This window comes from Pseudomonas sp. Marseille-QA0892 (assembly GCF_054950135.1).
Map to the genome: position 1 here is coordinate 3,360,977 of NZ_CM143104.1, position 56,228 is coordinate 3,417,204.

General features: G+C 60.8%; 55 protein-coding genes and 2 pseudogenes (2 of these 57 running past the window's edge). 17 read left to right on the plus strand and 40 right to left on the minus strand.

What is annotated here, in order from left to right:
• Both ACY8D3_RS15640 and ACY8D3_RS15645 read right to left on the minus strand, forming a co-directional pair.
• Positions 1-48, minus strand: the start of a protein-coding gene (locus ACY8D3_RS15640; RefSeq protein ID WP_462379721.1) for a cation acetate symporter. 1,608 nt of this gene lie to the left of the window's left edge; the window shows 48 of its 1,656 coding nt (coding positions 1-48); its start codon is at positions 46-48; its stop codon lies off the left edge, out of view.
• The gene (locus ACY8D3_RS15645) at positions 45-353 is read right to left on the minus strand and encodes a DUF485 domain-containing protein (protein ID WP_462379722.1); all 309 of its coding nucleotides are present in this window, start codon (positions 351-353) and stop codon (positions 45-47) included. The genes ACY8D3_RS15640 and ACY8D3_RS15645 overlap by 4 nt, the downstream gene beginning before the upstream one ends.
• Positions 354-556: 203 nt before the next feature.
• Here ACY8D3_RS15645 and azu point away from each other — a divergent pair, with 203 nt between their 5' ends.
• The 4 genes from azu to ACY8D3_RS15665 all read left to right on the plus strand — a co-directional run bounded on the left by azu (position 557) and on the right by ACY8D3_RS15665 (position 4,723).
• Positions 557-1,006, plus strand: a complete 450-nt coding sequence (azu, locus tag ACY8D3_RS15650; protein ID WP_462379723.1) for an azurin — start codon at positions 557-559, stop codon at positions 1,004-1,006.
• A gap of 426 nt (positions 1,007-1,432) precedes the next feature.
• Positions 1,433-2,020 carry an LOG family protein gene (locus ACY8D3_RS15655; protein ID WP_462379724.1) on the plus strand — a complete coding sequence of 196 codons (588 nt, stop codon included), beginning with the start codon at positions 1,433-1,435 and terminating at the stop codon, positions 2,018-2,020.
• Positions 2,021-2,225: 205 nt separating this feature from the next.
• Entirely contained in the window at positions 2,226-3,248 is a 1,023-nt protein-coding gene (locus ACY8D3_RS15660) for a DUF5924 family protein (RefSeq protein ID WP_462379725.1), read from the plus strand.
• 146 nt (positions 3,249-3,394) lie between these two features.
• Complete coding sequence (locus ACY8D3_RS15665; protein WP_462379726.1) at positions 3,395-4,723, plus strand: PQQ-dependent sugar dehydrogenase; 1,329 nt, start codon at positions 3,395-3,397, stop codon at positions 4,721-4,723.
• A gap of 64 nt (positions 4,724-4,787) precedes the next feature.
• Here ACY8D3_RS15665 and ACY8D3_RS15670 read toward each other — a convergent pair whose 3' ends face one another.
• Positions 4,788-5,660: an EamA family transporter gene (locus ACY8D3_RS15670; protein ID WP_462379727.1), complete on the minus strand. Its 873-nt coding sequence runs from the start codon at positions 5,658-5,660 to the stop codon at positions 4,788-4,790.
• A 91-nt stretch (positions 5,661-5,751) separates the two neighbouring features.
• On the opposite strand from ACY8D3_RS15670, the gene ACY8D3_RS15675 reads away from it, so the two are divergent.
• Positions 5,752-6,285, plus strand: a complete 534-nt coding sequence (locus tag ACY8D3_RS15675) for a helix-turn-helix domain-containing protein (RefSeq protein WP_462379728.1) — start codon at positions 5,752-5,754, stop codon at positions 6,283-6,285.
• A gap of 44 nt (positions 6,286-6,329) precedes the next feature.
• Here ACY8D3_RS15675 and mltA read toward each other — a convergent pair whose 3' ends face one another.
• Positions 6,330-7,553 (minus strand): murein transglycosylase A, encoded by a 1,224-nt coding sequence (gene mltA / locus ACY8D3_RS15680; RefSeq protein ID WP_462384405.1) that lies wholly within the window; start codon positions 7,551-7,553, stop codon positions 6,330-6,332.
• Positions 7,554-7,728: 175 nt separating this feature from the next.
• Between mltA and ACY8D3_RS15685 the strand changes: the two genes are divergently transcribed.
• Positions 7,729-8,259, plus strand: coding sequence for a hypothetical protein (locus ACY8D3_RS15685; RefSeq protein ID WP_462379729.1), 531 nt, complete (start codon positions 7,729-7,731; stop codon positions 8,257-8,259).
• Positions 8,260-8,300: 41 nt separating this feature from the next.
• Positions 8,301-8,717: a 3-phosphoshikimate 1-carboxyvinyltransferase gene (locus ACY8D3_RS15690; protein WP_462379730.1), complete on the plus strand. Its 417-nt coding sequence runs from the start codon at positions 8,301-8,303 to the stop codon at positions 8,715-8,717.
• On the opposite strand, the gene ACY8D3_RS15695 is transcribed toward ACY8D3_RS15690, so the two are convergent.
• The 4 genes and pseudogenes from ACY8D3_RS15695 to ACY8D3_RS15710 all read right to left on the minus strand — a co-directional run bounded on the left by ACY8D3_RS15695 (position 8,708) and on the right by ACY8D3_RS15710 (position 12,218).
• Positions 8,708-9,370 (minus strand): glutathione S-transferase family protein, encoded by a 663-nt coding sequence (locus ACY8D3_RS15695; RefSeq protein WP_462379731.1) that lies wholly within the window; start codon positions 9,368-9,370, stop codon positions 8,708-8,710. The two genes, ACY8D3_RS15690 and ACY8D3_RS15695, sit on opposite strands and share 10 nt — an antisense overlap.
• A 157-nt stretch (positions 9,371-9,527) precedes the next feature.
• Positions 9,528-10,295, minus strand: a complete 768-nt coding sequence (locus ACY8D3_RS15700) for a methyl-accepting chemotaxis protein (RefSeq protein ID WP_462384407.1) — start codon at positions 10,293-10,295, stop codon at positions 9,528-9,530.
• A 165-nt stretch (positions 10,296-10,460) separates the two neighbouring features.
• Positions 10,461-11,150: pseudogene (locus ACY8D3_RS15705) on the minus strand (methyl-accepting chemotaxis protein); the annotation flags it as partial.
• 249 nt (positions 11,151-11,399) lie between these two features.
• Entirely contained in the window at positions 11,400-12,218 is an 819-nt protein-coding gene (locus ACY8D3_RS15710; RefSeq protein ID WP_462379732.1) for an alpha/beta fold hydrolase, read from the minus strand.
• 460 nt (positions 12,219-12,678) lie between these two features.
• Here ACY8D3_RS15710 and ACY8D3_RS15715 point away from each other — a divergent pair, with 460 nt between their 5' ends.
• A complete protein-coding gene (locus ACY8D3_RS15715) occupies positions 12,679-14,193 on the plus strand; it encodes an SLC13 family permease (RefSeq protein ID WP_462379733.1) in 1,515 nt (504 codons plus the stop codon).
• Between the two features lie 1,669 nt (positions 14,194-15,862).
• Here the strand turns inward: ACY8D3_RS15715 and ACY8D3_RS15720 are convergent.
• Entirely contained in the window at positions 15,863-16,969 is a 1,107-nt protein-coding gene (locus tag ACY8D3_RS15720) for a PQQ-dependent sugar dehydrogenase (protein WP_462379734.1), read from the minus strand.
• Positions 16,970-17,000: 31 nt separating this feature from the next.
• A complete protein-coding gene (locus ACY8D3_RS15725) occupies positions 17,001-17,450 on the minus strand; it encodes a hypothetical protein (protein ID WP_462379735.1) in 450 nt (149 codons plus the stop codon).
• Positions 17,451-17,772: 322 nt separating this feature from the next.
• Here ACY8D3_RS15725 and ACY8D3_RS15730 point away from each other — a divergent pair, with 322 nt between their 5' ends.
• On the plus strand, positions 17,773-19,911 hold the full coding sequence (locus ACY8D3_RS15730) for a TonB-dependent siderophore receptor (RefSeq protein WP_462379736.1): 2,139 nt from the start codon (positions 17,773-17,775) through the stop codon (positions 19,909-19,911).
• A gap of 347 nt (positions 19,912-20,258) precedes the next feature.
• On the opposite strand, the gene ACY8D3_RS15735 is transcribed toward ACY8D3_RS15730, so the two are convergent.
• Genes ACY8D3_RS15735 through ACY8D3_RS15745 form a run of 3 tightly spaced genes read right to left on the minus strand, consistent with a single transcriptional unit; the run spans position 20,259 to position 22,004 of the window.
• Positions 20,259-20,678, minus strand: a complete 420-nt coding sequence (locus tag ACY8D3_RS15735) for a bactofilin family protein (RefSeq protein WP_462379737.1) — start codon at positions 20,676-20,678, stop codon at positions 20,259-20,261.
• 17 nt (positions 20,679-20,695) lie between these two features.
• Positions 20,696-21,058, minus strand: a complete 363-nt coding sequence (locus ACY8D3_RS15740) for a hypothetical protein (RefSeq protein ID WP_462379738.1) — start codon at positions 21,056-21,058, stop codon at positions 20,696-20,698.
• Entirely contained in the window at positions 21,039-22,004 is a 966-nt protein-coding gene (locus ACY8D3_RS15745; RefSeq protein ID WP_462379739.1) for a M23 family metallopeptidase, read from the minus strand. Before ACY8D3_RS15745 ends, ACY8D3_RS15740 begins: the two co-directional genes overlap by 20 nt.
• Positions 22,005-22,359: 355 nt before the next feature.
• Between ACY8D3_RS15745 and ACY8D3_RS15750 the strand changes: the two genes are divergently transcribed.
• Positions 22,360-22,752 carry an ester cyclase gene (locus tag ACY8D3_RS15750; protein ID WP_462379740.1) on the plus strand — a complete coding sequence of 131 codons (393 nt, stop codon included), beginning with the start codon at positions 22,360-22,362 and terminating at the stop codon, positions 22,750-22,752.
• Positions 22,753-22,756: 4 nt separating this feature from the next.
• Here the strand turns inward: ACY8D3_RS15750 and ACY8D3_RS15755 are convergent, their stop codons facing one another.
• From ACY8D3_RS15755 to glsB, 5 genes are all read right to left on the minus strand, one after another.
• Entirely contained in the window at positions 22,757-23,452 is a 696-nt protein-coding gene (locus tag ACY8D3_RS15755) for an aspartate/glutamate racemase family protein (protein ID WP_462379741.1), read from the minus strand.
• Positions 23,453-23,497: 45 nt separating this feature from the next.
• A complete protein-coding gene (locus ACY8D3_RS15760) occupies positions 23,498-23,764 on the minus strand; it encodes a TIGR02450 family Trp-rich protein (protein ID WP_462379742.1) in 267 nt (88 codons plus the stop codon).
• A complete protein-coding gene (locus tag ACY8D3_RS15765) occupies positions 23,761-24,366 on the minus strand; it encodes a class I SAM-dependent methyltransferase (protein ID WP_462379743.1) in 606 nt (201 codons plus the stop codon). Before ACY8D3_RS15765 ends, ACY8D3_RS15760 begins: the two co-directional genes overlap by 4 nt.
• Positions 24,363-25,016 (minus strand): SDR family oxidoreductase, encoded by a 654-nt coding sequence (locus ACY8D3_RS15770; RefSeq protein ID WP_462379744.1) that lies wholly within the window; start codon positions 25,014-25,016, stop codon positions 24,363-24,365. The genes ACY8D3_RS15765 and ACY8D3_RS15770 overlap by 4 nt, the downstream gene beginning before the upstream one ends.
• Positions 25,017-25,105: 89 nt before the next feature.
• Positions 25,106-26,020 (minus strand): glutaminase B, encoded by a 915-nt coding sequence (glsB, locus tag ACY8D3_RS15775; protein ID WP_462384409.1) that lies wholly within the window; start codon positions 26,018-26,020, stop codon positions 25,106-25,108.
• Positions 26,021-26,250: 230 nt separating this feature from the next.
• On the opposite strand from glsB, the gene ACY8D3_RS15780 reads away from it, so the two are divergent.
• The 3 genes from ACY8D3_RS15780 (at position 26,251) to ACY8D3_RS15790 (ending at position 29,538) form a co-directional block, all read left to right on the plus strand.
• A complete protein-coding gene (locus tag ACY8D3_RS15780) occupies positions 26,251-27,171 on the plus strand; it encodes an SDR family NAD(P)-dependent oxidoreductase (protein WP_462379746.1) in 921 nt (306 codons plus the stop codon).
• Positions 27,172-27,259: 88 nt separating this feature from the next.
• Positions 27,260-28,459, plus strand: coding sequence for a 5-demethoxyubiquinol-8 5-hydroxylase UbiM (gene ubiM / locus ACY8D3_RS15785; RefSeq protein WP_462379747.1), 1,200 nt, complete (start codon positions 27,260-27,262; stop codon positions 28,457-28,459).
• Positions 28,460-28,644: 185 nt separating this feature from the next.
• Positions 28,645-29,538 (plus strand): SDR family oxidoreductase, encoded by an 894-nt coding sequence (locus ACY8D3_RS15790; RefSeq protein WP_462379749.1) that lies wholly within the window; start codon positions 28,645-28,647, stop codon positions 29,536-29,538.
• Between the two features lie 62 nt (positions 29,539-29,600).
• Here the strand turns inward: ACY8D3_RS15790 and ACY8D3_RS15795 are convergent, their stop codons facing one another.
• The 6 genes and pseudogenes from ACY8D3_RS15795 to ACY8D3_RS15820 form a co-directional block, all read right to left on the minus strand.
• On the minus strand, positions 29,601-30,197 hold the full coding sequence (locus ACY8D3_RS15795) for an SIS domain-containing protein (RefSeq protein ID WP_462384411.1): 597 nt from the start codon (positions 30,195-30,197) through the stop codon (positions 29,601-29,603).
• 340 nt (positions 30,198-30,537) lie between these two features.
• A complete protein-coding gene (locus tag ACY8D3_RS15800; RefSeq protein ID WP_462384413.1) occupies positions 30,538-31,419 on the minus strand; it encodes a methyl-accepting chemotaxis protein in 882 nt (293 codons plus the stop codon).
• 21 nt (positions 31,420-31,440) lie between these two features.
• A pseudogene (locus tag ACY8D3_RS15805) lies at positions 31,441-32,166 on the minus strand (MCP four helix bundle domain-containing protein); the annotation flags it as partial.
• Positions 32,167-32,806: 640 nt separating this feature from the next.
• A complete protein-coding gene (locus ACY8D3_RS15810) occupies positions 32,807-33,835 on the minus strand; it encodes a DUF2157 domain-containing protein (protein ID WP_462379750.1) in 1,029 nt (342 codons plus the stop codon).
• 74 nt (positions 33,836-33,909) lie between these two features.
• Positions 33,910-34,569, minus strand: coding sequence for a Bax inhibitor-1 family protein (locus ACY8D3_RS15815; protein WP_462379752.1), 660 nt, complete (start codon positions 34,567-34,569; stop codon positions 33,910-33,912).
• A 118-nt stretch (positions 34,570-34,687) separates the two neighbouring features.
• Positions 34,688-35,176, minus strand: a complete 489-nt coding sequence (locus ACY8D3_RS15820; RefSeq protein ID WP_462379753.1) for a hypothetical protein — start codon at positions 35,174-35,176, stop codon at positions 34,688-34,690.
• Between the two features lie 285 nt (positions 35,177-35,461).
• Between ACY8D3_RS15820 and ACY8D3_RS15825 the strand changes: the two genes are divergently transcribed.
• Entirely contained in the window at positions 35,462-35,749 is a 288-nt protein-coding gene (locus tag ACY8D3_RS15825; RefSeq protein WP_462379754.1) for a hypothetical protein, read from the plus strand.
• A 110-nt stretch (positions 35,750-35,859) separates the two neighbouring features.
• Here ACY8D3_RS15825 and ACY8D3_RS15830 read toward each other — a convergent pair whose 3' ends face one another.
• The 16 genes from ACY8D3_RS15830 to ACY8D3_RS15905 form a co-directional block, all read right to left on the minus strand.
• Positions 35,860-36,102 carry a hypothetical protein gene (locus ACY8D3_RS15830; RefSeq protein WP_462379755.1) on the minus strand — a complete coding sequence of 81 codons (243 nt, stop codon included), beginning with the start codon at positions 36,100-36,102 and terminating at the stop codon, positions 35,860-35,862.
• A 45-nt stretch (positions 36,103-36,147) separates the two neighbouring features.
• Positions 36,148-36,705, minus strand: coding sequence for a hypothetical protein (locus tag ACY8D3_RS15835; protein ID WP_462379756.1), 558 nt, complete (start codon positions 36,703-36,705; stop codon positions 36,148-36,150).
• A gap of 117 nt (positions 36,706-36,822) precedes the next feature.
• Positions 36,823-37,344 (minus strand): GNAT family N-acetyltransferase, encoded by a 522-nt coding sequence (locus ACY8D3_RS15840; protein ID WP_462379757.1) that lies wholly within the window; start codon positions 37,342-37,344, stop codon positions 36,823-36,825.
• Positions 37,345-37,490: 146 nt separating this feature from the next.
• Positions 37,491-38,858, minus strand: coding sequence for an MFS transporter (locus ACY8D3_RS15845; RefSeq protein ID WP_462379758.1), 1,368 nt, complete (start codon positions 38,856-38,858; stop codon positions 37,491-37,493).
• 514 nt (positions 38,859-39,372) lie between these two features.
• A complete protein-coding gene (locus ACY8D3_RS15850) occupies positions 39,373-39,789 on the minus strand; it encodes a hypothetical protein (protein ID WP_462379759.1) in 417 nt (138 codons plus the stop codon).
• Between the two features lie 305 nt (positions 39,790-40,094).
• Positions 40,095-40,871 (minus strand): hypothetical protein, encoded by a 777-nt coding sequence (locus tag ACY8D3_RS15855; protein ID WP_462379760.1) that lies wholly within the window; start codon positions 40,869-40,871, stop codon positions 40,095-40,097.
• A 47-nt stretch (positions 40,872-40,918) separates the two neighbouring features.
• Positions 40,919-41,596: a cold shock domain-containing protein gene (locus ACY8D3_RS15860; protein ID WP_462379761.1), complete on the minus strand. Its 678-nt coding sequence runs from the start codon at positions 41,594-41,596 to the stop codon at positions 40,919-40,921.
• Between the two features lie 89 nt (positions 41,597-41,685).
• On the minus strand, positions 41,686-42,291 hold the full coding sequence (locus ACY8D3_RS15865; RefSeq protein WP_462379762.1) for a Vat family streptogramin A O-acetyltransferase: 606 nt from the start codon (positions 42,289-42,291) through the stop codon (positions 41,686-41,688).
• A 128-nt stretch (positions 42,292-42,419) separates the two neighbouring features.
• On the minus strand, positions 42,420-42,749 hold the full coding sequence (locus ACY8D3_RS15870; protein WP_462379763.1) for a TfoX/Sxy family protein: 330 nt from the start codon (positions 42,747-42,749) through the stop codon (positions 42,420-42,422).
• A gap of 229 nt (positions 42,750-42,978) precedes the next feature.
• Positions 42,979-44,598 (minus strand): bifunctional aspartate transaminase/aspartate 4-decarboxylase, encoded by a 1,620-nt coding sequence (locus tag ACY8D3_RS15875; RefSeq protein WP_462379764.1) that lies wholly within the window; start codon positions 44,596-44,598, stop codon positions 42,979-42,981.
• Positions 44,599-44,614: 16 nt separating this feature from the next.
• Entirely contained in the window at positions 44,615-46,312 is a 1,698-nt protein-coding gene (gene aspT / locus ACY8D3_RS15880; protein ID WP_462379765.1) for an aspartate-alanine antiporter, read from the minus strand.
• Positions 46,313-47,125: 813 nt separating this feature from the next.
• A complete protein-coding gene (locus ACY8D3_RS15885) occupies positions 47,126-48,370 on the minus strand; it encodes an AAA family ATPase (RefSeq protein WP_462379767.1) in 1,245 nt (414 codons plus the stop codon).
• A gap of 135 nt (positions 48,371-48,505) precedes the next feature.
• Complete coding sequence (locus ACY8D3_RS15890) at positions 48,506-48,955, minus strand: hypothetical protein (protein WP_462379769.1); 450 nt, start codon at positions 48,953-48,955, stop codon at positions 48,506-48,508.
• Positions 48,956-49,854: 899 nt separating this feature from the next.
• Positions 49,855-50,871 carry a branched-chain amino acid aminotransferase gene (locus ACY8D3_RS15895; protein WP_462379771.1) on the minus strand — a complete coding sequence of 339 codons (1,017 nt, stop codon included), beginning with the start codon at positions 50,869-50,871 and terminating at the stop codon, positions 49,855-49,857.
• Between the two features lie 565 nt (positions 50,872-51,436).
• Positions 51,437-53,719, minus strand: coding sequence for a YgiQ family radical SAM protein (locus tag ACY8D3_RS15900; protein WP_462379772.1), 2,283 nt, complete (start codon positions 53,717-53,719; stop codon positions 51,437-51,439).
• Between the two features lie 247 nt (positions 53,720-53,966).
• Positions 53,967-55,127, minus strand: a complete 1,161-nt coding sequence (locus ACY8D3_RS15905) for an alpha/beta fold hydrolase (protein ID WP_462379774.1) — start codon at positions 55,125-55,127, stop codon at positions 53,967-53,969.
• Positions 55,128-55,428: 301 nt separating this feature from the next.
• Here ACY8D3_RS15905 and ACY8D3_RS15910 point away from each other — a divergent pair, with 301 nt between their 5' ends.
• The 3 genes in view from ACY8D3_RS15910 to ACY8D3_RS15920 are tightly spaced (at most 9 nt apart) and all read left to right on the plus strand, a layout consistent with a single transcriptional unit that may run on beyond the window.
• Entirely contained in the window at positions 55,429-55,938 is a 510-nt protein-coding gene (locus ACY8D3_RS15910; RefSeq protein WP_462379775.1) for a substrate-binding periplasmic protein, read from the plus strand.
• Positions 55,939-55,947: 9 nt separating this feature from the next.
• Positions 55,948-56,184, plus strand: coding sequence for a hypothetical protein (locus tag ACY8D3_RS15915; RefSeq protein WP_462379776.1), 237 nt, complete (start codon positions 55,948-55,950; stop codon positions 56,182-56,184).
• A protein-coding gene (locus tag ACY8D3_RS15920) for a GGDEF domain-containing protein (RefSeq protein ID WP_462379777.1) crosses the window boundary here: on the plus strand, positions 56,175-56,228 show its beginning. It continues 1,299 nt past the right edge of the window; 54 of the gene's 1,353 nt are visible here — the first part of the coding sequence; its start codon is at positions 56,175-56,177; its stop codon lies off the right edge, out of view. The genes ACY8D3_RS15915 and ACY8D3_RS15920 overlap by 10 nt, the downstream gene beginning before the upstream one ends.

The window sequence follows — 56,228 nt, forward strand, 5'->3', positions numbered from 1 at the left end:
CGAGGAACCTACAAGCGACGCGAATAACGCAAGGAGTCGCGCTTTCATTTCTGCACCTCATCGAGGATCGCGCGGTTGAGTTCGTCGAACTCGCCGTTTGCGCGACGTACGTAGATACCGGTCAACACGAAGGCAGCCAGGATGAGCCCGATTCCCATGGGGATACCCCAAGTGATCGGTGAGTCCGGACTGATCCGCGCCCCGAGCATTTGCGGCACGAAGGCGATGAGGAAGATGAAGATCAAATAGAGCCCGAGCATCAGGGCGGACAGGATCCAGGCGAAACGCTCTCGCTTGGCAACCAGTTCCTGAAAGCGCGGGTTTTCTTGGATCTGTGAATAGACGTCTTTCATTGTTGTTGTCCTCTATTTACAGCGTTTCGGGTTTCACTCTATCCCGTCCAATGCACGCGCCTAGACGACTTTAGTCTGAGATCGAAGCCCGCTGCCCGCCGAAGCGAGACACGCGCGGTAACGCGGTACATTGCCGCGCCCGCTGGGCACCGCGCGCCTTCTCTGGCAGTCTTCACGCCAGCCATCGACCGTTCGGAGTTGTCATGTTTCGCCTGCTTGCCGCCACCGCCCTGACTCTCGCTGCCGCCCTCCCTGCCTTCGCCGACGACTGCGCCGTGACGGTGGGCTCAACGGACCAGATGACGTTCGATACCAAGGCCATCGAGGTCAGCGGTCAGTGCAAGACCTTCACCGTTACGCTCGATCATCTCGGCAAGCTGTCGAAGGATGTGATGGGCCATAACTGGGTGCTGACGACCAAGGCGGACGAGCGCGCGGCGGCGATGGATGGGATGGCTGCCGGCCGCCGCAACCAGTACGTAAAGCCGAACGATGAGCGCGTCATCGCAGCGACCGACCTGATTGGCGGCGGCGAAACGACGTCCGTCACGTTCGACGTGAGCAAGCTGTCGAAGGACCAGGAATATGCCTTCTTCTGCTCCTTCCCGGGCCACGTCGCCATCATGCGCGGCACGCTGAAGCGGGTGGATTGATCGCACCATCTCAACGCTTGGCGCAAACCACCAAAGGGTTTTCACCGGCAGCGGCCAGAGCCGTGCGCGGCAGTCCTCCCACGCCACAATCAGCAGCATGTGCTTGCCCGCCTGGCGCATACCGCATCCGGGCGGCTTGATTGCCCGAAGCACATGCTTACGTCCTCCGCGGAACATCCGCCCTATAGCCTCCATCGAATCTTTTAACGAGCCTGCGACATTTCGGCTCACTACGATCTGCGCGTACCCACGATGGAGAGCGCCATGAAACTCAGTCAGTTGTTCCAAGAATTATTGGTGGCCTACGCTTCAGCCAGCAGCGGTGCCTACGCAGACGGTACCGAGCCCTGATTTCAAGCTCTGCCATGGTTGGTCCGATGCGGATCGACCCGCTACCCTGTGCGTCCCCAGATGACGGAGACGACCATGGACTTGAAGTCGGTTTGTGTATTTTGCGGTGCCAACCCCGGAAGCGATCCTCGCTACCGTGAAGTAGCCGAAGCCTTGGGGCGCTGCATTGCCCGACGCGGCCTGACCCTGGTTTACGGCGGCGGCAAGGTCGGCTTGATGGGCCTGGTAGCCGATGCGGCGATGGCCGCTGGCGGTGAAGTCATCGGGATCATCCCCCAGTCGCTGCAAAACGCTGAAATCGGGCATACCGGCCTCACACGGCTTGAAGTGGTCGACGGCATGCACGCGCGCAAGGCTCGCATGGCCGAGCTCAGCGACGCCTTCATCGCCCTGCCCGGCGGGCTGGGCACACTCGAGGAACTCTTTGAAGTCTGGACGTGGGGCCAACTCGGCTATCATGCCAAGCCGCTGGGATTGATGGATGTGGGTGATTTCTACGATAAGCTCGCAGGCTTCCTCGACCATCTGGTGCAAGAGGGCTTCGTACGCCAGCCCCATCGCGACATGCTGCAGCGCGATTTCTCGCCTGAGGGGCTACTCGACAAACTGGCGAATTGGTCGCCAACCGTAACCCCCAAGTGGACGGAGCAGGCGCCCCGCTAGGCCTGTAGGCCGGCCCGGGCTGTTTCCCGAAGCGGCCTGCGGGAGACTTCTCGTTAGGAAACGCATACCCTGACGCCGGCCCGGCTCATCCGGGCCGCGGAACGGTCTGCCGAGCGGCACGGGACAAATCCCTGCGTGCCCGGTCCGACAATGGGCCGACCATCTGCCAGCGCCCACTTCGTTTTTCCTTCGTTCGACGATATCGATGTCACTCAAGCGTTTTCTCACCCGCGCGATAGAGACAGCCACCCGGCTGTTCAACCGCTATCCCGGCGTCATTGCGCTGTTCGGTTTCATCTCCGGCATTGCCAGCTTCGTCCTGGTCGACCGGCAGGCGCGCTTTGGCGAAGTCATGTCCATCGTCATGCTCATCAGCTGGGTCTGGCTGGTGATGGAAAACGGCCTGAGGCGCGCCATCGCACACTGGTTTGGCTGGGAAATGCCCGCAGGGCTCATCCGCTACGCGACGCAGATGGTGCACCAGGAAAGCCTCTTCTTCGTCCTGCCGTTCTTCTTCGTTACGACAACATGGAACAGCGGCCAGGCCGTGTTCACCGGCGTTTTGATGCTCGCCGCGCTCGTCTCTGTGATCGATCCGCTTTATTACAAGCGCCTTGCGGTACGCCGCTGGTTGTATTTTGCGTTCCATAGCCTGACGCTCTTCGCCGTCCTGCTCACGGCTCTGCCCATCATCGTCCACCTCAGCACACCGCAAAGCTATCGATTAGCCTTGGGCATAGCGCTCGTCCTCGCCGCGCCCAGCATGACCGGCACGCTCAAGCTCGATGGCTGGCGCCGATGGGCTGCGCTTGCTGCGCTGATGGCCGCGCTGGGCAGTGCGGGATGGCTGATGCGGCTCTGGGTGCCACCGGCATCGCTCTGGCTCGTCCAGGTTGCCGTCACCACACAGCTCGACAATAGCCAGCGCGAGCCCGGTGAAAGCCTGCGCGAGATCAGTGCGTCACAGTTGGCGAGCCAGGGCCTCTACGCCTTCACGTCCATCAAGGTACCCAGCGGGCTGAAGGAACGCATCTACCATGTGTGGCTGCATAACGGCCGAGAAGTCGACCGTATCGCATTGGAAATCAGCGGAATACGCGAGGCCGGTTACCGTGCCTGGACTCATAAGCGAAACTTCCCAAGGGACGCAACCGGCGATTGGCAGGTGCAAGTCGTAACCGAGGCTGGCCAGATGATCGGTGTGCTGCGCTTCGATGTAGTGCCCTGACTCGCCAGCACCTATCGGCTGCGGGACGGTCTAGGATGGTTATGGCTGTTTCGCTCCGATACCACGGTGCTCATCTGCCCCGTCCGATCTCATGAACAGGCAGGATGCCTTTGGCCCGACTGTGGTTCCCTGTTGTGGATAAGACAATGACTTTCCGTGTCCCTGCCCTACTAATGCTTGCCCCGCTTACATTCGCGCTTACAGCCTGTGGAGAGTCCGCACGCGTTGCGATCGGGGACAGCTACGGTCCTGACCCAGCGCTACCACCGCCCCACGAGACGCTCTTCCCGACCGTACACATAGCCAAGGCCCAAGGCTGGGCCGACGGTCAGAAGCCAGTCGCTGCCCAGGGCCTGCAGGTAAAGGCCTTTGCTAACGGGCTCGACCATCCGCGTACGCTCCTCGCGCTGCCGAACGGGGATGTACTGGTCACGGAAACCAATGCGCCTGAAAAGGAAACCCAGGGTATCCGGGAATGGATCGCGAGCCTGATCATGAAGCGTGCCGGCGCAGGTACGCCGAGCGCCAACCGGATCAGCCTGCTGCGCGATGCCGATGGAGATGGAGTCGCGGAGACCCGAAGCGCGTTCATAGAGGGCCTGAATTCCCCGTTTGGCATGGCGCTCATTGGAGATCAGCTCTATGTCGCGAACACTGATGCAATCGTGCGCTTCCAGTACCGGCCTGGCGCGGACCATATCGATGGCCCAGGTGAGAAGGTCGCCGGCCTGCCAGCGGGTGTGATCAATCATCATTGGACCAAGGACCTGGTCGCCAGCCGGGACGGAAGCCTCCTCTACGTAAGCGTTGGATCCAACAGCAACGTAGGCGAAAACGGTATGGAAAACGAGACCAGCCGCGCCGCCATTCTCGAAGTGAATGCCAGGACAGGTGCAACCCGCCTCTTCGCGTCCGGCCTGCGCAACCCCAACGGCCTGACGCTCGAGCCCCGTACCGGCACGCTGTGGACGGTCGTGAACGAGCGCGACGAAATTGGCAGCGACCTGGTCCCGGACTACATGACGTCCGTCAGGGACGGCGGCTTCTACGGCTGGCCCTACAGCTACTATGGCCAGCATGTCGACGAACGTGTCTCACCCCAACGGCCTGACATGGTCGCCCGGGCGATCGTCCCGGATTATGCGCTGGGTGCCCACACCGCCTCGCTCGGCCTGGCCTTCTACGAAGGCGAGCTATTGGCTGAACGCTATGCCGGTGGCGCCTTCGTGGGCCAGCACGGCTCCTGGAACCGCAAGCCGCGTAGCGGTTACAAGGTGATCTTCGTTCCGTTTGATGAGCAAGGCCGCCCAGCAGGTCCTCCGGAAGACATCCTGACCGGCTTCATCGATGACGAAGAAGGCATCGCCTTTGGCCGCCCGGTGGGTGTCGAAGTCGATTCAAAAGGCGCTCTGCTCGTCGCGGACGATGTCGGGAATACGGTCTGGCGGGTCACCCCCGCACCGGCCAACCGCTAAGCCGGCCATCGCGGTAGGGCTGGCACGCAACCCGGCGGTGGAACGCCAGGAGGGCTCGATGCCATCAATCCACCGCCGGAACAGGGCGCCCCTTCGCCGAATTCGCCGCGCCCGCGCTGGCCACGATCACCGCTGCAATGGCCAGCCACTGCAGCGTAGTCAGGTGTTCCTGCAGGAAAATCAGCCCGAACATCGCGCCCACGGCGGGTTCCAGGCTCATCATCATGCCGAAGGTGGCCGCGGGCAGGCGCCCCAGTGCGAGCATCTCGAGTGTGAACGGAACCGACATCGACAACACCGCCACGCCCAGCCCCATCAGCAATACGTGGCTCGACAGCAACGTCGCGCCCGCATCGAACACACCAATCGGCACGACCAGACATGACGCAACGCACGAGCCGAGCGCGACCGCACGCGGCCCATGCGCAGCGCCGGCGCGCTGTCCATAGATGATGTAGAAGCCCCAGCAAACGCCTGCGACAAGCGCGAGCACCACGCCAACCATGTCGAGCGACGCCTGCGACTCCGTCCAGGGCATCAACAACAGAAGCCCGGCGACCGCTAGCGCTACCCAACACATATCTGCCAGTCGCCTCGAACCGAGCACCGCCACGGCCAACGGTCCAACGAACTCCAGCGCGACGGCAATACCGAGTGGAATGCGCTGCAGCGCCTGGTAGAAGGTGAAGTTCATCATGCCCATCACTAACCCATAGATGACCAGCGGCTTCCACGACGCACGGTCGAACGGCTTGCGCCAGGGTCGAAAATAGGCAAGCAGGATAAGCGTGCCGAAGCCCAGCCGCATGGCGACCAGCCCGGGCGCCCCGATCAAGGGAAACAGTTGCTTCGCCAGGACAGCGCCCATGTGCATCGAGGCCATTGCCACCAGGAGCAAGAGGACCGGATAAAGAATCGAAGAGCGCGCCTGCGTCATGGGAAGAATCGTACTGGGGGAGTGAAACGGGTGTGCAGTATAGTGCGCAACCCATCGATTCATGCATGCTATTTCAAAATGAGGGCTGCAGATGTCCGTACTCGAACATGTCGCTGGCAATTTGCGACATTACAGGGAGGCACGCGGCCTGAGCCAGCAGGCGCTGGCCGACGCCTCCGCCGTCAGCCGGCGCATGATCGTCGGGATTGAATCAGGCGAAGCCAATGTCAGCCTCAACACGCTCGATCGCCTGGCCGCCGCGCTGCATATCAAGTTCGCCGACCTCATCCAGCCGCCCACCCAGGCCGACCACTCCCGCATCGCCCAGCTCGTCTGGCAGGGCACTCATCCCGGCTCGAAAGGCACCTTGCTTGCGACCAGCCCGGCCAAAACGGATGTCGAACTTTGGGACTGGCAGCTCATGCCCGGTGATGCCTACACGTCCGAGGCCAGTCCCGGCTGGCATGAAATGCTGGTCGTCATCGAAGGCACCCTGACCGTCACCCGCAGCACCGGGCGCCAGGACGTCATGCAGGGCGACTTCCTGGCCTTCGCCTCGGATGGCTTCAAGGTCAGCAACACCACCGATCAACCGGTGCGGTTCAACCGCGTGGTGTGTTACTGACGTATTACGCTACGCATCGCGCTAACGGATCAGGTCGATTACGCCTAGTGGGCTGCGGTGGCCGGGCCCGGCTTCGTCGCGGGCACTTGCACGTCCGGCAGCGGCTTGTCCTTCGGCCATAGCAGCCACAACGCACCGCTCTGCTTCATGTTGCCCGCCAGCTCACCCGCCTCGGGACCTGTGCCCCAGAAGAAGTCCGCTCGCACCTCGCCAACGATGGCGCCGCCTGTGTCCTGAGCGGCCACCGGGCGGGTGATGTCCCGGCCGTCATCGGGCCGGGTCGTGGAGAGCCACAACAAGCTGCCCAGTGGGATGACCTTGCGGTCGATCGCGACGCTGTACTCCGCGGTGAGTGGCACGTTCAGCGAACCGCGCGGGCCTTCGTTGCTGTCCGGGCCCTGCGTGAAAAACACATAGCTGGGGTTGCTCGCCAGCATTTCCGACACCCGGCCCGGGTTCTGTTCAGCCCACTCGCGAATCTTGCGCATGCTGACCTGGTCACGCGGCAGCAGGCCCTGCTCGACGAGCCAGCGGCCGACCGGCCGATACGGGCGTCCATTCTGGTCTGCATAGCCCAGGCGCATCTGTCGGCCATCCTCGAGTTGCACGCGGCCCGAGCCTTGAATCTGCAGGAATTGCAGATCCATCGGATCCTGCAGCCAGGCGATGACAGGAGCCTTCACGCCGTTCTCTCGAATGCTGGCGGCATCATCGTAGGGACGCAGCACGCGGCCATCGAGCCGACCGCGCAGGCGCATGCCCTTGAGTTCGGGATAGATGCTATCGAGCGCGACCACGATCATGTCGTCCGGGATGCCATAGACCGGCACGCTCGCCGTGTCGGTACGCTCACGGCTGCCGGGGTAGACGGGCTCGTAGTACCCGGTCACCAGCCCCTTGGGGTCATTGCCTGCGCCACGCAGGCTGTAGACCGTCAGCTCGCGCTTGAGAAACTCACGAATCGCATCAGCCTCCTGCGGCACCGCAGCGGCCGCAGCGCACGTCGCGCCCCAGTTCTCATCCTTCGCCAGACGCTTGCAGGCCGACCGCCACGCGGCGAACCCCCGTACCAGGTCCTCGTCATGCGTGGCCGGCAGGTCATCCCACGAGGCCGGGCTGTATGCACTGACACTCTTAGGCGGTTCCGGCTCGGCCGGTGGCGCCGGCTTTTCGCCAGTGTCACAGGCGGCAAGCAGCGCAATCAGCGGTGCGATGCACAACATGAATCTACGTAGAGGGCGGGACGTGACGAACACTCGAAACCTCATCATCGGGCAGGGGGATGCCCAGCTTGGGCAATGGCCGAACCGCCGTCAAATGCCTGAAACGATAGGTAAAGATGCTCCAGCAGGGGCGATGCCGGCCGATATCACGGTTATGCTTGATCACGAAAGACCGAGAACACGCAGGGCGTGACGCCAGGAACCGCAACCAGAGGACTTCATGCATCCACTCGAGCGAGCCGTACACAGCTACATTTCCGCCAAGGACAATAATCGCCCTCACCTGATCGAACAGGCATTCGCAACCGATGCCGTTCTCGACATGGTGGTGGACTCACCGAACATCGAATTCCCGGCGCAGACCGCAGGGCGCGAGGCGATAGCCGAATTGCTCGTCAGGCGGTTCGCCCAGCGCTACGAGAACATCTACACCTTTTGCATTGGCCAGCCACCCTCCGCCGCCGCCCTGACCTACACGTGCAAGTGGATGGTGGCGATGTCGGACAAGGACAGCCATGACGTAAAGGTCGGCTGCGGCCAGTATGACTGGCACTTCAACCTGTCCACCGGCTTGGCTGAACGCCTTCAGATCAGCATCGAGCACATGGAGGTCCTGCCGCCAGATCGGCTCGCGGACGTCATGGGCTGGGTGTCGGGCGTCAAACATCCCTGGTGCGCCGCGCAAGCGCTTGCCGCAAAGGGCCACCACGTTGCGGGTATCCAGCCCGTCATCCAATACATCAGCACCTGACCGGCACACCTGTGCCGCCGCTCGTCGAAGGAATCCGACACATGTCCCGTACCGCTACACAGATCCCCGCCTCGGAAGAAAGGGATCCATTCCTCAAGGGGCTCAACGAACGCGTGCCAGCGGACGTTCGGGCCACTTTCACGCAAGAGCAGCTGGATGCTCTGCGTGTCGCCTTCGGGGCACGGCAATGGGGCCGCCATAGCCTGGACCTGCGTGGCACGTTCTCCCTCTGGCGCTCGCGCTACTACTTCGTGATCCTGTTCGGGCGCAACCGTCGTGACCTCTCACGACTGGAGCGCCGGCTGTCACTGCTGGGCAAGGCGGCCGCTGTCACGGCCTTTCTGGTCTTCTGCATGGCGGTCGGACTCGTCGGGTTGTACCTGATCAAGTCCGCGCTGGGCATCAACCTGTTCCCCAACTTCTCGCTCGGCTTGTGGGACTGGTTCCGTCAGGCGTAGGCATAGTCACCCACCTTTGCCAGCGCCCGCTGATAGGACGGGTACGCATGGATGCGGTCGACGTAGGCATTCAACCGCGGGCGGCTGCCCAGCCCGCCCCGTGAGCGCGCGGCCTCCAGCGGGAAGCTCATCTGGAAATCCGCTGCGCAGGGTGACTCACCGAGCAGCCAGGGCGAATCGCCAAGCTCGGCTTCAACGAAATCCAGATGCTGATTCAGGCGGGGGTCGATGAAGCTTCCGGTCACTTTGCCCGCGATGCTTTTTGCAATGGGCCTGGCGAAGAACGGCATTGGCCCGCTCTTCACCTTCTGGAAGATAAGCTTCATCAGCAAAAGCGGCATCAACGAGCCTTCAGCGTAATGCAGCCAGTAATTGCACTGGCGACGCGCGGCTGTGCCGGCCTCGGGCAGCAGGTGCCGGCCGTATTGTTCGGCGAGATACTCGATGATCACCGCGGACTCGGCGAGGACCAGTTCACCGTCTTCGAGGACGGGCGATTTCCCCAGTGGGTGCACCTGCCGTAGCGAAGCAGGCGCCTCCATGGTTTGCGGGTCACGCTCATAACGCACGAGCTCATAGTCCAGGCCGAGCTCTTCCAACATCCATAGCACCCGCTGTGAGCGGGAGTTGTTCAGGTGATGCAGCTTGATCATGGCCTACCTCTAGGGGAAGTGAATGCAGGCGAAGCGCAGTCAGAGTACGCCATTCACCTCGCAATAGAAGGTTTCCGTGCCCAGGCGGGCCATGCCCGACCTTGCCCGGGCAGGCGATACATAGGGCCCGTCCGGGTTGATCAGCCTTACGCCCGCATCACGCCTGCATACGAGCCGTCACTTCACCCAGGTCGCCGGACAGCGCATGCAGGTGCTCGCTGGCCGAATGGGTGCGCTGGACGTTGTCCTGGTTCACGGTCGCGATGGAGGTAATCTCCACAAGGTTGCGAGAGATATCCTCGACCACCGATGTTTGCTCCTCGGCAGCCGTGGCGATCTGCCGGTTCATGTCGCGGATCGATTCGACAGCCAGGGTGATTCGGTGAAGCATGTCACCGGCCTCAGTCACCTGCGCCACACCCTCGTCACTGCGCGCGCGGCCGTTCTCGATAGCCCGGACGGCATCCAGCGCGCCAGTCTGTACCGACTCGATGATCTGATTGATTTCCGCCGTCGATGCGGCGGTACGTTGCGCGAGGGTACGCACCTCGTCGGCCACGACAGCGAAACCGCGTCCAGCATCACCGGCGCGTGCAGCCTCGATTGCGGCGTTCAATGCCAACAGGTTGGTCTGGTCGGCAATGCTGCGAATGACCTCCAGCACCTTGCCGATACGCTCACTGTCGTTCTCGAGCTTGCGAATGACCGTTGCGGTATTGGCGATGTCGTTGCGCACGTCAGTAATGGTGCTGACGGTCTTGTGCATCACCTTCTCCCCTTCTCGCGCGGCGCGATCGGCGCCGCTCGCCGCCTCGGCAGCGCTGGCGGCATGCCGCGCCACCTCCTGGGCTGTGGCGGACATTTCCTGAGTGGCGGTCGCGACCTGGTCGGTACGGTCAAATTGGTCGCGCGTACCTTCGGCCATCACCGTCGCAATGGCGTTCAGTTCACCGCTCGCCTTGTCCAGGTCCGCCGTGCTGTGTTTGAGGCTGGCGAACGTGTCGCTCAGGAAATCACGGAGCGTATTGGCCGCCGACGCGAGGCTTCCGAGTTCATCCTGGCGATCGCTCGCGACGCGCTGCCCAATGCGGCCTCGACTAAGCTCCGCCACATAGGCAATCAACTGGCGAACCGGCTCCACCACGCGACGGTTGACAAGCCAGCCGCTGAGCACGGCAATAACGACGCCCGCGACCACCATCAGCACGATCCCCGTCCAAATGGCGCGGCTGGCCACTGCGGAGATGGACGCCGACTTGTTATCGGCATCCTTGCGCAAGCTCTCTACCAGGCTGCTCATTTGTTCGCTGGCGGCGCGATCGACACCCTTGACCGCCTGGTCACCCACTGCCGCGTTGTAGCCGGCGGCTACGAATGCGTCCCGGCCCTTTCGATAGGCCTGACTCAGGCTGCGATGCTCGGCGCTCAAGCGTTCGGCCTGGGCGCGCACGGCAGAATCGAGATCAGGCACGCGGGCGAGCTCGTCGAGTGCAGACTGGACGCGGCGCTCCTGGCCCTCGAACTGGTTCCAGTGTCGCGTCATGGAGTCGCCGTCGCTGCCGCGCAGCAGCAGGTTTTTCCACTCTTGAACCTGAATCTTGAATTCGAGGTTGGCCTTGTCGACAAGCGTCACGGCACGGAGGGGTCCATCGACCAGCCCCCGATAGTCGTTAAGCGCGCCCGAAAGGAAATTGAAGATCGCCAGCGCGATGACCAGCATCAGCGCGAGGCTGCCGCCGAGCAGAGCAAGAATCTGGGCACGTAAAGAGGTTCGCAACATGAAGGCACTTCTCGAATGACATCACCCTGCGCGTGGGAATCCCAGAAGCTTCCTGCCTTCATCGCGTATCGATGCGCTTTGCCAGGAGCCTATCGGCGTGAATTCGTTTCGCTTGATGAACGAGTGGACCTGTCACAAATAATTCATCTAAGCATTCTTGGATCAGTGCTCGCGGATACGTACGCCGTGCCGGAGCGGCCGCCCTCCGGCGGTGCACGCCCGTCCGAGGCGGCACGCCGGTGATGCGACCTACTGGCGGACGAAGGCCAGCAGGTCGGCATTGAGTCGGTCGCGATGGGTGACGGGGAACCCGTGTGGTGCACCCGGGTAAACCTTGAGTTCGGTGCCTTTGATCATCTGCGCAGCGATCTTGCCAGAGCTTTCGAAAGGCACGACCTGGTCGTTATCGCCGTGGATGATCAATGTCGGCACGTCGATCTTGCTCATATCGGGGCGGAAATCCGTTTCGGCGAACGCCGTTACGCAATCGATGGTGCCTTTGAGCGATGCCATCAGCGCCATATTGAGCGTCTGCGTCATGACGCCCTCGGACACGCTCTGGCCCTGGTCGGCCCCGTAGAAGGTGGCGCCGAAGGTATTGAAGAATTCCGCACGGTCCTGACGGAGCGACTGGCGAATGCCCTCAAAGACGGACTTCTCCACACCCGTGGGATTATCGTCTGTTTTCATGAACATGGGCGTCACCGAGCCGAGCAGCACAAGTTTGGACACCCGAGCGCTGCCGTGCTGCGCCAGATAGCGCGTCACGTCGCCGCCGCCCATGGAAAAGCCAACCAGGGTCACATCGCTCAGCCCGAGGTGCTCGATCAGCTCGTGGATATCTTCGGCGAACGTGTCGTAGTCGTAGCCATTCCAGGGCTGCGCAGAACGCCCGAAGCCACGGCGATCGAACGCGATTACGCGATAGCCGTTTTCCGCAAGGTGCAGCATCTGGTATTCCCACATGTCGGCATTGAGCGGCCAGCCATGGCTCAGCAGGATCGGTTTACCCGAGCCCCAATCCTTGTAGTACAGATCGACATTGTCGCGCGTGGTGTAGATCGCCATCGTCTCGATACTCCCGTCTCGTCTGGACACGCCCGGCCTTGACCGGGCCGGATGGATACAAACAACTGAACGCGCGCCTGAAGGCGAGTTCAGTTCGGTTCCGGCGCTGCCCCATCCCGTTTTTCGAGCGCCCAGGGGTGCGCCAGGTGCCCATGGCGCTGAGTCCGCTGCGGTCTTGAATTACTGACTGGGGAACGTCTTTTTTGACGGCATGTTTCGGTTGCGAGTACCTCCGTAAGCCAGGCGGCAGACCCCATTCGAGCGTAAACACCGCAATTACGCGGCCTCTGGCCTCGGCGCCCCCGGTGGATACCCGATACAGCACCTCCCGGTGCTACCGATCGCAAGACCTGCCCGGCCTGCCGTACCGATTCATCGGCGGCTAAATCGGTCTCAACATGCGGACGCGCCAACGTTCCGGTTGCCGTCGAGACCGATAACACCTGAAAAAAGGGACCTCATGACTGAACTGGCCACCTCTTCCGTACCCGCTCGCGCCTACCCGCGCACAAAGTTGATCGGCCTGGTACTCGGCCCGATCGCAGCCTTGCTCTCATTCTTTTTCATCCCGGACGAGGTGATCGGCTATGAAGGACGCGTCGTCGTTTCGGCCGTGGCGCTGGTGGGAATCTTCTGGGTCACCGAAGCCGTTCCGATGGCGGTGGCCTCGCTCATTCCGCTGGTGTATCTGCCGCTGTTTGGGGGCGCCTCGGTCGGCAGCATTTCCGGGGCCTATACCGAACCCGTGATCTTCATGTACCTCGGCGGCTTCATCCTGGCGATCGCCATCGAAAAGTGGAATCTGCATCGTCGCATCGCGCTTTCGATCATCGATCTCATCGGCACGCAGAGCCACAGCATCGTGTTGGGCGTCATGCTGGCGACCGGCCTTTTGAGCATGTTCATCTCGAACGCCGCCACCGCTTTGATGATGCTACCGGTAGCGATCGCCCTGATTGCGGAAATGCGTGACAAGCAGATTCTCGAAGGCGCCAGCGTCCAGCGATTTGCCAAATCAATACTCCTGGCAGTCGCTTACAGCGCCTCGGTCGGCGGCCTTGCCACGCTTGTGGCTGCCGTCCCAAACGCAGCCCTCGCCGGTATTGCATCCCTGCAATTCGGCATCGAAGTGACGTTCCTGCAGTGGCTGATATTCGCAGGGCCCGTTGCGCTGTTGATGTTCGTCTGCCTGTATATCTATCTCACGCGGATGCGCTTCCGCATTTCATCGCAGGCGCAAAAGCCGGTTTCGTTCGTGAAGGAAGAGCGCCGGAAACTCGGCCCGATCAGCCGCGAAGAATGGCTGGTGATCACCGTGTTCCTGATCACCGTATCCCTGTGGGTCGGCAAACCGCTGATCAGCCTGATCGCGGAAAACGTCGCGCCACTCGCCTTCCTTGCGCGCCTCGGCGAGCTGCCCGACGCCAGCGTCTCGATGATGGGAGCTATCAGCCTCTTCTTCCTGCCCAGCACCCGCGAGGGGGAACGCATCCTGGAATGGAAGGATCTCGAGAAGCTGCCCTGGGGCGTATTGATCCTCTTCGGTGGCGGCCTCGCCCTCGCGACAAGCCTCGAGTCGTCCGGCGTGAACGACTGGATCGGCACCGCGCTGGAGGGCCTGCAGGTTTACTCGAGCCTGATCATCATCCTGCTGCTGGTGATCATCGTACTGATGATGACGGAGATCCTCTCCAACACCGCCGTGGCGAACCTGGTGCTGCCCATTTCCGCTGGCCTGGCGATCGCCATAGGCATGGACCCGCTGATCATGATGGCCGCAGTGGCCTTGTCTGCCGGCTCCTGCTACATGCTGCCTGTTGCAACGCCACCCAACACAGCGGTGTTCAGCACCGGCGAGGTAGAGATCGCTGACATGGCCCGGGCCGGGGTGTGGTTGAACCTGTTTAGTGTGATCGTGATTACGCTGGCGGTTTATTTCTGGATGCCAGTGGTGTTTGGGTTGGATGCGCCATAACGCTGATCATGGGGACAGCGTTGGTGGGTTGAGGCGGGAAGCGTCCGCTGCATGGCAGACGGAGGTCCTAGCCATGTCCTAGGACTGTAGGGTGGAATCCCGAAGGGCTTCCACCGTTTACCTCGGTCAATACATAACGGCCAGACAGGTCGGCGCTGTTCCACAAACAAAGCGCTCAGGCCAGGCCTTACCATTGCGGCGCCAATCGCTCGGTGGATTACGCGTCGCTAATCCACCCTACCTGGCTGCATGGCAGACGGAGGTCGTGGCCATATCCAATAACGAGCCGTGTGGACGTTAGGGTTTCGGCCCTCACAGCCGAGTTACCTTTTCTTGAGCGCGGACCGCCGCCCGGACCAAGAAAAGGTAACCCAAAAGAAAGCCGCCCCAACATACGGCCCTTCGCTACGCTCCGGGTGCCCTCGCTCCGTCGTTGCTCCAAGGGCACACTGCGAAGGGCCATCCTTGGCCCGTCGCAGCTCTCGCGACATCCATGTCGCTCAACCCTTTCCACAACAACTCCACTCAGCCTCCTGAAGGGGACCCCATGCGTCGTCCGGGGCAACGGCGGCGTGCTTCAAAAGATAGGGAGCCTATTGCGCAGCTTGTAGGTCAAAACCCGAAGACTCCCACAGGACCGTAGGGTGGAATCCCGAAGGGCTTCCACCGTTTACCTCGTACGATTTCCGGTCAATACATAACGGCCAGACAGGTCGGCGCTGTTCCACAAACAAAGCGCTCAGGCCAGGCCTTACCATTGCGGCGCCAATCGCCCGGTGGATTACGCGGTGGTAATCCACCCTACCTGGCTCCGTCACAGCTTGTAGGTCAAAACCCAAAGACTTCCACAGCACCGCGTTTAAGGGACGTATGTATATCTGGAACTGCTTCGTATGGCTGCCAGGATCGTCAGGCGCTAAGAACGACGATAAAAAGTCTCTGCCATTCTAACAATGGCGCCGCGCCAGGGCAGACGCCGCGTACGGGCCCCTTCAGAAGGCCGAGCGGAATCGTTGCGCAGAAGGTTGAGCGGCATGGATGCCGCGAAAGCGACGCCGGGCCAAGGACGGCCCGTCGTCGAGGACCCTCGGAGCGGCGGTGGAGCGAGGGGACCCATAACGAAGCGAAGCGTAGTGCCGGGCCGTATGTTGGGGCGGCCTTCTTTTTGGTTAGCTTTTTCTTGGCCGGGCAAGAAAAAGTAACTCGGCCGTAAGGGCCGAAACCCAAACGCCCAAACAACGAGGTAATGGATAGACCTCTACCCGTCTCAGCTGCAACGATGGGCTGAAACCCAGCCTACAGAAACAACACGCTCGAACAGACGACGCGCAACGGGCCCCTTCAGAAGGCCGAGCGGAATCGTTGCGTAGCGGGTTGAGCGGCATGGATGCCGCGAAAGCGACGCCGGGCCAGGGACGGGCCGTCGTCGAGGACCCTCGGAGCGGCGGTGGAGCGAGGGGACCCATAACGAAGCGAAGCGTAGTGCCGGGCCGTATGTTGGGGCGGCCTTCTTTTTGGTTAGCTTTTTCTTGGCCGGGCAAGAAAAAGTAACTCGGCCGTAAGGGCCGAAACCCAAACGCCCAAACGACGCGGTGATGGATAAGCCTCTACCCGTCCCAGAACTACAATGGCGGGTTTCACCCGCCCTACACGCCCACCGTACGAACCCTCACTCCGCCGGTACGACCCTCAACACCCTCCCCGCCTCACTATCCGTCAACAAATACAACGCCCCATCAGGCCCCGACCGCACATCCCGAATGCGCTCTTCCAACTCGGCGAAGAGAACCTCCTGCTCCACCACGTCAGTCCCCTCCAGCCGCAACCGCCGCACACTTCGCTCAGCCAGCGTGCTGACGAAGAGATTGTCCTGCCAGCCAGGAAACAGCTCGCCGCGATAAAGCGTCATCCCGGACGGGGCGATAGAGGGCGTCCAGTCCACGATTGGCGCGTCGTAGCCCGGCAGGTCGGTGTACGGCGTGATCCTCGCACCCGTGTAGTCCACGCCGTGCGTTACCACCGGCCAGCCATAGTTATGCCCGCCTTGTATGAGGTTGAGCTCGTCGCCGCCACGTGGACCATGCTCATGGCTCCAGATCCGATTGGTCTGGGCGTCGTAGATCAAGCCCTGAACGTTGCGGTGCCCGTACGTATAAATCTCATGAGCCGCATCCGCCCGGTCGATGAACGGGTTGTTCGAAGGCGCACCGCCATCCGGGTTCAGGCGAACGATTGTGCCGAGGTGGTTGCGCAGGGTCTGCGCCTGCTCGCGGTAATCGAAACCATCGCCCAGCGTTACCAGCAGCGTACGATCCGGCAGGAACGCCATCCGCCCGCCGAAGTGAGAGAAGCCCGCTTTCATGGGTGAGGCGGTGAATACGGTCCGGACGTCCTCCAGCCGCCCCTCCACCAGCCGACCACTGACCACCCGCGTGTTGTTTGCCTCGGCCGTACCGTGTGCCTGGCTCAGGTAGATACGCCCGTTTTCGGCGAAGTCAGGGTCAAGAATAATGTCCATCAGGCCGGCCTGGGTCGCGATAAGGCTCTCTGGCACACCCTCTATGGGTGCATCCAGCAAACGGCCTTGTGCGTCGATCGTGCGCAGTCGCCCGACCCGTTCGGTCACTAGCATTCGCCCATCCGGCAAGAATGCAAGAGACCAGGGATGGTCGAGCCCTTCGGTAACCGTTTCGATGCGATAACCTGCGGCCACGGCGTGAAGGGCACTGCTTCCGAGCAAAATGGCCAATGCGAACGCAAGTCGAATCCTGGTCATGCGATAACCTGTCGGGGTAGAGAAGACGGCATCATCGAACGGCGGCGCGTGCGTGAAACCAGGTAAAAAGCCAGGCGCCCAGAGCACCACTTGCCATCAATCCAAGCGTGCCGCCGAAGGTACGGTTTGCGCTGATCAGCGTAGGCATCGGTGCCAACGCGTTGGCGACCATCAGAGCGCCTAGCACAGACAGGCCGCCCGCCAGCAGAAACACGAGCCAACGACCACGCGGCCAGAGCCGCTCCACATAAGCGGCCGCTGGCAATGCCAGTACGAATGATGCAGCCACCAGCGCGCCTAGCGTGGGCGAGAAGCCGAGCAGATCCTGCCCAGTGGTGCGAAGGCGTACCTCCAGCGGCACGGAAACGCCCAACTCTGTCAGCGCAGCGAGGTTGAATTGGGTCTGAAAGACCGTCCCGAGAACCGTGGCCAGCGCCACGGCAAGGATGAAGGCCAGGAACACACGAGCTTTACGTGACATCGATCCGCATCCGCTAAACGATGCGCTGGAGTATGCAACAGCCTCAGTGATGCTCGGCCCAAGTGTTCTTTACAGGGTCTTTCAGCCACATCAGTACAGCTGTCGCATTCGCCTCGTCGGCGGGCGACGGTCATGCGGACTGCCTGCGGAATCACTCGCATCCGTGCCCAGCCCGCAACCATACCCACACGATCCGCATACAATGGCGGCCCCTGCAAATGAGCACTGCAGCCGATCAACAATGTAAGCAATGTAAATTGATAATGATTATCAGGAACTCTACTATTGGCGCCTCGCTTATCCGTCTGTTCAGAGAACCTCGATGCGCCGCTTACTTCTGCCTGTGCTCTCGCTTCACGCGCTGACCTGCTACGCCCAAACCCCAAGTGATACATCGCCCGACGGCACGATGACCCTGATGCAGACTGACATCACGTCGACGCACGCGGAAAGTGCGACCAGCCCCGTGGAGGGTTACCGTGCAACCCGCTCGGCTAGCGCCACCCGAACCGACACCGCCGTCCATGAAACGCCCCAGGCCATCAGTGTCGTGCCGGCCGATGTGGTCCGTGATGTTGGCGCTACGCGCCTCGAAGATGCTCTGGACTACGCAGGCGGCGTCGAGCGCGGGAATAACTTCGGCGGACAAGGCCTGACGGAGTTCCTGATCCGCGGTTTCAACTCGCAGGAGTTCTACCGCAATGGGTTCCCGGTGAACCGCGGTTACCCGAACATGCCTGATGCCGCCACTATTGAACGCATCGAGGTTCTTCGCGGCCCCGCCGCCATGCTCTATGGACGTGGCGACCCGGGCGGCACATTCAATATCGTGAGCAAACAGCCTCAGGCCGAGCGCAAGACCGTACTTGGCAGCCAGTTCAATACCAATGGCTTGCGCCGCGGCACACTGGACACCACAGGCGCACTGGATCCGTCAGCCACTTTCACCTATCGCCTCAATCTCGTTGCCGAAGGTGCCGACAGCTTCCGGGACCATGTCGAAAGCGAGCGCTATAGCGTCGCACCCGTGCTGCGCTGGGACGTGAACGAAGACACCGCCATCATTTTCGAAGGCGACTACCTGCACAACCGGCATCCGCTGGACCGCGGGCTTGCGCGCTATCCCAACCAGGCCGGCCACCTTGACCGTGACCGCTTCCTGGGCGAAGGAAGCGCCGGAAAACTCACGAACGAAAACGCCACGACGCAGGTGCGAATCGAGCATCAGCTCAACGACCAATGGGCGCTGCGCGGTGGCGTGCAGTATCTGGACGGTACGCTCGACGGCGGCGCGGTCGAAAACAATGCGCTCAACGCCGACAGCAGGACAGTTGGCCGCAACTACAGCGATCGCACCCTGAACTGGCGGGACGTCTCAACACAGGGCAACGCCGAAGGCAATTTCGATCTGGGCGGCTTCAACCACACAGTGCTGGTCGGTCTTGAGTATGACGAGTTCGACTACAACTCCATCATCCGCCGCTCCAGCGGTGCTGCGGACGCTTTTCCGCTAGACATGTACGCCCCTGTTTATGGCCAGGCACTGCCTCCTCTGACGCGAACCCCGACTCACGATGCGGAAAACCTGAAATCCTACGCCGCGTACGTGCAGGATCAGGTTGCCCTGACGCAGCGCCTGAAGGCGCAGATCGGCGCGCGCTTCGAACGCTTCGAGCAGACCTACAACAATAAAACCGCCGCGACAGGAAGCTGGGACCAGGCCCATAACGCCGTGTCCCCACGCTTCGGCCTGATCTACGACCTCACCGACTCCCTGGCCGTCTACGCCAACACCGCACGTTCGTTCAAACCCAACCGTGGCGCGGACCGAAACAACGGCGCGTTCGATCCGGAAGAAGGCAAATCCTACGAGACCGGAATCAAGTACGACGTGCCGGGCCACGACCTGAGCGTGACCGCCGCACTGTTCCATATCACCAAGGAAAACGTCCTGACGGCCGACCCGGCGAACGTTGGTGCGGAGACCTTCCAGGTAGCCGCTGGCGAAGTGCGCAGCCGAGGCTTGGATGTGAGTGTGGCCGGCAGCATCACACCGCAGTGGAAGGTGATCGGCGGATATGCCTATGTAGACGCCGAAGTCACCAAGAGCACCAGCGCGACGCTGCCCGAAGGTAGCCGACTCGCCAACGTGCCACGGCACAGCCTCAACCTGCTGAACACCTACGATTTCAAAGGGGGCGCACTGGACGGGCTTGGCGTGGGCATGGGCTTCAAGCACGTTGGCTCCCGCAAGGGCGCGACGTCGGCGACCGCCTTCGACATGAGTGCCTACACGACCGTCGACCTGCTGGCTTACTACCAGCTGAACGAACGCGTCCGGTTGAACGTGAACCTGGACAACCTGTTCGATGAAGAATACGAAGAACGTGCCTGGGGCAACATCTGGGCGTATCCCGGCACCCCACGTACGCTCCAGGCCGGCATCTCCGTTTCGCTCTGAGCCCGCGCGGGTGGGCTCCGGCCCACCCATTTCGCCGACATCCAGTTCGGAGTGATAACGCCGAAGGCATAGCCACCGACGCGCAATCTCGCAGGGTGGGTTAGCGAAGCGTAACCCACCGGATGGCATGCACGGCGCTGTAGTCAATGAGTATAGGCACGGCTCTCAGGGGCGAGCACGCCGGTATCGGGTCGATACATCGTGGATCGTGCCGTTCGAGGTAAACGGTGGAAGCCCTTCGGGATTCCACCCTACAGACACGTATCTACCGGAGGGCTTTTAGCCCACCCATGCGGCGGTCGAATGAAGCGGGGTTCGGCAGCCCGCCGCTCCCATGCTCGGGTGCTTCAGGTCTCTTCGGCAACACGCTGAAGCGGCAGCTCGAGCACTTTCCCTTCGTCATCGAGCTTGCGGAGCATGCCTTCGATCACCGCGCCGTTTTCGATGCTCAACTGCCGATAGGTGATATTGCCGCGTACGCGCGCGTTGGAATGCAGTTCAAGCAGGTGCTCGCAGCGCAGGTCACCGACGATGGTGCCGTCGATCAGCGCATCGTAGCTGCTCACATTACCTTCGATGGTACCGCCCTCGCTTAGCGCCAGCAGGCTCGTTGTACCGGGTTTGGCGCTCACGCTGCCGCGAACGCAGCCGCTGATCTTCAGCCCTTCGGAGAACTCGATGTCGCCCGTCATGGTGAGATTGTCCGAGACCAGGCTGGAAAAGCTGTTGAGTGACGGACGAGGAGTCGTTTTCTTGCTGTTGAACATGCCGTGCAGGCCTCCCGTTAGCGTTTTGATTTCTGCTGACGGAAGAACGCCAGCTCGGTGGTGAGGCGCTCGATCTGCGCAGACAGATCAGCGTTGCGCCGAGTGAGTTGTTGTTCGGTTGCCTCGGACATGCGCGCTTGCAGCTCGTGCGCCTGGAGCTGACTGCGCAATGACTCCACTTCAGCCTCCAGCGCAGCCCGCTGCATTTGCTGCCCCTCATGCTGCTGATACAGCCACACCGACGGCAAGCCAGCAGCCACCACCAATGCGAGGCAGACCAAAGGCCAGAAATTCCGTGCGCGTCGTCCCTGCGCGAGCAGCCGATGGTCACTGCGCAGCAAGTCACGCGTCGACAGGGGCTTAGTCCTGCGCCACAGCATCGCTATCGCGCTCCAGATGGCCCAGCGCAAGGAAACGCTCAGGGTCGACGTAAGCGCCCTCCTTCATGACCTCGAAGTGCAGATGCGGACCTGTCGAACGTCCCGTCGAGCCCACCGCACCGATGGATTGCCCAGGCGTCACGACCTGCCCAACCTTCACGTCGATAGCAGACAGATGCGCATACCGCGTCACGAGCCCGTTGCCGTGATTAACGTCAATGCGCTTGCCATATCCGCCGAACCAGCCTGTGGCGCTAACCCGCCCACCGGCCGCTGCATAAACCGGTGAGCCGGTCGGCAGCGCGAAGTCCACGCCAGAATGAAAGGCCAGCCGCCGGTTGAACGGATCGTAGCGGTTGCCGAATGGCGAGCCGACCCTGCCATTGTCCACTGGTTGTCTGGACGGGATAGCCATTAGCGCCGCGTTGCGGCTGGCCACTTCGGCCAGCATCTGATCGAGTGCGACGCGCAGGCAGTGGGCGCTGGTTTCGCTGTCACGCAGCTGCGTCCGCAACGAGGGGTTGATTGCCGAAGGCGCGGCGCAACCCCGTGGCGCCATGAGCAAACCGCCTTTACCGGACTTCGACGTCGAACGGTGTACCAGCGATGGCATCAAGGAAGGGTCCACCTCGGACACACGGTCACGCAGGGTGTTGTGCTCGTCCAACAAGCGCTGCAGCGCCTGGGTGTCCGCCTCGAGCGATTGCAGCCGGCCGGCCAGCTCACCGAGCCGATCCACGGCGAACGGTCGCTCTACGTCACTACTGGCCATCATTGCCTCAGGCACGGGATCAGTGCGACCGCTGCCCAGCCAGTAGCCGCCTGCGAAGGTGCCCAGCGCGAAGATGAATGCTGCCCCGGCCAGCCAGGCGCGTGGGCGCTGCCGGTGCACGACCTGGTTGGCGCCACGCAGCAAGGCGCGACTGGCGGAAGAAAAATGGGTCATGCGAGCGGGCCCTCAGTCATTGGCTGGGGCCACGCTGGGCGGAGTCCGTCACTTGTTGACGAGAATGCGCTGTATAAAAGGGTCGATCCATAACGCCGCGGTTCCTGTCGGTGGATGAAGCCTCTCACTACACGGAAGCAAGGCTCTAGCGGCTCGCCTTGCCACACGGGGCAGCAGATGCGCGGGCATCATCAGGCGAGCGTTTTATCGATGGGTCCGGTGTTAGCCAGGAACGTGCCACCTTCTCACCGCGCGCCCGGGTGGTATAAAAAGCGGCACAAGGCATTCGTTGCTTAAGCCTTACAACAACAAAGGTGGACGGACGTGCTGAAGGCCGATCCACGGGAGCGCTGCCATGACCATTGAACAGATTTGCGCGCACTACCGGGCTTACCTGGACTGCCTGAATAGCCGCCACTGGGAATCGCTCGGCAACTTCGTCCATGCGGACGCGCACTACAACGGAGAGCGCGTCGGTCTGAAGGGCTACCGGGCCATGCTCGAAGCCGACGTCAGGTCAATCCCCGACCTGCATTTCGCACTAGAGGAAGTCGTGGCGGAACCGCCGGTACTAGCGGCGCGCCTGTTCTTCGCATGCACGCCCGTCGGGGTGCTGTTTGATCTACCGGTCAATGGCCGACGCGTCGAGTTCAGCGAGAACGTGTTCTACCGGTTCAAGGAGGGGCGCATCCACCGCGTCTGGTCAGTGATCGACAAAGCCGCGGTGGCTCACCAAGTGGCAGGCTGACAGGTCAGTCGTTCAAAGCGAACAGTGCGGCGGCACGCGCGTGGACAGCCGTGGTATCGACCAGCGGTACATCGGTATCCTCCGGCCCAACCAGCAGCGAAATCTCCGTGCACCCGAGAATCACCACGTCCGCGCCGCGCGCCTTCAAGCCCGACAGTATGCGCTGGTACTCTAGGCGGGACTCGGGATTCACCTCGCCCAGGCATAGCTCCTCGTAGATGATGCGGTGCACGATGGCCCGATCATCTGCTTCGGGCGTCAGCACCTGCAGGCCGTGCTCGCGCTCCAGTCGCTCACGATAGAACGCCTGCTCCATCGTGAAGCGCGTTCCAAGCAAACCTACGGTACGATGCCCAGCCGCCTTGATAGCCTCCGCAGTCGGGTCAGCGATGTGCAGCAGTGGGAGCGAGACAGCCGACTCGATTGCCGACGCCACCTTGTGCATGGTGTTCGTACACAGCACGATGAATGTGGCGCCAGCCGCTTCCAGGGACCGGGCAGCCGTTGCGAGAATGGCCCCCGCACCGTCCCAGTCGCCGTTGCGTTGCAGGGCTTCGATCTCATGGAAATCGACGCTGTAGAGCACCACCCGCGCCGAGTGCAGCCCGCCAAGCTGCTCCTTGATTACCTGGTTGATGGTTCGGTAATAGGGAACTGTCGATTCCCAGCTCATCCCTCCGATGAGTCCGATCGTTTTCACATGACCTCCTTGGCCGTTGTTGTGGTTATGCTCGGCGCGTGCCCGTCACTTCCAACCCTGGCGCCAGCGGCTCGCGTCTTTCAATTCGCGCCAATCGATCGCGCTGTCGCGCTTGGTCATGACGGCCTGGAGCGTACAGCTCACCACCAATAGCCCCTCCTCATCGAACTCCACGTCCGTCACGAGGAAGTGCTTCTGTCTAGCCACGGGCTTCACCGCCGTCCATTTGCTGTTGAGCAGCTTGCGGGGGTTGATCTGGTTGACTGGCGGCTCCGCCTGGTTGCCGGGCTCGATGACGTCCGACGTACTCATTTCGCTTTCTCCACCACGTACATGTAGCGCCCCTTGTCGCGCCCATCAGTGGGCAGGTTCATGAACTCGCCCAGCAATACCCGGCAACCCAGCCCCTCGAGGATGGCTCGGGTCTCCTCGGGCGTATTGGAGTCGTAGAACACGCTTTCGCCGAACAACGTGTCGGTAAATGCCGGATGCGCCGAACCGCCGACCGTCAGCATCAGCCGGCCGCCGTGCGGAAGTCCGCCAACGGCCCGGGCCAGGATCCCTTCGTGCGCGGTGCGCTCGATGTGAAAGAGCGAATCCCAGAGGATAACCGCGTCATACGCGTGCTCGAACCTGTAGTCCTCCATCGACGATAACACCCACACCTGCTCGGGGAGTGCCTCGCGAGCGAACGCCAACTGCGCGTCGGCCTGATCGACACCGATGACCCGATGCCCGCTGGCCACCACGTAGGCCGCCATGGGCGATCCATTGCCGCACCCAAGATCAAGCACTGTAGCCCCCGGAGCAAGCGGCTCAAGGAGCATGTCGAGGTATGCCTGTTCCCGACCGTAAAAGCCACAGCGCGCCTCCCGCCATTGCGCGGCGATACGGTTGTAGGCCTCGCGGTTCACCGGACTAGCGCCTTGACGGCGTCCGCGACCGGGACGTCTCCGTCGGTAAGCTCGATGATTTCACGGCGAATGGACGGCGTATCGATCAGCATCGCCAACATGGCCGCAACGTTGCCGCGTGCCACGTTGCCGTAGGGGATAGCCAGATTGGCGTTAACGCAACCGTCGCCCTCCTCAGTGACCAGCGTTCCGGGGCGTAGGATGACCCAGTCCAGGCCCGACGCGGCCAGCGCATTGTCGGATTGCCGCTTGATCCGCATGTAGTGCTCGAAGCCCTCCCTGGGCTCGCCGCCGCGCCCGGCATCCATGAAGGCCGAGACCAGATAGATCCGCGAGATACCGTTGGCCCGGGCCGCTTCGATGGTTTTGAGCACACCGTCCCCGTCGATGGCACGCGTGCGGTCCAATCCACTGCCCGCCGCCCCCGCGGAGAACACCAGTACGTCATATCCGCAGGTCGCAGCGGCCAGTTCCGTTGCGGACAGCTCGATGATGTCGCCGTGATGGGGCTGAATGCCGGCTTCGATGAGGCCGGCCGCTTGCTCGGGCTTGCGGTGCAGGCCGCCCACCTGATGGCCGTTGGCGACGAGCCGTGGGCCAAGCCGGGACCCGACACCACCGGTGGCGCCGATAATGAAAACCTTGCTCATGGTTGCCTCCAGTGATGGCGGAGAGGCTGCCCACGCTAACGAATTTGAAGCCGACTGGCGAATCTGCTGACGCCGTCTTCTCGCGCTGTCTAGCCCAGCGGCGCCACGCCCAGCCCTTCGACGAGCGATTCGAGCGCACGCAGGCCGGCGACCGAGTTGCCATAGGTGTCCAGCCGCGGCGACCACACACAGATACTCATCTGCCCCGGCACGATGGCCACGATGCCGCCGCCCACGCCGCTCTTGCCGGGCAGGCCGACGCGCCAGGCGAAGTCACCAGCGGCGTCGTAGAGTCCACAGGTCAGCAATAGCGCGTTGAGCTGGCGTGTCTGCTGTGCCGAGACAACGGCGCTGCCATCCTGTGGATTGATGCCACGGTTGGCGAGGAAGGCGAACGCCCGTGCGACGTCCACACAACTCATCGATAACGCGCAGCCGTGAAAGTACACGTCGAGCACATCGTCCACTTCGCCATGCAGGTTGCCGTAGGCCTTCATGAGGTAGGCCAGCGCAGCGTTGCGGGCCTTGTGGTCCATTTCCGAGCGCGCGACCTGGCTGTCGAAATTCACCGCCGGGTTACCCGTCAGCCGGCGCGCCAGTTCACGCATGACCCAGTGGATCGACATGATGCGTGACACCAGCAAGTCCGCGACCAATACCGCCCCGGCATTGATGAAGGGGTTGCGAGGCACGCCCTTCTCCACCTCCAGCTGCACGATGGAATTGAACGCCTGGCCTGATGGCTCCCGCCCGACGCGCGTCCAGATGTCCGCCTCTTCGAGGCGCTGCATCGCGATCACCAGATTGAGCACCTTGGAGATCGACTGGATGGAGAAGGCCGTCTCCGCCGCGCCTGCGTGATAGACCCGCCCCTGAACATCGCACACCGCGACCCCGAACTGGTCCGACGCCACCCCGGCCAGGGCGGGGATGTAATCCGCAACCTTGCCTTCGCCGAAATGTCGGGGGGCTTCGTTGGCGATGCGATCAAGCAGGACTTGCAGGGCAACAGGATCGAGCGGGACAGGCATGGCAACGTTCGCAGCGAATAGGGGGCGCCAGTGTAGGCCGGCTCCGGCCAGATTTCACCGCCCCCGCGGCGTTCTGGATTGAACATTCACAGGCCGCACAGCCTCCGAATAGAAGCAGCCAACCGGCCGTCTCTACCTTGCGTAATGGCGGGCCGAATGATCACGCGGACGCGCGGCGTCGGCACGAACAACAGGTGGATGAAATGGCGAAATCAATAGAAGCGCTCGAGAATGCAACCGTTGTAATCGTCGGTGCGTCCAGCGGCTTCGGCCGTGGCGCCGCGCTGGCCCTGGCTGAACATGGCGCCAATGTCGTGGTAGCGGCGCGCCGCACGGCGCAGCTCGATGAAGTGGTCGCAGAGATCCAGGGCAAGGGCGGCCGAGCCCATGCCGTCACGCTGGACGTCGCTCAGCCTGAAGAAATCGAGCGACTCGCCCAGGAGGCCGTCAACACGTTCGGCCGTATCGATGTCTGGGTGAACAATGTGGGCGTTGGCGCGCTGGGCTATTTCTGGGACATCCCGATCGACGTTCACGCGCGGCTGGTAGATGTGAACCTGAAAGGCCTGATCTATGGTGCCCATACCGCGCTGGTGCATTTCACGAAGCAGGATGCGGGCACGTTGGTAAACGTGGGGTCGGTCGACAGCGAGGTACCGCTTGCCCTGCAAAACACCTACGCCGCGACCAAGGCCGCCGTGCTCAGTTTGACCCGCTCACTGAACGAAGAGCTGCGTCTGGCCGGCCATGGCGACACGATCAAGGTCGCGACCGTGATGCCGTGGGCCATTGACACACCATGGTGGGCGCACGCAGCGAATTACACCGGGCACGCGCCGCGCATGGCATCGATGGATGATCCGCAGATCGTTGTCGAAGCCATCGTCAGGGCCTGCTACGCCCCGAAGGAAGAAATGCCCGTTGGCCCGAAGGCCAAGGTATCGGCCATGGCGCATCATCTTTTCCCGGACATGACGGAGCGGATGTCCGCTAACGTCGCCAATCGCGAGAGCCAAAAGGGCAAGGACACGATTCGCACCAACGGCGCGCTGTTCAAACCAATGGGCCACACCGGCACCATCGAAGGCGGTGTGCGTGACCGCATGAAGCGCGAGGATGGCTAGCCCGGCCGCGGAGTCGTAGCTGACCCAGGTCAACGGCCCCATGCCCGGACAGGGCTAACCTGAATGTTTCTTCAGGTGGGAGCCGAACATGTCTCAAGTGGATATCGCGATCGTCGGCGCCGGGCCCGCCGGGCTGTGCCTGGCTCGGGCGTTCGCTGGCAGCGGGCTGTCCGTTGCGCTGGTGGACCAGCAGCCCCGTTCACGCCTGGCCGCGCCCACCTTCGATGGCCGCGAAATCGCATTGACGCATAGCTCGCGTGCCGCACTCGAAGCGCTCGGTATCTGGGACCGGCTTCCGACAGAGAACGTTTACCTGCTGCGCGAAGCCAAGGTCATGAATGGCCCCTCGTTGTTCTCCCTGGATTTCGATACAACGCAGCGGGCGGCCGATACGCTTGGCTGGCTCGTACCGAACCAGCAGATTCGGTTGGCAGCCTGGGCCTCGGTCGATGAGCAGGCAGACCTAAGCGTGCTGGATGGCACGACCGTAACCTCGATTGAGACCTCGCCCCGCTTTTCTCGCCTCATTTTTTCCGGTGGCGCGTCCATCAAAGCCAGGCTCGTAGTCGCGGCCGACAGCCGTTTCTCCGTCGCTAGGCGAATGCTTGGTATCGGGGCGCAGTCACGCGACTACGGCAAGTGCATGCTCGTCTGCCGTATGCGCCATGCGCGCCCTCATCATCACACGGCCTGGGAATGGTTCGGCTACGGCAAGACCCTCGCCCTGCTCCCATTGGACGAATATCACGCCAGCGCCGTCGTGACGCTTTCGCCAGAGCGAATCGAAGCGCTGATGGGCATGGATGACCCACGCTTCGAGGCCGCGATCAGCGAGTTGTTCGAGCATCGCCTCGGTGACATGCATGTGGATGGCTCGCGCCATGCCTACCCGCTTGTGGGTGTTTATGCCGATCGCTTCGCCGGCCCACGTTGCGCCCTCGTAGGCGACGCAGCCGTGGGGATGCACCCCGTAACGGCCCACGGCTTCAACTTCGGGCTGCAAAGCTTGATGCGCCTGGCCACGGCGATAACCAATGCCCACCATCGCGGCCGTGATATCGCGGACCCTCGCCTGCTCAATCGTTACGAACGTGAGCACCGACTGGCTACGCGCCCACTCTATGAAGCCACTCATGCCCTGGTGTCGCTGTATACCGACGACCGGCTACCGGCCCGATTACTGCGCAACGCCGCGCTTCGCCTGGCACAGCATGTCACGCCATTCAGAGCGGCTGTCGCGGCACACCTCACCCATGCACGGCCGGTCGCAATCGGCCAGCAGAAGTGACGTCACCGACACCAGGCGGAGCGCTCTACTGAGCGGGTTACCGGAACTTCACCTCGAACAGCGCGTTCCGCATTGACAAGCCCCTGTGAAAAAGAGCGGCAGTACAGACCCTGCGAAAGCGTCGCCACCAAGCGCGCTGCTTTCACCGGGCCTGAATCGACAACGTTCTATTCCGGAGATTGTTCATGTCCAACGATTCGCTGTATCGACTGCAAAACCCCACCACGCAGTACCCTCAGCCAGAATTTCCAAGCCAGCCTCAGGACGCCCCTGGCCTGGCCAAGGCCATGGAGCCCAAGCCCGATCACGGCGAAACCTCCTACAAGGGTTCCGGCCGGTTGCCGGGGCGCAAGGCGCTGATCACCGGCGCCGACTCCGGCATCGGCCGTGCGACCGCTATCGCCTACGCCCGTGAAGGCGCGGACATCGTGCTGAACTACCTGCCTGAAGAAGAAGCCGATGCGCAGGAAGTGATCAAGCTGATTGAAGCCGAAGGCCGCAAGGCTGTCGCCATTCCGGGCGACCTGAAGGACGAAGCCTTCTGCAATGACCTGGTAAAGCAGGCAGTGGAGGCGCTCGGCGGGCTGGATACGCTGGTAAACGTCGCAGGCAAGCAGACCGCCGTGAAGGACATCGCCGATCTCACCACCGAGCAGTTCGATGCCACCTTCAAGACCAATGTCTATGCCATGTTCTGGCTGTGCAAGGCGGCCATTCCGCACCTGCCGGAGGGCGGCACCATCATCAATACGACCTCCATCCAGGCGGTCCAGCCTTCGCCTACGCTGATCGACTATGCCCCGACCAAGGCCGCGATCACCAACTTCACCAAGGGCCTGGCCAAGCAGGTCATCAGCAAGGGCATCCGCGTGAATGCCGTGGCACCCGGGCCGTTCTGGACGCCGCTGCAGCCAAGCGGTGGTCAGCCGCAGGAAATGATCCCCTCTTTCGGTAGCGAGTCAGTATTCCAACGCCCTGGCCAACCCGTAGAACTCTCGCCGCTGTATGTCCTGCTGGCGTCCCAGGAGTCCAGCTACGTCACTGGCGAAGTCTTCGGCGCCACCGGCGGCATGGGCTGAGGCAAGGCGACACCGGCGCTGGACAAGCGCCCCGCGCCGCGTCGACAACGGCGCCCACCGTCCTACGGTTGGGCGCCGTAGTTTTGTGGGAAGAGCCCACGCTCGATGAGCTCGATCAGGATGTGCAGCGTCTTGATATGAAGCTCCTGGACGCGATCAGCATAACGACCGCCCGGTGTGCAGATATGAATGTCGCACAGCGGAGCCATGACGGCTTCTGGACGGCCGGTCAGGCCAATCACCGTCATGCCTGCGGCGCGCGCTGCTTCAATGGCGCGGATGATGTTCTTGCTCGATCCACTCGTGGATAACGCAATGAGGCAATCGCCCGGCCGGCCATTGCCTTCGAGGTAACGGGCAAACACCTGTTCATAGCCGTAGTCGTTGCCTACGCAGGACATGTGGCTCGCGTCGCTTATCGCGGTCGCGCCCAGTGCAGGGCGGTCATCGCGGTAACGGCCGCTCAGCTCTTCGGCGAAGTGCATGGCATCGCACATCGAGCCGCCATTGCCGCAGGAGAAGACGCGTCCACGCTGTTCATAGGTTTTCACCAGCAATCGCCCAGCAGCTTCGATGGCCTCCAGTGTGTCCCGATTGGCCAACATGGCCTCGAGGGCGGATTGCGCTTCGCGCAGGCTGTTTTCGATATGGTTGAGCACGTCCGTACCTCTTGGCTGGTGCATGGGTTTGCGGCGCGAAGCATAAGCCTCAAGCGCAGCCAGCACTAGGCGGTGGCCGACAATCGTCGCCATAGCAAAACCGGGAAGTCCCCCCGCCCGCCCCCAGCGGTGGGTTACGGCGCCACAGTGCTCCTGAAGGCATACGATGCCCACGCCATGTACCCAATGCTCCCTACCTTTCCGGCTAACGCGACACTCGAACCCCAATCGCGACCGTAGCGTAGGTTAGCGCCGCGTCACCCATCGCGTCGCGCCGGGCTATAACACTGCCCGTATCGGGCAGTGGAGCGGCGTTCCAAGTGAACCGCCGCAGCGTACACTAGAGCCGAAAGCGCCGGACCAGGGCGTTGAGCTGAACCGCAAGGTTCGAGAGCTCGCCGCTGGCAACTGAGGTCTGATTCGCGCCCGCGGCCGTCTGGATGGACAGATCACGGATTCGGATCAGGTTCTGATCGACTTCACGTGCCACATGGGCTTGCTGCTCGGACGCTGCCGCGATCAACTGGTTGCGTTCGTCGATCACCTCGACGGACGCCGTGATGTCGCTCAGCGCATTGCCGGCCTGCTCGGCCGCCTGGCGAGTGCTCATCGCTTTTTGCCGGCTCTGCTCCATGGACGTCATCGCGCCCTCGGTGCCTTTCTGGATGGCCGAGATCATCTGTTCGATTTCCAGTGTCGAGCTTTGTGTGCGGTGCGCCAACGCCCTCACTTCGTCAGCGACAACCGCAAAGCCGCGCCCTTGATCACCGGCGCGTGCCGCCTCGATGGCCGCGTTGAGGGCCAGCAAATTCGTCTGCTCGGCGATGGCACTGATCACGCCTAGCACCTTGCTGATGCTCTGCGATTCGCCAGCCAGGCGCTCGATTTCCACGGAGGTCTGCTGGACCTGGTCGCTGAGGTTATGGATAGCGTTCAGGGTTTCATCGACGCGTTGCTTGCCGCGCGCTGCCGCCTGGGTTGACTGGCGCGCGGCCTCGGAGGCGCTCACTGCGTTACGCGCTACTTCATCGACTGCTGTGCTCATTTCGGTCACGGCGGTGGCAGCCTGCTCCACCTCGCTGTTCTGATGCTGCATGCCGATACTGCTCTGCTCGGTCACGGCGGTCATCTCTTCCGAGGCGGTCGCCAGCTGCGTCGACGAATCGGCAATCTGTTGCAGGGTCTGGCGCAGGTTGCCCTGCATGGCGCTCAATGTCGCCATCAGCTGCGAGGCCTCGTCTTTGCCCTCGACCGTCACTGGCTGGGTGAGATCGCCCCCGGCGATGGCTTTGGCGGCCTGCAACGCCTGATTGAGCGGCCCCACGATACTGCGGGTCAGACACCAAGCCAGAATGATCGTCAGCAGGACCGCCGCCAGCACCACGGCAGCCACCAGCCAAACGCTGTTGTCATAGGTTCGTTCAGCGCTCACGCCGGAAGCCTTTGCACCTTCCCGGTTCATCTGGCGCAAGTCGTCCAGCGCGGCGGCAAATGCTTTGGCACGGTCGTACAATCCGCCATTGGCCCATTCCAGTGCTTCCTCATCGCGCGCCTGATCATCAAGGTCCATGAAATGGTCGAAGCCCTCGAGATAGCTCTGCATGTGGCCGTAAAGGGTCCGGACGAGGCGTTCCTCTTCCGCTGAACTCGTCAACTCGTTACGGTAGCGCTCGACTTCCTTTACCAGCGCGGCGCGGTTCTCGTCGATGCGCCGGTTGATCACGTCCTGCGCCGGGCCATTGGGCGTAGCCATCGACCTGAAGGCGTCCATGCGTAGGGCGTACAGCAGAATGCTGATATCAGCCGCGGACTCAATGCTGGGCAGCCAGTTGGTTTCCACGTCCTGCTCGGCCTTTCGCATGTCGCTGACTTGGAAGATGGAAGACAGACCCAGCACGATGACCAGTAACGTGATGACGGCGAAGCTTAGCGTCGCCCGCGTGGCGATTCGCATATTGCGGATGTTCATGAAAACCCTTGCTTCATAAAGCGAGTAGATAAAAACGACGCCCTTTATAAAGACGGGCTACACCGCCGAATAATCAAATTTAACTATTAGTTTGCGCAAAAACTGTTAATACGATAATGGAACTTTTAGCGATATAGATGGCAAATGGCCTGCAAGCCACTGGTGGCGGGGTAATGGATCGTCACGTGCGTTGGGAATAGAGCAGGCCGCCTTAGCATTAGGCCGCCAAAATACAGACGAACGGTTAATTGACGCAGAGCATGGGCGGCAACTAAGCGGCCCCGTAGTGGCATGCTCATGAAGAGCCGCTGCTTGCGCCGATTTAGAAACACCCGACTTCGTCCAGGTCGGAAGCGCCACCGACTGAATCATGCCCTTTCATGTACTGAACCGAGGCGATCCGCAGAACGGCGTTGCTCGGACGATAGCTATTCCGAGCCAAAACGGGTCGGCGAAGGACTGCGTCAGACTGCAGATCAACGACCTTGGTCAAGGCCTGGACGATGGGATACGTAACCCCAGGTACAGCCCCGGACAGACCGCCCTGTGACGCGCCGCGTTAGCCCTTTCGATTACCGGGCGCGCCACGGGCTGAACCTTAGGGGGGTTAGCGCAGCGTCACCCACCGTTCGGCGCATCGTCAGCGCCTTGCTTCCAACATCTCTCGTAGGGGCGCGGGCAGCGCCTGCTGAACTCGCCGCGCGATCCGCGCTTCATGCTTCTGCCATAGGATACCGAGCCAGACGATCCCCAGCCCGAGCGCGGTCAGCCCGAAGGGGAAAAGCAGGCTGTCCTTGAAAACATGCGACGCCAGGTGGCCCAGGTACAGGCAGCAACCGATCGCGCCGAACACGACGAAGACCCGGCGCACGAGCACTACCCCTGTCGCGATCATCAGCAGGTTGATGCCGAAGTACAGCGCCTTGCCGATCTCGCTGTCCGACTCCTGCATCGATAATCCGCCCCAAAAGGCGATCACGCCGAACAGGTAGATCCAGAACGCGTAGTCCGCTCCATGCCGCGACCGCACGTCCATCCAGAAGGCCAGCGCGATCATCAGCAGGCCCGTATAGATCGACACGAGCTGGCGCAGCTCCCACGAGGCGTAGTCGCCCGAGAGCATGGCTGCGAGATCCATGGTCATGTACCAGAGCGTCACGGCGATCGGCATGACCAGGAACGGATACTTGTACCGCCAGACCATGATCACACCGGCCGCCAGTGTGCCGAGTTCCATGTAAAGCCATTGCCAGCGGATGTAGCGGTGATAGCCGCGATAGGTGATGTCGTCGGTCCAGACGCCTGCCCACGCCTGCAGGCCATAGATCATCAGCGGCACAAGAAAGACCACGAAGGTTGCACAGATGCCTGCTGGTATTACGAAACGACGAGCATCGAGCGTATGCGTCAGCTTCAGGCCAACCCCTGCATAAAGCAGCGCAATGAAGAAGATCCCTGCGCCGCCGAACAGCTCCCAACCCAGCGTCATGAACAGCGTCATCGCGCCGATCGCCAGCAAGCCGCCCATGTAATAGAGCACGTGGGTCGCCTTGAAGCGTGGAGTACCGTCAAGGCGGGCCTGGAAGAAGGTATGCAGCGCCTCAGCCTGCTGCGCTGAAATCAGCCCTGCGTCGGCCGCTTCGTTCAACTGTTTGCGTGTGATCGTCACGATGTCGTCCTGACAAGGAGGTTTGTTGCAGGTTTCAGGGTACTGAGGCCAAAGGCGGATCTACCGGATCGGTATCACTTTCGCCGACCGAAAATCCGCAGGAGGCGCAGGAACAGCTGCAGCATATCCAGATACAGCAGCGCTGCACTATGGATTGCGTTCCCGAGCGTCTTTGGGCGTCGACCGGCCCGCGACCACTCATAGCCAATGAATGCACAGATCACAGCGGTGGCCATCCAGTCGAACTCGCCTCGGCGGCTGCCCAAGAAGACAATCAATGCCAACTCCGTCAGAAACAGAATGAGCCAGGCGCCGAGAATGGCACCGATCCAATGGTCGAAAAACGTCGGGTAGCACGTACCGAGCACCGCCATGCCCAATGTCACGCATACCGTCACGCGGATGGCCTGCGCCACGGTGCGGGCGTCGTAGTCACTGACGACGTCATTGACTATCAAGCCGAACGACAGCACCAGCAGCGTGTATCCCAAAAACCGGATAGCGACCGGCGCGCCACTGTTCACAAGGTTCGCGCCCACAATGCCGATCGCGAGGAACCCGATAAGAACAATCCATGAGTCGATAAAGGCTATCGCCGCCGCGTCAATGCTCACCACGACCAGCCAGTTGAGCCCGAGGCCCCACGAAAGCAGCAGGCCTATCAGCAGGTTGTATAGCGCAGGATGAACGACGCCTGAGGCATCGCGGGCTTCATTCGGAGCAACCGTTTCCATGTGTGGGAAAACCTGTTCCATGAGCGAACGGGCAATCCGCCTTATCCTTCGCGTTCGGGGTTCTAAAACGAGCCGTGTCTGAAATGCGGGCTACCCATCACCGCGCCCTGCGGCAGGGTCACTTCTTAAGCCGGGCCAGGTAGGGATCAGGCACGCCGAAGCGCTTCAGGGCCCCGCGTTTTCCAACCTGCTTCCCAGCCGGCGCATGTCTCAGCGTCCACGTTTCCCCCAGCCAATAACCCAGAAAGCTCACTCCGGCGCATAGCCCGAACCCGCCGAACGTCACTGCAGACAGCCACTCCGTACTTACCTCTGGGCCAGTCATTTGGGAAAGGGCGACCAGATAAGAGCCCAGCGAAGCCGAGAAGGGGCTGTACCACAGCACCGTGGCGATCCGCTTCCCCCTGGGCATCAGGCCACCTCGCTTCCGTGCCAGGAAATAACCCACTGCTAGACAGGCCACGAAGCCGCCCGGAATACCCGCACCATAGGCATACAGATCCGCCAGGTCCGCCATCCACCCGAAGAGCGAGGTAGAAACAAGCGTCAGGAGTACCGTGCAGAGCGCGATCGTGAATGAGTGAGGAAAGGGTCTGACGTCAGCCATTGAAATTCCTTTTCAAGCGGCGATTAAGGAGGGGGCGGTCGGTCGGCGGCACGCTAGCGGAAACACCGCACATGCTCCAAGTCGGCAGACAAGAAAATGCGCACCGGTTTACGAATGGCGTGATGCCAAGCGCACAAAACCAATTGGCGCCTGACTGCGCATCCTCGGTTCGCGCTCAGCAGCGCGGTATCGTGAGGCAAGCGTTAGAAGCGCGGTTAGCCATGCCCTTCATGCGAGCCATGCGGCACCGAGGCGTCAGCCGCGTGAAAGCGGCACGAGGCTCACATGCTCATCGCCCGCTACCGCAAGAAACGATCAGCGTTTCCTTTCGCCATCATTCCAACGAAATTGCTCGCGCTGCTGTTGCCGGGTTCGTTCATCATAGATATCGGACGGCCGAAGCACCTTGTCCAGCTCGTCGCACGACGGCGTTCCGTTCCGATGCCGGAAGTTGGAGACCTTCTCGTCCTTGCACTTTTGATTGAGCCGATGGAGCTGCTCAGCTCTTTCATCAATGGCGAAGGCAGGCAGTACGCTGGCACACGTTGCGGCAGACAGGAATGCGAATGCTAAAAGCCGGGTAGCCCAAGATGACGAAGCCATGTCCAGCCTCCAAAGTTTCGGCCGATCAAGCGACACAGACGGCCCGCCATGTGGAATTCGGCCACCTGGGGCATCTTGCCTTATTCGACCGTGATGACGATACGCTCGTTATCCTTGCGATCGATCACCTCGAGTACCTGCCCTTTCAGCTCACCAGACTTCGCGGCGCGGATGACCTCCTGCACAGCCATGCCCTCACGCTCCATCGCGTCGAGCGCCTTGCGCGGTAACAGTTTCGCTGCCAGCTGAAATACCGCAAGAGGTACCTTGAACGTGGTCCCTGGCTTTTCCCCTTCGAAAATCTCGACGATCATCGTAGCCATGTGCTTCTCCTGTGTAACGGCAGTTAGCGGATCATGCGGTCGGCATCAGCCAGGCAGCGCCGGGAATGCGGCCGAAGAAATCGAAGCCCGGAAGGAATGTTCCAGCGCGTAGTCACCGACATAGGCCATCGCAATCTGTCCACTCCACACGATCCTGAATCGCTCCGAGTTGGCGACTCGCTCGAACGTTAACCTGTGGTTGGCGACGGCATCATGACCGAGCAAGTAGATCCGAAAGGCAAGATGTGCGCCTGCTTCGATCTGCTCCGCTCCGACATTCGCGTCGACGAGAAGCTCCAGTCCGTCGAGAAAATCGGGGGAGTACTCATCGACCGTGCAGACGCGGAACCCGCCCGCGTGAAACTCGTTTGTTGAAAGCGTGCAGGAATGGTAGTTGCCCCAGACGATGGGCGCCTCCCAGTCCGAACCATAATCGGCGTCGTCGTCATCATCGATCTCGCGCTCGGCATAGTAGTCGTCCGATTCGAGATGCATATCGAACCAGACGTCTCCTTCAACGTTGCGGGCAGACCAGACGAACGTTGCTATCCGGTGGCCTTCCGGCCAAGGGTTGTCCTTGAAGTAAATCCGGTCGGGTTGCATAGGCCGTTCATCCTCGAATGCCATTATTGTTCAAGCGTTCTATCGGTCCTGCGCTGGGCTCATCCAGCAATCTTCACGCTCGCCTGCGTCAGATCCGCATCGATACATCCAGATCCGTCAGTCAGCGCGGCGCAAGTCCAGCCGCATCGCCACGCGCCCGACAAGCCCTGAAGCCCGCTCCAGCCTCAGATGTTCACGCAAGGCTTCGCTTAGCACATCCTCGGCCAGTCGACGGAAGCCAAGCGTCTCGTAGAACGGCGCATTCCATGGCACGTCGGAGAAGGTCGTCAGCGTTACGGCTTCCAGCCCCTGCTGACGAGCCCAGTCGACGACAACCTCGGCCAGCCGACGGCCCAGACCTCGCCGCTGATGGTCGGGATGTACATCGAGCTCTTGCAGGTACGCCGCGCTACCTTCCTGCACGACGATCGAAAAGCCCACGGGCCACCCTTCGCTGGTTTCGGCAATCCACAAACGACCTTCGGCCGCTGCTTGCTGGCGCACGTCGAGCGGTAATGTGTCCAGACGGGAAGCAGCTGGCAGAAGGTCTGTCGGGAATAACGCCGCGGCCGCTCGCTCGATACCGGGCAGTGCCTTGATGTGGTCGCTGTTTGCGAGCATGAGGGTGTAGTGGGTCATTGCGGTGAAGGCTGTTGTCGAACGCAGTGAACGCGTTATACACAGCCCTGCGCAGCCAAGGCCATCGCTGCAATCAAGGCGGCGACCCTGGCGACGTTAGTCGACAGGTCACCCGCACTGTTCGCAGTACAGGCGCCGGCAATCGCCTAGCGCAGTCCACCGTCGGTTTTCATCCCGGTGCCCTCGCCCGGCTCGACAGCGGCATCGGGCTCGACGATGGGATGCGCGACCTCTACGCCGGGCACAACGTCAGACAGGTCTTCCTTGAGTTCGTGTTCGCGAGCGCCCTGCTCCAGGTCTTCGGTCACGCGCAACTCGGCGCCCATCAGCGAGTGCGGTGTAGCGGCGGTGAACGGGGCAACAGGCGCGGGTGCCGGTCGCTGACCGCGACGCCAGAAGAACATCAGCACCAATGCCGCATTGAGCGCGGTGAAGCAGAGGAACAGGCCAGCGTCGCCAACGGCGCTCATCACCGGCGAGAAAATCAGCGGGCTGATCGCAGACCCCAGCGAGTTGATGAGCAGCAAGCCCTGGATCATGCGCACCAATGCGGCAGCCGGTGCGCGGTCCGCCGCATGGCTCACCGCCACCGGGTAAATGGCAAAGATGCCGCCGCCGAGCAGGAACAGCAGCGCCATCAACAGCATTGGCGAGCTCGGCAGCACCAGGATGGCGACCGAAATCACGAGGCAGAATATGGCTAATGCAATCAATACGGTCTGACGATCCTGCTGATCCGACCAGCGTCCGACCGGATACTGCAGAAGCATGGCGCCCAGAATCACACTGGCCATCATCTGACCCACCTCGGCCACCTCGAAGCCCACTCGCTGCAGGTACAGCGGCAACAGGGTGTAGACCGCGGCGATGGCCATGCCCGAGCCAAAACAGCCGACAACACCGGTAGGCGTCATGCGGATCAGGTGAGCTGGCGACATCGGCTCGACCTTCTCCACCTGCGGGTACACGCGAGGAATAATCACCATCGGCAGTACCGAGAGTGAAGCCAAGAGGCCAGCGATCATGAAGGGCGCGTTGTCACCCATCGCATCGATCACGCCCAGCTGCGTCTGGCCGAGCACGCCCGAGCCATACAGCGCCATCATGTACAGCGCGAGCAGTCGGCCCCGTGCCTTCTGGTCCCCAGCCATCAGCAGCCAGCTCTCGACGACCAGATAAACCCCGACGATCGCCCAGCCGCACAGGAAGCGCAGCACGGCCCACCACCACACATCAAAGATCAGGCCCTGCAGCAGGACGGTCACGGCCGTCAGCGAAGCGAAGCTGCAATAGGCACGGATATGCCCGATGCGCACGATCAGCCGGTCGTTGAACATGGCGCCCAACGTAAGCCCGACGAAATAGGCTGACGACACGATCCCCACCAGGGTGGCCGATTCGCCGGCCGTGCCCAATCGAAGGGTCGTCAGGGAGGAAATGAAACCGTTACCGATACAAACGATGAATAGCCCGAGAAGGGGTGCCAGCGCCATCGCCAGCAACTGCCGCGACATAAATACCTCTAGGTATGCGATCAGCTGAAACTAGGAAATAAGGTTGGAAAGACACACGAACAAGACCCTCGAATCACGACTTCACCTTGCGGCCGGTCGACACTCCTTTTCGAATCACGGAAACGGCAAAAACCAGGTCACGGACCTGGTACGAATAGGCAACGGTTCTTATTGGAAATTACGACGCGGCAGCCCTGTACGACGGCCCGCAAGCCGAATGGCATCGGAGCGGGTTCCTCAACGAGGCAGCAACGAAAGGCGCAACCCGCATGAGCGGTGAAGGCCACCTCTCCGAGCGGGTGCGCAGTATAGAGAAAGGCGCGTGCGCAGGGTTAAAAATGCGAGGGACCCGACGGGCGTTACCGTTTGCTCAGGGGCGGCTGCGTTCATGTCATCAGGAAGCGTGCGCCCCATGCCTTCTTAGCGACTGCGCGCGTGGGTTCCCGCCGTCAGATCAGCAGCGATACGAAGGATCAAAAGGCAATGCGGACCTGGCCTTCCGGTTCCAAGGCAGTCAGGTAGGGCCTGCAACGGGCCGCACCGCCTTCCCCCGTAACGCAGACGACTCGTTGGCCGCCGCAGCGGCATTCAGCCGCTTCAACAATCTGCCCGATACCACAAGATTCTTGGCAGGCACCACGAGCCCTGACTCGAAAGGTGTGAACATCACCGTCATGATGATCATCGGCACCAGGCCAATCGTCTTGGCCCCAGGGTCGATAGCCCTGCAGGTCCGGTGCACGAGGTGTGCGTAGGCAATCACAGGAACAACGGTCACCAGCGCCAGCACTATCGAGACGACCAGGGCCATTCTGGTCGCTTGCAGCGCGGCGGAGATGATCATCGCCGAGAACCACACCACATGCACCACATAGCTGCGCAACAGCCGCCGACGCTGTATGCGCAGCCTCTCGACAATCGTGAATTCCATTATCGCTTGGCTCTATCAGGTGGGCATGGACCGAGAGTCTGGCACGCAGCATAGGTGGCAGACTCGCTCCGCGCATGATCGGGCAGTCCGGTTACATGCGAGTGAACGTCGTGGGTAGAGACTTCATCTTGATAGGAGCCCATGCAGCAGCTCCGATGAGCACTCGAAAGCGATGGGGGATGCACCTGTGTACAGCGCGCTCAGCGCGTACTTCCGTCTGGGGGACTGGGTTCTGATGGGGCGTGTCCTGCCAGCGGGCGGAAGATCGCACTACGCAATAGGAGACGCTTACAGTATTGAACGACTCACTTTACCCGCGCTAAAAGCGCGGTTTTATGAAGCCCATCGAAGTCGCGGATATCTGCAAGCTGAATGAATCGAGCACGCTTGAATGACGACCAATGCTCCTCGAACCGCTCCTTGCCGCCATCGTCATCGGGATTCACGTTCTCGCGGGTAAGCATCCTGGCTGTAGAAAAGTTGATGCTGGTCTGACGCTTTATGATCGGCCCGAAGTTCTCGCTGTCGTCGTACCCTATCAACTCGAAACCGCCATGCTGGTAACGAAAGGTATATGACCAGTAGCCGTACCGGCCGTGGAGATAACTCACCACAAGGTTCCCCTTTTGTACCGCTACTGCCAGGTCCGGTGGGAAGTACACGCCACCATCCTCCTGGTCAGAGGAGAAGCAATCCAGGTTACGGAGGGCCAGTCGATACTCATCGCCCTCTGCAAACGCGATGATCAACCCCCTGCGATTGCGGTCCAGATCCCCTCGATATTCGTCGCTGACCCATTGGCTCTTGTCCGTGCCCTTGATGACGAACACATGGTCCTCACGACCATCCTTGTTCAAGTCACCTTTCGACGCTTCGAAAACGACGTAGCCATCAGGAATGAAGTCCGTAGGTTGGCGGGCTGAACGCTCGCCAGCGAACGCGAGGCCCGCCCCTCCCAGCAGCGGGCCCAGCCCACCGAAGAGCACAGTGACTACAACCGATGAGATGAAGCCCAGCCTATTGCCGGGTCGCTGGCGAAAAGAAAAAGAAGGGCGCAAAGCCTGACAGCGCGATCGTTCCATGTTCGTCCTATCAAGAAGAAAGTGTGGGGCCGCTGATGCGAATCCCCTCAGGCAAACCACATTACGGCGGTTACGGCGCATACGATCGGAGCAGACGCGAGAACCATAAACAGCCCCAAGCACCCGGATCGCCCTGCCGCTTGGGCGCTTGAACCCTGCCTCGATGCCGACGGCTGTTGGCGCAGCCACGCGTGATGACAGGCTGCGCAATATAGGCGATCACGCCCCCTGTTCCACGCAAGTATGGTCCTATGGTCATGCCTGGAAACCGAACGGCATTTCGCGCAGGAGAACTGTTTGTTCGCAGGCGTCTTCTTTCTGCCTGTGACGAAAACAAACAGCAGAACGGCCAACGCGCCCGGCACTGCCACTTGAACGGCGGAGCCCGCCCTCAGGTAGATCGCAATGGAAACTGCGGCCAGGACTGCCACCATCAGATAGCCCGTGTAATCGACCCAATCCTTTCTGACGGGCTCAGTCACTATGCGCGGCCCAGCTGCATAGCCCGGCTTCGCCAGCGCGACCCCTTCAAGAAGCACACGCGCCGCTCGTGGCCGGCCTTGCGCATCGTGCCCAACCTCGAATACCACCGGATCACCAACCTGCGGTTTTCGGGTGGCCTTCTTCACACTCGAAATGTGAAAGAAGACCTGCTCGCCTCCGTCATCCGGCCGGATGAAACCAAAGCCTTTATCGTCCTTCCATGAAGCGACCGTTCCTTTCATCTTTCTGGCGCCTTCAGCCTAACCAACGTTTTGATTCTGCCCATCGAGTACGGTTGTGTACCGATCCCGCATTGCCTCGAAACGAGTCGTCATTTTTCAGAACACGCTTCGAGCGCCTCAACGTCTGCGGACACGATGAGGGGCAAACACTCTGTGATCTTCTCGATCGGCCAGTCCCACCACGCAACGGCTTCGAGTACGGCAACGGTCTCGGGTGCGAATCGCTGCTTGATGACCTTCGCCGGATTGCCGCCTACCACCGCGTAGGGTGGCACGTCCGAAACGACTACTGATCGCGACGAGATGATGGCGCCGTTGCCGATGTTCACACCAGGCATGATCAGGCAGTCATAGCCGATCCAGACATCATTGCCGATAACGGTATCGCCCTTGTACGGCAGATCGCCCGGTTGAGGCATGACCTTCTCCCACCCGTTTCCGAAGATCTGGAAGGGGTAGGTCGAGATCCCGGACGTCTTGTGGTTGGCGCCATTCATGATGAACTTGACGCCACGGGCGATCGCGCAGAATTTGCCGATGATCAACCGGTCCCCAATGAAGGGAAAGTGGTAGAGCACATTGCGCTCGAAGTTCTCGGAATCGTCCGGGTCATCGTAGTAGCTGTAATCCCCGACAATGATATTAAGGTTCTTGACGGTATTCTTGATGAAGCAGACCTGCGGAAAGCCTGCCATAGGGTGCGGATTCGTTGGATGTGGGCCGTTCAAGTGAGGTCGCTCCCGATTGCTTCTGGTTCATCGTCGCATGCATCCCGTTGTCCTGGACGAATTCTCGGTCAAGGCTCACTTTCACGCCCGCTGCGTCAGGCTTTGCGGGACTTGCCGCGCTTGGCTGCCGGCATGTGCGCTGCTGTCTCGGTAATAAGCTTGCGGAGTGCAGTGGTGTCGTCCAGCAACTCGTCGGCCAAGGCATAGTCCTTAGCGCGCGGATAGGGTGGCCGGCGAGGCAGATCAGGGGCAAGCGCGGCCAGCGCAGGGGAGGGTTTGATGAACACGCTGTTGTCGCAGGCAACGGCGACGACCTTTTCGTCAAGGTAGAGCGTGTATTCACCGAACATCTTCCTGGATGTCAGACGGCTGCCCAAACCCGCCTGCTCTTTGACGTATTCGACGAAGTCACTGTCAGTAGCCATGCATTCTCCTAGGGTCCGGAACTGAAACAAGCCGATCTTCGGAAGTTCGGCTTGGACGTACAGTTGGACCACAGCACTCCGCATACTGATGCAGCACCAGCCCCGCTGCCTGGGTTTCACCCAAGTTCAAGGTGGAATCCGATAGCCGACGCTGACCTCCGACCGGACGATAAAACACCGCGGCCACTGGCGCGCGGCGTTCATTCATTGGGTCATGCTGATTCACGCCTCAACGTTTGGCACCACCCTCCCCCTCGAACTCATGAAAATACTGATCCGCCATCGCCCTCAGCGAGCGACCGATATTGGCGTATTCGTATTCGTTGAGGTTGGCCAAGGACACGCGGGCGGCTGGCTGCTTGGTACCGAAGCCCTTGCCGGGCAGCAGTACGATGCCGGTCTCCTTGGCGATCCGGAACAGGAGGTCGCCGCTGCTGAACTTGGCCTTCACCCAAACGGCGAAGTCGTCGCCGTAGAGCTTGCGAGCGAGATCTTCCAGGTCGAGCAGGGTGTAGTAATCGACGGCATTCGGGTCGCGCTCGGGCGCAACGCCCAATTCGCGATACAGCGCCGCTTCCCGCCTACGCACCAGTTTCTTCAACTCGGCCTTGTAGCCGTCGCTTTCGTCCATCAGTGCGAACAGCGAGAACAGCACCATCTGCACCTGCTGCGGTGTCGACAGCCCGGCGGTGTGATTGAGGGCGACCGTGCGGCTGTCCGCCACGATGCGGTCGATGAACTTCAGGCTCCGCACGTCCGGCAGCAACGTACCGTAGCGAGCATCCAGCGAGGCCTTCATCTCTTCGGGCAACGCCTCGAGCGCCTCGTCGAAAACGCTGTCCTTGTGCGCGGCGATCACACCCAGCCGCCAGCCGGTGGCGCCGAAGTATTTCGAGAACGAATACACCAGCATCGTATTGCGCGGGCAGGTGGCGAACAGCGAACGGAAGTCGTCCGCGAACGTGCCGTACACGTCGTCCGTGAGGATGAACAGGTCCGGGCGGGATTCGCTGACGATGCGCGCCACGCTCTCGAGGCTGCGGTCATCCATCTTCACGGACGCCGGATTGCTCGGGTTGATGCAGAAGAAGATCTTGATTGCCGGATCCTTGAGCTTGTCCAGTTCGGCGTCGGGGTACTGCCAGTTGGCGTGCGGGTCGGCGTCGATATGGACCTGCTCCAGGCCAAACTCTTCCAGCTCGGGAATCTCGATATACGGCGTGAAGGCCGGCATGCCGATCGCGACCCTGTCACCCCGCTTCAGCAAGCCGTTCTGCTGCAACGAATGGAAGATGTACGTCATCGCCGCCGTCCCGCCCTCGACCGCAAACAGGTCGATGGTGCCGGCCGGAATGAAACCGCCGATCATCTCCTTGACGATGTATTGGCGCACCACCTCTTCGGACACCCGCAGCATGCGCGGTGGAACGGGATAGTTCGCCCCCAGGATTCCCTCGACCATCTCGTGCAGAAACGCCGAGGCAGACAGCCCGAGCTGATCCCGCACGTAGCTCAGGCATTTGGCGAGAAAAAGCACGCCGGGCTGGTCCCGGTGCTCCGCCGTATAGCGCTCGAAGCGCGCTTCGATGCCAGCGATCTGCGGCAAGCCCCCTACCCCGTGCGGCATGTAGGAATACGAAAGCTCCGCCTCGGATGTGGCGAACAAGCCCAGCCGGAAGAAGGCGCGGCGAGGCAAGGTCGATAGAAAGTTGGGGTTGCCGCGTCCGGCGTTGAGCATCAACCGATTCTCGGTGCCCGACGCCAGCTTGATGAGTTCGTCCTTGAGCTCGAACGGGCTCAGCTTGGCGTACTGTGCGTAATCCTCGTTCTGCGCTTGCTCGTTGCTCATTACGTATCCCCTGACGTTAGGCGAATGCCACGACCAGTGGTCCTAGCAACGTGAGAAACACGTTGGCCAGGGCGTAGGTCACGGCGAATGGAACGGTCGGAATCGAGTTGCCTGCCTTGTCGAGGACTTCCCCGAACGCAGGGTTGGCGCTGCGCGCACCGGATACGGCGCCGGCGAAGATCGCCAGGTTGTCGTAGCGCAGGATGTAGCGCCCGACCAGGATGGCGATAACGATGGGGACAATGCAGACCACCACGCCAACGAGGAAGATGGATATGCCCTGCGTGGCGATGGTTTCCACCGCCTGGCGCCCGGACTGAAGGCCCACCACCGCAACGAAGCCCGCAAGACCCAGATCGCGCAGCAGCGTCGAGGCCGGTGTCGGCAAATTGCCGCGGGTCATGTGCCGGCTGCGATACCAGCCGAACGCCAGCCCCGCAATCAGCGCGCCGCCGCCGCTGCCCAGCGTGAGCGGAACGGCCCCCAGCCGAATCACAATCATCCCGATGAGCAGGCCCACCGCAAGGCCGAAGCCGTGGAAGACAAAGTCGGTCTTGTCGCTCGGCACAATGATGGAGCCGACTTGCTTGGCAACGCGCTGAATGTCATCAGGCGTGCCATAGAGCGTAACCATGTCGCCTGAGGCGATCACCGTATCGGGCTGCAACGCTATCGGCCGGCCGCCACGCTTGACCTCCACCACATACACGCCGTGGCGCAGGGTCCGGTTGGCTTCCTGGCGGATCTCGGCCACGCTGCGGTTGACGAAGGCGGGATTGTCAATGGTGATGTCCCGCTGGACCACAACCACATCCATGTCCGGGTAGGACTGCAATTCCGCGCCGAGCTGTTCTGCGATCGCGACGACACCGGCGCGACGCCCCACGACCAGCACGACGTCATCCGGCTGCAGCACAGTGTCCGGCGCAACACCTACTAGAGCCCCACCACGCTTGATGCGTTCGACCGTCAGCGCCGTCTGGTCATCGCTCTGGTGAAGCGCTTCGAGCTGCTCCACCGTTTTGCCAGCGGCGCGCTCGACACGGTAAATACGGCCCACCAGCGGAGGGATCGCCGGTTGCTCACCCGGCCCGTACACCCGCGCGCCAGCCAACAGCTCGGCCTCGGCCTTGGTTGCATCGTCTCGAATCGAACGCTTCATGAACCACGGCAGCACGTTCACGCACATGATGATCGCGCCGAAGGAACCGAAGATGTACGTGACGGCGTAGCCCACGGCGACGTTGCCCTGAAGCGCCTGGATCTGATCCAGCGGCAAATCCAGCTTCGCGATCGCCGCACTGGCCGTACCGATGATCGCGGACTGCGTCATCGAGCCCGCGGCAATACCGGCCGCCAAGCCCTTGTCGAGGTCCATGAGCTTGGCCGCCACCACAACCGTCGCCAGCCCGCTGAGCGCCATCACTGCTGCCAGCACGATCTCCCGTAGCGACTGCCGCCCAAGTGAGCGAAAGAACTGCGGCCCGCTCTCGAACCCCACTGCGTAAATGAACAGTGCAAACAGGACCGACTTGATGCCGTTGTCGATGGCAATCCCGACTTGGCTGATCACTACCGCCGCGAGCAATGACCCGGCCACACCGCCGAGCTGGAATTTGCCGAACTGAATGCTGCCGACCCAATACCCGATCGCCAGTGACAGGAACAACGCGAGCTCGGGCGACTGATTCAGAACCTGATGCAGATATTCCATGGCGCAACCTTAGATGAGCGACCTGTGAGCACGAATGCAAAAAGGCGCGCAGCAACGTAGGAATATTCGCCAGGCAAGATCAGGTGAAGCACCGGAGCGATACGACATCCATCACAGCATGCTACGAGACACCGAACGTACGCTCACCGCGTGAGCGCATGGAACGGACAGCTGTGAAGCCATGCATAGCGGATATGCATGACATCAGTCTTACTTGAAACAAATCTTTTCAGACTCAAGCACAGGGTTGGGCCGGTTTCAAAAGTGGGATGACGGGTGGTCGTATGGATGGCAAATGCCCCGGTGAGGCTTGAGCGAAGCCACACGTGGCCGGTAGTGACTGGCGGACTGTTCTCCAGCAATTCACGCACACGCAGGCGAGCAATAGCCGCCCCGCTGGACTACTAACTCTGCCTACGCGACCGCTACGCGCTCACACTGAAGGTGAAATTGTTCACGGAATACTTGAGTAGGCGCTGCCAGTGGCGCTACGGCCGCGCTAGCTGACAGGCGCACTTTTGGCAGTTTGATGAGGCAGATTCTGTTGCTCGACCGCGGCGGCATTAGAAAAATAAATCTGTCCCCTTTTTCGGTCTCGACCGGGACGGCCCATCAGGTTCGGCACTGGAGAAACTCTGCCATTAAAAAGCAAAGCGGATTGCTTTGAGTCTTGACGCCTGGCCGGCTAATGGGTGCCCCCTTTTTCTTTCCTTCGGAGATTAATCTCTAATAGCTGTACGCGGGCCATATGTTTGCCTAACGCTCCGCTAAAGCGCGCCGCTTTTCGGCGTCGACTTTGAGCGACTTTTTCGTTTATCTCGAGAACTGTTTTTTAACAACTTTCTCGGAAACCTGATCTTTATATAGTGCAACTCTAATACACATGAGATAACGAGGATCTCTCACTGAATATGAATTGTTTCTGTCATTTCTATTCAATAACGGTGAATCGCCTTTTGCCAGCTCTCCTAGTATCGACCCAATACCCATATTTGTTTCTGGAATAGTCGTAGGAAACTCCTTCCTAATTAGCGCATCGATATCGTTAGAGTCAAACTGATGCTGCCGAATCTTCGCAATACAGTATATAACTTGATTTCGTCTCGCGACGGCTGTTTCTCTGCTGTTGAGGTGAGTCTCTATTACATGGTAGCTTTGCCGAAGACCCTGCTTCAACCAAGACAGATCAGCCTTTTGCAGAAGTGCTTTATCAAACTTCCAGGCATTATCCTCGATTTCATAAGCTAGGCACTCACAATATTCATGCACGCGTTGAGCAATCCCCAGCGTTACATCCCACACATGGTCTGATAAATCTATCAACGTTTGCCCGGTGATCTTGATAGATAACTGATCAAAGCCTTTTCTTATGATTTCCATAACTTGGCCAGAATCTAGACTAGCAACCTTTTCGACCTCCTGTATCCGGTTGGAGACCGATTCTAGATTCTTCGTCTCACTAAAATATTGAAGGACCCCATTTGGCACGCCTACTATTAAAATGTTTATGTTGCATGACGCGTAGCGATCATCATCTAGCAATATGACAATATCTGCCAGCTCATCCATAAGCTCTTTCGAGTTAAATATTGACTCTAGGTTGTCCAGCACTATTATTTTTCTATCCGGTGTCGTTCCAGAGAACATCTTAAAAGCCTTGAGTAAAGGCTCCTCTTGGCTCACATCATAGTTTCCACTGTGCTTCACGCCTCCTTTGGCAAAATATGCGCTTACCTCGGCTGCTTTCTCTTCGCTGAACCCTAATTTGGTAACCGTTCCTGGCTCTACCAGGCAGTTGCATACTTCCTGCGTAATGGATTTCATCCTTGACGCGTTGGCACAGTTGGCAACGACGTAGGGTATCCCGTTCTCTTTCATGACTTTTTTGTAAAGCCATGATTTTCCATTTCCACTATCACCGAAGAGCAACGTATGCGAGTTTCTTTTTAAGGCCCTCGTTAGAGATCTCTCATGTAAAGGCCTATCAACGTACATTTTGGTATTCACTTCTCCTTGTCTCGGTGTGAACACCTCGGTGATCTCTTTACGAATACTCATTCTCTAAATTTATTCCTTTAGCTTGGCTTAATTATTCAAGATATATGCGACTAAAGAGCTAACAAGTAAGCTAAGGGGCCCGCCTTAGCCGGTCCCAGCTAACGAAGTGAGCGATTTAAGCGCATTGTTAGCCGATCAGCGCGTCAGCTGAGATGTTATAGCCGGTACGGCTAGTATTGCAGCAGAAATAGCTTGTTGCGTAAGCTGCCGAACAGTTTCGGATGTGGCCTCTTTAGTACCGTTGGCAAGAGCTTTTCTTATGCGTGAAATCAATGGTTCTTTTGAGCCAAGTGATTCTGGCGTGCTGCCTAATGCTGCTAAACCTTTTGCAGTTAGCCGAACTTGCAGAAACTTACCACCTTCAAGATACGTGCCCTTGCACGTTAGAAACCCTTCCTCAGCCAAGAAAATCACTGCGTCGTCGGTAGAACATAAAAAATTAGATATGCAATCTGCATCAACGTTGTCTGGCATAGCTTTCGAGGCAATGGTTAGGGTGTCTATCTCGGTGGGTGTAGGAAACTGGGAGTAAAGATGCTCCAACAGTGCTAGCGTGAATCGGTTGAAAAACTCGATGTTATCCATGCCGCGGAGTCTCCATCTGTTGGCTAACGATTAAGCTAAGCGGCCGGATTTGCCGGTCCCAGCGAGTGAAACGAGCGATTTTGGCGCATTGTTAGAGGGCACCTGCACAATACACCTCTACCTCATATTGATTAAGTTCTAATGTATATGGGCCAACGCCTGAAATTGGCCTTGGATCTTCATAGCCATTTTCATATGCAAAGTCTCGCCAGACGTAGTTGCCACCAGTACGCTCAACGAAAGCACTGTATGCACCGCAGCCAATATCCCCGCACTCTGGGCAAACGTATAGGAGGACTCTTCCCGATTCTGAGTCTGGAGAAGCCACACACGTGAGCCGCCCCACTGCTTGAGCGTTTTGCTTCGGGAAACCGCGTACCAAGCAACCCATAAAGTCATCGTGACCACCATCAAATTTTACGATGCTTGTAAGTAGAGATGTGCCGTCAATGAGGAAATCAACCGATAACCGCTCTTGCGTAGTGGTTGCTCCGGTATCAGTGCCTGGTCTCGCCAGGAGTTTGTGTGATAGCACATCCATTGCCGTGATCTCTAACTATAATCAGACGTCACCTGACGCATAACACGCCGGACCCGTCTGCAGATAATATTCCATGGCGGAGCGTCACCCTCCGATTCCTAGGGACTTGAACACGGCCATGACGGTATAAGGGCGTTATACATCACCGATGTAGCCATTCGCCATTAAGCGAATTTTGGATCGACCAATGTGCCATTCACAGGGGTAGACGGCAGCCTGATCATTACTTTAGGCTCAGGTAATGCTAGGTACGCCGCATCTATCTTCTACCTGCCTGCCTACCTAAACCAATGCCCAATAAAAAACGCCGTGGCCCGAAGGCTCACGGCGTTTTCGTATGGCGTCCCGCTTGGTGAGATCAGACCTTAACGATCCAACCTTCTGGCGCTTCGACGGTACCAGTCTGGATGCCGATCAGTTCGTCGTAGAGCTTCTGGGTAACGGGGCCGACCTCGGTTTCGCTGTAGAAGACGTGCAGCTTGCCTTTGTGCTCGATACCGCCGATGGGTGTGATGACGGCGGCGGTGCCGCAGGCGCCGGCTTCCTTGTATTGATCGAGCGCGTCGATATAGACGTCACCTTCGATGACTTCTAGGCCCAGGCGCTCTTTCGCGAGTTGCATCAGGGACAGGCGGGTGATGCCTGGCAGCACGGAGGCGGACTTGGGCGTGATGAACTTGTCGTCGTGGGTGATGGCGAAAAGGTTGGCGGAGCCGACTTCTTCGATCTTGCGGTGGGTGACCGGGTCCAGGTAGATGGCGTCGGCGAAGCCACGCTTCTTGGCGTCCAGGCCGGGCATGAGGCTGGCGGCGTAGTTGCCACCGACCTTGGCGGCGCCGGTGCCATTCGGGGCGGCGCGGTCGTAGCCGGAGACGGCGAACTTGTGCGGGGTCATGCCGCCCTTGAAGTACGGGCCAACCGGGATGCAGAACACGGAGAAGATGAACTCAGGCGCGGTACGCACGCCGATGTTGTCACCCACGCCGATGACGAAGGGGCGCAGGTAGAGGGCGCCGCCCGAGCCGTAAGGCGGGATGAAGCGTTCGTTGGCCTTGACGACCTGCTGGCAGGCCTCGATGAACATGTCGGTGGGGACGCCCGGCATGAGCAGGCGATCGCAGCTGCGCTGCATGCGCAGGGCGTTCTGGTCGGGGCGGAACAGGTTGATGGAGCCGTCTTTGCAGCGGTAGGCCTTGAGGCCTTCGAAGCACTGCTGGCCGTAGTGGAGCGCCGTGGAGCCTTCGCTGATGTGGAGGACGTTGTCTTCGGTCAGCTTGCCTGCCTGCCAGGCGCCTTCACGCCAGACCGACAGATAACGCAGATCCGTCTTGATGTAATCGAACCCCAGTTTGCTCCAATCGATTTCGCTGCTCACGATTCACTTCCCACGACATGTAAAGGTGATGCGGTTTGGTTTGTTGCCGCACGCTGAAAATACTATCAGGCCGGACGGGTGTGAAACCAATGCCGTCGATGTATGTGGGAGAGGATAGCGGAGCCGGAGGCCGCGTGTATCGGACAGTTGCGGTGGATTTGGGCGGTGCAGTGGGGTGTGAAGGGAATTGATTGTTGCGGGGGGCGGTTATGTGAACCCCGGCGATCGGAACAGGCCTGCGCACAGGATGTTGGAGGGGCCGCCTGCATGTGGTGGGCGGGGCTCATTGCGTGGGCAGGTGGTGGGTTACGCTGCGCTAACCCACCCTACAGCAGCTGGGTCGTCGGGTGGATAACGGCGCAGGCTTATCCACCGATGCGGTGCGGGCAACGAATGGGTGCGCGGCCGAACCCGGGGCGAGGATAACGCGTCGCGGTTATCCACCCTACGGATGGGTTGCGTTGGGTTGGTTCATTGCGGATGCAGGCGGTGGGTTACGCTGCGCTAACCCACCCTACCCCCAATTGCTGGGCTCCGACGGAAGCGTCGGAGCCTCTGACCACTGTTAACGCGGAGCGACGGGGCGTTTGGGGGCTTTGCCGGGTTTGGGTCTGCGCTTTTCCTGCTGGCCCTTGGCGAAGGCTTCGGCTTTGGCCTGCTCACGCTTGTCCCACGGTTTGCTGCCGTCGGAGGCGCGTGGTGGCAAGCCGGTGTGCTGGGTCTGGATGCGGCCCGCTGCGCCGACCTTCTTGCTGCCCACCGGGGTGGAATTCTTGCGACGGGCGCTCTGGTAGCCGCCATCGCCCACTGGCTGGGTCGCGGGAATGAGCTGATGCTTCGCCGGGCCGATGAGGTCCGCGCGGCCCATGTCTTTCAGCGCCTCGCGCAGCATCGGCCAGTTCTTCGGGTCGTGATAGCGCAGGAAGGCCTTGTGCAGGCGGCGCTGACGTTCGCCCTTCACGATGACGACGTCGTCGCTCTTGTAGGTCACCTTGCGCAGCGGGTTCTTCTTGCTGTGGTACATCGCCGTGGCGGTGGCCATGGGCGATGGATAGAAGGCCTGGACCTGATCCGCGCGGAAGCCGTTGCGCTTGAGCCACAGCGCGAGGTTCATCATGTCCTCGTCGGTGGTGCCCGGGTGCGCCGCGATGAAGTACGGGATCAGGTATTGCTCCTTGCCCGCCTCCTTCGTGTACTTCTCGAACATCTGCTTGAAGCGGTCGTAGCTGCCGATGCCGGGCTTCATCATCTTGCCTAGCGGCCCTTCCTCGGTGTGCTCCGGCGCGATCTTGAGATAGCCACCCACGTGGTGGGTGACGAGCTCCTTCACGTACTCGGGCGACTCGACGGCGAGGTCATAGCGCAGGCCGGAGGCGATGAGGATTTTCTTTACGCCCGGCAGGGCACGCGCCGAGCGATACAGCTGTATCAGCGCGGAGTGATCGGTGTTGAGGTTCTCGCAGATGCCCGGCCACACGCACGAGGGTTTGCGGCAGTGCTTCTCGATCTCCGGGTCCTTGCACGCGATGCGGTACATGTTGGCGGTCGGGCCGCCCAGGTCGGAGATGACGCCGGTAAAGCCGGGCACCTTGTCGCGGATCTCTTCGATCTCGCGGATGATCGACTCTTCCGAGCGGTTCTGGATGATGCGGCCTTCGTGCTCCGTGATCGAGCAGAAGGTGCAGCCGCCAAAGCAGCCACGCATGATGTTCACCGAAAAGCGAATCATGTCGTACGCCGGGATCTTCTCGCCCTTGTACTCGGGGTGCGGGACGCGCGCGTACGGCAGGCCGAAGACGTAGTCCATCTCTTCGGTGGTCAGCGGGATGGGCGGCGGATTGAACCAGACGTCCTGCTCGCCGTGGCGCTGGACCATCGCGCGGGCGTTGCCCGGATTGGTCTCCAGGTGCAGCACGCGGTTGGCGTGGGCGTAGAGAACGGGGTCCGACTTGACCTTCTCATAGGACGGCAGGCGGATGACGGTCTTTTCCCGGGTGAGCTTTGGGCTGGGCAGCAGCTGCACGACCTTGGGCTCGTTCGGATCTTCGGCGGGCCCGTTGGCCTGCTCGATGGCGCAGGCTTCGGTGTCCTGCGTGTTCACGTAGGGGTTGATGATCTTGTCGATCTTGCCGGGGCGGTCGATGCGGGTGGAATCCAGCTCGAACCAGCCTTCGGGCGTATCACGGCGGACGAACGCGGTGCCGCGCATGTCAGTGATCGATTCGATGGGCTCACCTGCGGCTAGCCGCTGGGCCACTTCGACGATGGCGCGCTCGGCGTTGCCGTACAGGAGGATGTCGGCCTTGGCGTCCATCAGGATCGAATGGCGAACCTTGTCCTGCCAGTAATCGTAGTGCGCGATGCGGCGCAGGGAGGCCTCGATGCCGCCGAGCACGATCGGTACGCCCTTATAGGCTTCCCGGCAGCGCTGACTGTAGACCATGGATGCACGGTCCGGGCGCTTGCCGGCCAAACCGCCGGGCGTGTAGGCATCGTCGGAACGGATCTTACGGTCGGCCGTGTAGCGGTTGATCATCGAATCCATGTTGCCGGCCGCGACCCCGAAGAACAGGTTCGGCTTGCCGAGCTTCATGAAGTCGTCTTTGGACTGCCAATCCGGCTGCGCAATGATCCCGACGCGAAAGCCCTGCGCCTCGAGCAAACGGCCGATGATGGCCATGCCGAAGGACGGGTGATCCACATACGCATCCCCGGTAACGATGATGACGTCACAGGAATCCCAGCCAAGCAGGTCCATTTCCGCCCGGCTCATCGGCAGGAAGGGTGCGGGACCGAAGCATTCGGCCCAGTACTTGGGATAGTCGAACAGCTGCTTGGCGGCTTGCATATTTTTTGATCAACAGGGCTTTTACGGGGCGCGGAGATTAGCACAAATTTTGACCAAGTCCGACCCCGTTACTCGGGATTTCGAAGCCTTGGTGATGGATGGATCGAGCGATCAACTCGCCCTGCGGTCAACACGGTAATCGAGGTCCGAGCAGGCTTGGCGGTTACACGGGCATCCCGCGATTGAAGCGAACAATAAAAAAGGCGGAAACCCTTTGGGAATCCGCCTTACGTCATGACAAAGAGGGCTATGGCTTGCCGATGATCTCGGCCGCATTTGGCGTGACTTGCGCGCTCGAGCCGTCTTCGCTCGATCCGGCCTTGACCTGATCCTTGGTAGGCTTGCCGGTCTTGAGGAAGGAGACGATGTCGTTCGCCACGGCCGCAGGTGCTTCCCACTGCAGGTTGTGGCCCAGATCCCCGACCTGCAGGCCGGTGTCGGGCAGCGGCTGGGTGCCGTACTGCTTCCAGTAGGTTGGCGTTCCGTTGCTATCGTGTGCCTTGGCCAGCGCGTCAATGAGGCCTTTCTGATCTGGGCTACGCATGAAGATAGTGTCCTGGGTGCCCCACAGCGCCAGGGTCGGCACCTTGAGCCCGGCCAAGCGCTCACGGTTGTCATAGTCCAGTAGGGCTTCGGTGGCGCCGGTCCAGGTACCGATCTTCACCTGTGCCGTCTCGTTGGCGATCGCCTGCACCAGGCCGCTGTTGGCGTAGGGCGAAACGACCCAGCTTTCGGCCAGCCACATCTGGATGTCGGGGTCGGCCTCCAGAGGCGTTGCGTTGTAGACGGCTTCAGGGCTTTTCACACCCTTCTCCGCCAGCGCCTTTTGCCAGCTGCCCTTCACCGGCTCGTCCAGCACGTACTGTTGCAAGACCGAGTTGCCCTTGGAAGATGCAGTGGACGCGATCAGCACCGCCGCCGTGATGCGATCAGGGTGATCCAGCGCCAGCTCCTGGGCAATCAGCGAGCCCATCGAATGACCGGCGACGGCGCTTTTCTCCAGCCCCTTGGCGTCCATGAAAGCGATCAGGTCGTCTGCGAACTGCTTGGGGGCGAAACAGGCCTTGGGGTCTTTCGCGCACTGCTTTTCGTCCGGCATGGACGCAGCACCATGGCCACGCTGGTCGACCGCGATGACATGCAGGGACGGATCCTTCTCATGAATCTGCGCCATGGTCTCGGCCCAGGAGCGGGAGCTGTCGGTGAGGCCGTGCAGGAGAATCAGGCTCTTGCCGTCCTTCGGCCCGATCTCGACATAGGCCATGCGGATACCGGTCGAGAGGTCGGTAAAGCACTTGCCAGCCTGCACGCTCGGGCAATCGCTGGGCGGTGGCGCATCGGCCGCCGAAACGGCGCCAGCTGCCAGGCACAACGCGGTGAATGCCAGCCCCTTAAGCCCTGTTGTCATCAAGATTCTCCGTCAGTTGAGCACTAGCCTCCGATCATGCTGGAGGCGACTGGTTCAATGGCCTGATGTTCACGTCTCTGCTATCCGGCAGGCGGGCGGCTCACGGCGTATGTAAGCTTGACGCCAATGCTTCGGCCGGCAATCGACCAGCGGTGTCTATCAATTCGTACGTCGGCCGACAGCCTAGATGCATGCATCCGATCTCGGTACGCTTTGCTATCAGATAGCCACTTCGGATCCGCTGCAAAGGCGCCGTCCAACGGCTCAAGATCTACGCTTTCTTCATCCACACGGCTTACTCATGACGTTTATTCGTTTCTGCCTGCGCGTGCTGTTGTTGGCTAATGCGATGCTGGTCGCACAAGCCCAGGCGCACTCCATCCAGATCGTCACCGAAGAGCTGCCACCGTACAACATGACGGTAGACGGCAAGCTCACCGGCATGAGTACAGAAGTGGTGAAAGCCGTGCTCGCCGACGTCGGCATTGACGCAACATTCCAAGCAATGCCATGGGCCCGGGCATACGACACGGCACTGCACGGCGAAAACGTGATGATCTACTCCATCGCGCGCACGCCTGAACGCGAGTCGCAATTCAAGTGGGTGGGTATGGTCGCGCCGATGCGCTGGTACCTCTACAGCGCAGCGAGCCGCCCCTTGGCTCTGCAAACGCTTGACCAGGCGATGCCCTATCAAATCGCGACGGTCAAGCAGGACGTCGGAGAGCAATATCTGACCGAGCGCGGTTTTCAAGTTGGCAGTGGTTTGCAGTCGAGCGTCAGGCACGAACTCAACTACGAAAAGCTTTAGCAGGGCCGCGTGGACCTGTGGATATCCAACGAACTGAACGCGCGCCATTTGGCACGAGCGCATGGGGATAACCCTAATCGCACCCTGCATGAAGTGCTGGCGTTGCCTGACCTGGCGCCCGGCTCAGGCCTGAATATCGCCTTCAGCCGATCCACCTCCGACAGTACCGTCGAGCGCTTCCGTGTGGCCTTGCGCAACCTGCACGAGAGCGGCCGGTTTGAGGCGATTGTCCGTAAATGGCTATGACCCGCGAGCGCACTGCGACCGAAATAGCACAGACCGCGCCGTTT

Excerpts from the sequence above, each read along its gene's own strand:
- ACY8D3_RS15835 (WP_462379756.1), bottom strand. The coding sequence starts at position 36,705 with ATGCAACCCGACCGGATTTACTTCAAGGACAACCCTTGGCCGGAAGGC.
- ACY8D3_RS15695 (WP_462379731.1), bottom strand. The coding sequence starts at position 9,370 with ATGATCAAGCTGCATCACCTGAACAACTCCCGCTCACAGCGGGTGCTA.
- ACY8D3_RS15675 (WP_462379728.1), top strand. The coding sequence starts at position 5,752 with ATGTCCGTACTCGAACATGTCGCTGGCAATTTGCGACATTACAGGGAG.
- ACY8D3_RS15670 (WP_462379727.1), bottom strand. The coding sequence starts at position 5,660 with ATGACGCAGGCGCGCTCTTCGATTCTTTATCCGGTCCTCTTGCTCCTG.
- aspT (WP_462379765.1), bottom strand. The coding sequence starts at position 46,312 with ATGGAATATCTGCATCAGGTTCTGAATCAGTCGCCCGAGCTCGCGTTG.
- ACY8D3_RS15735 (WP_462379737.1), bottom strand. The coding sequence starts at position 20,678 with ATGTTCAACAGCAAGAAAACGACTCCTCGTCCGTCACTCAACAGCTTT.
- ACY8D3_RS15720 (WP_462379734.1), bottom strand. The coding sequence starts at position 16,969 with ATGACCAGGATTCGACTTGCGTTCGCATTGGCCATTTTGCTCGGAAGC.
- ACY8D3_RS15770 (WP_462379744.1), bottom strand. The coding sequence starts at position 25,016 with ATGAGCAAGGTTTTCATTATCGGCGCCACCGGTGGTGTCGGGTCCCGG.
- ACY8D3_RS15790 (WP_462379749.1), top strand. The coding sequence starts at position 28,645 with ATGTCCAACGATTCGCTGTATCGACTGCAAAACCCCACCACGCAGTAC.
- ACY8D3_RS15730 (WP_462379736.1), top strand. The coding sequence starts at position 17,773 with ATGCGCCGCTTACTTCTGCCTGTGCTCTCGCTTCACGCGCTGACCTGC.
- ACY8D3_RS15870 (WP_462379763.1), bottom strand. The coding sequence starts at position 42,749 with ATGGCTACTGACAGTGACTTCGTCGAATACGTCAAAGAGCAGGCGGGT.
- ACY8D3_RS15690 (WP_462379730.1), top strand. The coding sequence starts at position 8,301 with ATGTCCCGTACCGCTACACAGATCCCCGCCTCGGAAGAAAGGGATCCA.
- ACY8D3_RS15900 (WP_462379772.1), bottom strand. The coding sequence starts at position 53,719 with ATGCAAGCCGCCAAGCAGCTGTTCGACTATCCCAAGTACTGGGCCGAA.
- ACY8D3_RS15885 (WP_462379767.1), bottom strand. The coding sequence starts at position 48,370 with ATGAGTATTCGTAAAGAGATCACCGAGGTGTTCACACCGAGACAAGGA.
- ACY8D3_RS15820 (WP_462379753.1), bottom strand. The coding sequence starts at position 35,176 with ATGGCTGACGTCAGACCCTTTCCTCACTCATTCACGATCGCGCTCTGC.
- ACY8D3_RS15750 (WP_462379740.1), top strand. The coding sequence starts at position 22,360 with ATGACCATTGAACAGATTTGCGCGCACTACCGGGCTTACCTGGACTGC.
- ACY8D3_RS15760 (WP_462379742.1), bottom strand. The coding sequence starts at position 23,764 with ATGAGTACGTCGGACGTCATCGAGCCCGGCAACCAGGCGGAGCCGCCA.
- ACY8D3_RS15865 (WP_462379762.1), bottom strand. The coding sequence starts at position 42,291 with ATGGCAGGCTTTCCGCAGGTCTGCTTCATCAAGAATACCGTCAAGAAC.
- ACY8D3_RS15665 (WP_462379726.1), top strand. The coding sequence starts at position 3,395 with ATGACTTTCCGTGTCCCTGCCCTACTAATGCTTGCCCCGCTTACATTC.
- ACY8D3_RS15745 (WP_462379739.1), bottom strand. The coding sequence starts at position 22,004 with ATGACCCATTTTTCTTCCGCCAGTCGCGCCTTGCTGCGTGGCGCCAAC.
- ACY8D3_RS15800 (WP_462384413.1), bottom strand. The coding sequence starts at position 31,419 with ATGGCGACATTGAGCGCCATGCAGGGCAACCTGCGCCAGACCCTGCAA.
- ACY8D3_RS15710 (WP_462379732.1), bottom strand. The coding sequence starts at position 12,218 with ATGGCGATCTACACCACGCGCGACAATGTCGATCTGTACTACAAGGAT.
- ACY8D3_RS15840 (WP_462379757.1), bottom strand. The coding sequence starts at position 37,344 with ATGACCCACTACACCCTCATGCTCGCAAACAGCGACCACATCAAGGCA.
- ACY8D3_RS15780 (WP_462379746.1), top strand. The coding sequence starts at position 26,251 with ATGGCGAAATCAATAGAAGCGCTCGAGAATGCAACCGTTGTAATCGTC.
- mltA (WP_462384405.1), bottom strand. The coding sequence starts at position 7,553 with ATGAGGTTTCGAGTGTTCGTCACGTCCCGCCCTCTACGTAGATTCATG.
- ACY8D3_RS15660 (WP_462379725.1), top strand. The coding sequence starts at position 2,226 with ATGTCACTCAAGCGTTTTCTCACCCGCGCGATAGAGACAGCCACCCGG.
- ubiM (WP_462379747.1), top strand. The coding sequence starts at position 27,260 with ATGTCTCAAGTGGATATCGCGATCGTCGGCGCCGGGCCCGCCGGGCTG.
- ACY8D3_RS15855 (WP_462379760.1), bottom strand. The coding sequence starts at position 40,871 with ATGGAACGATCGCGCTGTCAGGCTTTGCGCCCTTCTTTTTCTTTTCGC.
- ACY8D3_RS15815 (WP_462379752.1), bottom strand. The coding sequence starts at position 34,569 with ATGGAAACGGTTGCTCCGAATGAAGCCCGCGATGCCTCAGGCGTCGTT.
- ACY8D3_RS15715 (WP_462379733.1), top strand. The coding sequence starts at position 12,679 with ATGACTGAACTGGCCACCTCTTCCGTACCCGCTCGCGCCTACCCGCGC.
- ACY8D3_RS15845 (WP_462379758.1), bottom strand. The coding sequence starts at position 38,858 with ATGTCGCGGCAGTTGCTGGCGATGGCGCTGGCACCCCTTCTCGGGCTA.
- azu (WP_462379723.1), top strand. The coding sequence starts at position 557 with ATGTTTCGCCTGCTTGCCGCCACCGCCCTGACTCTCGCTGCCGCCCTC.
- ACY8D3_RS15645 (WP_462379722.1), bottom strand. The coding sequence starts at position 353 with ATGAAAGACGTCTATTCACAGATCCAAGAAAACCCGCGCTTTCAGGAA.
- ACY8D3_RS15905 (WP_462379774.1), bottom strand. The coding sequence starts at position 55,127 with ATGACAACAGGGCTTAAGGGGCTGGCATTCACCGCGTTGTGCCTGGCA.
- ACY8D3_RS15860 (WP_462379761.1), bottom strand. The coding sequence starts at position 41,596 with ATGAAAGGAACGGTCGCTTCATGGAAGGACGATAAAGGCTTTGGTTTC.
- ACY8D3_RS15910 (WP_462379775.1), top strand. The coding sequence starts at position 55,429 with ATGACGTTTATTCGTTTCTGCCTGCGCGTGCTGTTGTTGGCTAATGCG.
- ACY8D3_RS15685 (WP_462379729.1), top strand. The coding sequence starts at position 7,729 with ATGCATCCACTCGAGCGAGCCGTACACAGCTACATTTCCGCCAAGGAC.
- ACY8D3_RS15655 (WP_462379724.1), top strand. The coding sequence starts at position 1,433 with ATGGACTTGAAGTCGGTTTGTGTATTTTGCGGTGCCAACCCCGGAAGC.
- ACY8D3_RS15700 (WP_462384407.1), bottom strand. The coding sequence starts at position 10,295 with ATGGCCGAAGGTACGCGCGACCAATTTGACCGTACCGACCAGGTCGCG.
- ACY8D3_RS15825 (WP_462379754.1), top strand. The coding sequence starts at position 35,462 with ATGCTCATCGCCCGCTACCGCAAGAAACGATCAGCGTTTCCTTTCGCC.
- ACY8D3_RS15830 (WP_462379755.1), bottom strand. The coding sequence starts at position 36,102 with ATGGCTACGATGATCGTCGAGATTTTCGAAGGGGAAAAGCCAGGGACC.
- ACY8D3_RS15890 (WP_462379769.1), bottom strand. The coding sequence starts at position 48,955 with ATGGATAACATCGAGTTTTTCAACCGATTCACGCTAGCACTGTTGGAG.
- ACY8D3_RS15850 (WP_462379759.1), bottom strand. The coding sequence starts at position 39,789 with ATGGAATTCACGATTGTCGAGAGGCTGCGCATACAGCGTCGGCGGCTG.
- ACY8D3_RS15725 (WP_462379735.1), bottom strand. The coding sequence starts at position 17,450 with ATGTCACGTAAAGCTCGTGTGTTCCTGGCCTTCATCCTTGCCGTGGCG.
- ACY8D3_RS15740 (WP_462379738.1), bottom strand. The coding sequence starts at position 21,058 with ATGCTGTGGCGCAGGACTAAGCCCCTGTCGACGCGTGACTTGCTGCGC.
- ACY8D3_RS15875 (WP_462379764.1), bottom strand. The coding sequence starts at position 44,598 with ATGAGCAACGAGCAAGCGCAGAACGAGGATTACGCACAGTACGCCAAG.